Here is a 42,562-nt window from a genome sequence, read left to right on the forward strand (position 1 = left end):
AACTTCTCGATCAACGCCACCGTCGCGTGGCGCGACGGCACGCCGCGGGCCACGACCGACGGCGGCGGGCATGACCCGCAGTTCTTCGTGCAGGCGCAGAAGAGTTTCTGACCATCACCGAAAGGCAGGCATCCCATGACCACTCGCCTCGATGTGTTCCGCCGCGGTTGCGATGCCAGTCTGGTCAGGCTGCGACCGCTTGTAGTCTGCTTGCTGGCCGCAGGGCTTGTGCCCGCACTCGCCCAGACGCTGCCCACCGGCTTCAAGGCGATCGGAGGCGGCGTCACCATGAGCCAGCCGGGCATCGGCACGATGAACATCACGCAGTCCACGGTCCGTGCGATGGCGCAATGGAACAGCTTTTCCATCGGCGCGGGCGGCATCGTCAATATTGCGCAGCCGGGGCCGGCGAGCGTGCTGCTCAATCGCGTGGTCGGGCCCGATGCGTCCACCATCGCGGGCCGGCTCAATGCCAACGGGCAGGTGTTCCTGGTCAATCCGAACGGGGTGCTGTTCAGCAAGGGGTCGGTCGTCAACACAGGCGGCCTTGTCGCCTCCACGCTCGACATCGGCAACGCCAATTTCATGGCGGGCAAGCAACTGGTGTTCGAGCGCGCCGACGGCAACCATGCGAGTGTCGTGAATGCGGGCAGCATCCATGCGAGCAAGGGCGGCACCGTCGCACTGATGGGCGAAACGGTGCGCAACGAGGGCGAAATCCACGTGGCCAGCGGAACCATCGGCCTGGTCTCGGGGCGGCAGGTCACGATCGATTTCGCGGGCGACGGGCTCACCACCTTTCGGGTGTCGACCGATGTGAAGGCGACCCATGCATCGGCCGAGAACACGGCGGGTGCCACGCTCACGGCGGACGGCGGACGCGTCGCCATGCTGGCCGTGGGCAGCACGCCATCGCAGTGGGTGGTGAACCAGCAGGGCACCGTGCAGGCGCACTCGCTGGTCGAGCGCAACGGCGAGATCATCCTGGGCGGTGGCGACGGCGACGATGTGCGCGTGGCCGGCACGCTCGATGCGACCGGCGCGCAGGCAAGGCTGAAAGGTGGGAGCATCAGTGTCGAAGGTGGGCGTGTGCTGGCGGATGAGGGCGCGGTGATCGATGCGAGCGGCAGCGCCGGGGGAGGGAGCATCCGGGTGCATGCGAGCGATGCGGCGGTGGTGCTGGCCTCATCGAGCATGCGCAGTGATGCGATGGACAAGGGGGAGGGCGGCAAGGTGGCGGTGTTTGGCGACGGCACGCTGCAGGCACGGGGGCCGATCACTGCGCGTGGGGGCCCGAACGGCGGCAATGGCGGGTTCGTCGAGACCTCGGGTGGAAGTGTCGATCTTCACGGGTTACAGGTCGACACGAGCGCAGCCAGGGGGAAGGCGGGCGAGTGGCTGCTCGATCCGGGGAGCATCACCATCAACGCAGGCGTGTGGAATGGTGACAAGAGCATCCCCTGCGGAGTAGTTACTTGCGACCATCAGGCTCTTCCTTTCCCAGCCGCTGGGCCCGCTGCGGACTCCGCCGTCTACGATTCGGAGATAAATACCGCCTTGGTCGACAACGCCACTGTGACGATCAGGACAGGGGACACGGGCGTGGCCATCGGAGACATCACATTCGATAAAGCCGTGGCGATCAACTACGTCGGTGCACAAGACAGGACACTGCAGTTCCTTGCGCACAACAGCATCGACTTCCCGGCTGGCGCTTCGATCAAGTCGACTGGGGGCAGGCTGGGTGTCGCGTTCGAGAGCGATCCGCCTTCGAACGTGTCTGCGGGTGGATCGATCTCCTTGGGCGGCACGATCGCTTCCAAGGGCGGAGACATCCAGATAAGGGCTGCGTCCACCCGGGGCACGAGCATTTCCATGACGGGAGGCAGCATCACGACCGGCGCTGGATCCGTGACCATGACGGGTAGTTCGATCAACGCCGCGGGTATTTCCATGACGGGAGGCACCATTGCGACCGGCACTGGATCAGTGGCCATGACGGGTTCTTCGACCACCGCCGCAGGCATTTCGATGACGGGCGGGACCATCACGACAAATGGAGGAAACGTCGCGTGGACGGGCACTTCGTCAACCGGCCCGGGCATCCAGATGACCGGTGGCGACATCGCGACCAGCACCGGATCCGTCACCATGAAGGGCGATTCGAGCGGTGCGGCGGGTATCGCGTTGTCGAACGGTGGCATTACGACCGACGGCGGAAAAGTAAGCCTGGATGGCACTGGAAGCCGCTTCACACCGCCGGTCGTTCCCGAAGTTCCCGAAGTTCCGGGCGTTCCGGACGCCCCCCCCGGCACTCCCGACGGCCCTGTTGTCCCCGGCATCCCCGGCACTCCCGGCGGCCCTGTCGTCGTTCCCGGCATTACCGTTCTTGCCGCAGCCTTCGTTCCCCCTCCAGTCCCCATCGACACCCAGTACGGCCTGGAACTCAGCAATTTCCGCATCAGTTCTGGCAGCGGCTCTGTCAGTCTCAGCGGAACCGGCCGCCAACCGCCGGGCGCGAACGCCGTCGGCATCGGCGGCGTCCGGATCGGGAATGGCAGCAGCATCAGCACAACCACCGGCAATGTCGCCATTACCGGAACGGTGACTTCGACCTCGGTACCGATAGCGGGCATCACCCTCGCGTCCATTGTGGAGGGCGTAACGCCCCCGGCGGTGACGACGAAGTCGGGCAATATCACCCTCTCTGCTCAATCGCAGTCGACCGTCGACGCAATCGACATCGGCGCGCCGGTCAGGAGCGAATCTGGCGCCATCAATGTGCGACGCAATCAGGCCGACGGTTTCATCACGCTCGGGGGCGAAGATCGCACCGATACCTTCGTCATCTCGCAAGCCGAACTGGACCAGTTGGCCGCGCCAACCATCTCGTTCGGCTCGCAGGACGGAACGACTCCCGGGGTCACAGGCATTCAGGTCGCTGGCCCGATCGCATTGCAGGCGCGCCGCAATCTCACCTTGCAGACGGGTCCGTTCGGCAGCCTGCAGGTGAACGGCGACATCAACCTGAGTGGGGGGTCGCTCGCACTGATCGGAGGGGCCGGCGGCACCATCACGCAAACGGCGAGCATTACGGCTGACAGCCTCGCGGTCGTCGCGCCGGCCTTTCTTGGCGCTGCCAACGACGTGGTGTTGACGAACCCCGGCAATGCAGTGAACACGTGGGCGGCCAACGTCGAAGCAAATCTCAAAATCACCACCCCCGGCACACTGGTCGTCGGCACGGTCGGGTACACGCTTGCCGACGGTACGCGGGCGCAGATTGCAGGCGTGACCGCCGGGGGCGCCGCGGTCGTGCGCAGCAGCGGCGCAAGCGTGGTCCTTGCCGCTCCCGTAGTGGCCAACGACGTGTCATTGCTGGCCGCGAATGGCATCGCCCAAGGCTCAGCCGGCGGCATCACGTCCGATCGCATGCTGGCCGTCGCCCAGAACGGCAGCGTGACCCTCAACGCGGCCACCAACAACGTCAACACCGTCGCCGGCAGTGCGCCCGGGCGCTTCGACTTTTCCGGCGCAGGCGCCGTCGCCATCGGCAAAGTGGCCAGCAGCGATCCACAGCAGACCATCGTCGGCAACGGGATCAGCGCGGACATCGTGGATGTACTGGCACAGGGGAGTGGTCTCGCCGTCGACCAGGCCGTCACCGGCGCTACCAGCGCGCTGCTCGTGGCCTCAACGGGCGACCTGAACCTGAACGCGCCGGTCAACGCGCCCGGCGTGGGATTCGCGGCGCTCGGGAGCATCAACCAGACAAGCGCGGGCGGCATCACCGCGAACGGCCTGGTGGCGGAGGCGACCGCGGGCAACGTGAACCTCAGCGCGGAAACGAACCACGTCGACGCGGTCGCCGGCATGGCGGGCGGGCGTTTCGACTTCACCAACGCCGACCCGCTGTCGATCGACCAGGTCGGCGTGCTGGTGCGACGCGGCACCAACACGACAACGGAACTCTCGATCGTCGGCCCGGGGCCACTGCAGCAGTACTTCTCGGCCGATGGCTTGGCGTCCAATGCCGTGCGGGTGCGCACGCTCGATGGCGCGCTGAGCGTGGATGCCGGTATCGCGGCCACCACGACCGGGATCTTGCAGGCGGGCGGTTCGGGCAGCCTCGCCTTGAGCGCAGCGATCAGTGCCGGCAACCTTGCGCTGGATGCCGCCAGCATTGGCCAGGCGACGACGGGCACCTTGTCGATTGGCAGTGGCCTGATCGCCAATGCACGCAATGGCGACGTTGCATTGACGACGGCGGTCAACAAGGTCGGGACGGTTGCGGGCAGCACGACGGGCCGTTTCGACTTCGACAACACCGGTTCGCTGAGCATCGGCGCGGTGACCGTCGCCGACACGCAGCAGTCGACATCCGCGAATGGGATCACCGCCGACGCGCTGCGCCTGCGTGCGCTCACGGGCGATTTCTCGGTCGACCAGGCCGTCACGGCCAGGACCAACGCCGTGCTCCAGAGCAACGCCGGCAACCTGAGCCTCGACGCCGCGACCGATCCTGCCAACCTTGCGTTGCTGGCCAATGGCAGCATCAGCCAGACGGCGGCAGGTGGCATCAGCGCAGGAAGCCTGCTGGTGCGCTCGACCACAGGCGATGTGAATCTGAGCGCCGGCGTCAATCACGCCGACACGCTTGCCGGCAGCGCACCGGGGCGCTTCGACTACACCGACGTTGACTCGCTGGCGATCGGCCCGGTCAGCGTGCTAGCACAACCCGCCTTGCTCCGAGCCGGCCCGACCGCGCCGCTGTTTGAAACCGGCAGCGGCGTGACGGGCAACGCGGTACGCGTTCGCACAGGCGCAGGCGACTTGGACGTCAATGCCGCCGTCAGCTCGGCCAGCACAGCCATCCTGCAAGCCGGCGGCGTCGGCAATCTCATATTGAATGCGCCGGTGAGCGCGACGGATCTCGCGATCGATGGCAACGGCATCGCGCAGTCATCGACAGGCACTCTGACCGTCACCCGTGGTTTGCTGGCCACCGCGCGCGGCGGCGACGTGAGCTTGAACGCGGCGGGCGTCAGTACGAGCGCCGTTGCCGGCGGCGCTGCCGGCCGCTTCGATTTCACGAATGCCGGTGCGCTGACCGTCGGTGCGGTCAACGTCGCGGACGCGCAGCAGTCCATGTTGGGCAGTGGACTGACCGCTATCGATTTGAACGTCAACGCGATGCACGGCGACCTGACGCTGGCTGGAAACGTCACCGCGACCGGCGCCGCGGGCCTGCACGCCGGTGGCAGCGTCACGCAAGCCTCGGGCAGCGGAGGTCTTGGCAAGGCCACCGCAGGAGACGGCAAGACCGGGAAGGCCGACAGGTCGTTGCTGGCGCCTACATCGCCGCCGCAGGGCATCGTGGCATCCTCGTTGCAGGCAAGCTCCGACACCGGCGACGTGCTGCTCGACAACCCCGCGAACCAGGTCGGCATCGTGGCCGGCAGTGCCGCAGGCCGCTTCGACTTTGCCAATGCAGGTGCGCTCACCGTCGCCGGCGTGTCGGCCGACACGGTGCGCGTGCGCAACTTCGTTGGCGACATGACGCTCGCGGGCAAGGTCAACAGCGCGACCTCAGCCGACCTCGTCACGGCCGGACGCTTGCAGAACAGCAGCGGCAGCGCCATCACCGGGGGTACGTGGCGGGTTTGGGCTCAAACCTGGGAAGGCGAGACGCGCGGCGGACTGGCCGGCTCGGGGCGCCTGCCCAACCTCTACCACTGCAGCTACGGGGGCGCGTGCAGCGTGGTCGTATCGAGCAACGACGATCATTTCATCTACACGCAGCAGCCCGTCCTTACGCTGACCGCTGCCAATCTGCGGACATTCGCGGGCCAGTCGTTCCCGGCGATGACCTATGGCGAGAGCGGCTTGATCCTCGGCGACACGGGTGTCGGGGTAAAGGGCGCACTGTCCACGCCGGCCACCCCCGCCAGCCCGGCAGGACGCTATGCCATTAACGGCAAGTTCACGTCCGACGAGGGATACGCGATCAACTTCATCCCGGGCTCGCTGGTGCTGGACCTCGCGCCACCGGCCCCACCCGACGTGGTGCGGGAAGATACCAACACCTACACCTTCGATCGCAACATGGGCCCGCCGCCGATCTGCTTTGCGACAGGGGCGCTCGACGGGGATCGCGCCGAGCAGCAAGGCGACGTGCTGGCTGCCGAATGGACGCGCGTGCGTTCACGGCCGAATTTGCTGAGTTGCGTGAATGACAGCAAGCGCAATGGGTGCTCGGATTTCTGACAGATAAGGCCGGCCCCATGAACCAAGTCCAAGGCACTCTCAAATTTCGGCCATTCGATCTCGCGATCGACCGCATGGGCTCGTGTCAGGAATTGATGAGCCGCGGACATACCCAACAGAACTGCAGCAAATGCGCGGACTCCTGGGGAAACTGCCATGGCTGAACTCCAATACCTCATCAAAGGCGATTCGCCGGCGAATGCCGAACTGATGTTCTGGCGAATCGTCGGGCACGAGGCACTGGCTCGGGCTTCGATGTACGAACTCACTGTGCTCTCGCAAAACTCAGCGATCTCGGCCGGGGACATTCTGGGCTGCGCATTTGACGTCGTCATCGAATTCAAAGATTCGGACGGCGGCAAGCACGAAAGGCATTGCCAAGGGCATGCGGTGCGCTTCACCCGTGCGACGCAGGTGGGGCGCTTTTTCGAATACCGCATCGTCCTGCGATCGTGGTTCTGGCTGCTGACCAAGCGAAGCAATTCCCGCATCCTGCAGGAAAGGCCGGTGCTCGAAGTCCTCGACGCCGTGTTCGAGGACAGTCCGATCAAGCGTTTCAAGAAGACCAAATCGGACAATGTGGTCGGGACGCATGCGCCACATCGCTACTGCGTCCAATACCAGGAGAGTGACTATTGCTTTCTTTCGCGGCTGATGGAGGAGGAGGGCATCTACTACTGGTTCGACGCGCACGAGAACCCGGGCACCATGCACCTGTCGGACGCAAGCGATCTCGGGCACAAGAAGTTGCCAGTGATTGACACGCTGACCTTCGCCGCAAATGCGGCCAGCGAAGCGCGCTTCAACGAGATCACTCGCTGGGTCAGCACACATCAGTTCGACACGGGAAAGTTTGCCTCGCGCGACAGCGATTTCAAGGCGATCAGCAAGGAGCTTAGTGCCGACAAGGGCGATCCCGACACCCATGAACTCGCAGACCTGGAATGCTTCGAATTTCCGGGCGGCTACTACGACGGCGACGATACCGACAACATCGCACGGGTCCGCCTGGATGAATTGGTCGGTCGTCGCCATCGACACTGGGCCCTGACCGGTTGGCCAGACGTTGCTGCGGGTCGAAGTTTCAAATTCGAAGGCGATCCTGACGGAACACGCGACGGCGACTACATCATCGCTGCTTGCACATTTGTGATTAGCCACCCGGGGTACGAGGGCTTGGACATGATGGAGCCTGAGCGCTCGACGAGCACTGTATTGCAGGAGGCATTGAACGACGACCCCGTCAATGCCGGTACGCGCACAGTGCTCGATGATCTGATCAACAGCACGCCGACGCTGCGATTTGGGCCGCGCGGGTCGAGCGCCTTTCTGCTGACAGTCATTCCATCGGCCTCGCCGTGGCGACCACCCCGGTTGACGGCGCGAAGGACGATGCCCGGACCACAGACAGCGATCGTTGTCGGAAAACAAGGCGAGGAAATCTGGACCGAGAAATACGGGCGCGTGAAAGTCCAGTTTCACTGGGACCGGTATGGCAAGCACGACGAGAACAGCTCGTGCTGGATTCGCGTGTCCCAGCCATGGGCAGGCAAGGGTTGGGGCTCGGTGAGTATTCCGCGCATCGGGCAAGAGGTCATCGTTGATTTCCTGGAGGGCGACCCGGACCGGCCAATCATTACCGGACGCTTCTACAACGCGGACAACATGCCACCCTACAAGCTTCCCGGTGATGGCGTTGTCAGTGGACTGAAGAGCAACACCCACAAGGGGAAAGGCTTCAATGAAATGTCCATGAATGACACCGCCGGAAAGGAACAGATCACCGTTCATGCCCAACACGACATGAACACGACGATTAAACATGACGAGACGCATATCGTTGAAACCGGGAACCGGACTATCGCGGTGCGGACAGGCACTCATACCGAGACCATCAAGGGTGATACGGCTATAACGGTCTCGACCGGTAAGTACGAGCACAACATCGCGACAGGCCCCGCCCACTACCACGTCAAGGCCGCCCTGACCGAGGACTACGACACCTCGCAGACGACCACCGTCAAGGGTCCGGTCTATATCCATGCCACGGACAGCATTCAGTTGCATACCGGGTCGAGCAATCTGTGGATGGCCAGCGACGGAACCATCAAGCTGTCAGGCGTAAATATCACGATCACGGGCTCCAGCACCGTCACCATCAACAGCAAGAAGATCTCGGTGATCGGGGATGCCGAGATCAAAGCGTCAGCCCCGAAAGTCGAAATCGTTGGAGGTGACACGGCACAAATCGGCGTGGGAGGGCAGCAGGTCACTTGCGACAAAGGGAAGGTCAACGTGTCTGGCGCCGCAATCAATTCCTCTGCATCCGGCACGCATGAGATCACGGGCGCACTGGTCAATATCAATTGAGGTTTGCCGTGATCAACCTATTTACCGATATCGCTCGACGATTGCGCTCGTTCATTGCACTGATGCACAAGGCTATGTGTCGGCTGCCGGAAGGCGCGATCAACGCGGTGTGGCCGGCAGATTGACGTAGCACCCGGATGCAGGACCTGTATGCAGTCCATTTCAAATGCCTTGAATCGTCTTCAAGAAGACGTCTCGTGGTTCATTCGTGCGAAGGAGGTCAAGCTCTTGCAGGTACGCACGAGCGGCGATCTGTGGAGCACGGTTGTGCGCTTGCTGCCCATGTTCGAGTTCGATCGCGACAATGGATCCCCATGGGTCGTCCTCGAGGACGCGCACACGACGGCAGACGACGGCTGGCGGGCACGCGCCGCGCGGCTCCGCGAACACTGGGATCTGCGCCGCAAAATATTCCTTGATCGGGAAAAGATCGAGATGCCCCTCGCGAAGTACCCAAGTGCTCGGTCATCTCCCGCGTTTCCAGAGGTGTCGGATGCGTTGTGGGAGTTCGGGTCTGCCCTGGCCGGGGTATTGCGCGCACAAAGTGCGCCTCTCGACGGCAAAATCGTTGTCGTCCTTGCCCCAGGTGTGCTCGACGAAGCCGAGACTTTTGGCTCGGACCTGTTGGCCCTGACGTCGAGCCCTTCCCTCAAGCTGGCTCGATGGATCGTTGTGCTCGGTGAGGATCGTGCGGCACTTTCCATTGTCGAGCGCCTGGGTCCAGACGCAATGATCTGCGACTGCGCGATCGATCCCGAGCAGCAGGGCAAGGATTTCGATGCGCTTGCGTCTGCACCGAAGCTCGGTCGCGCGGGGCCGCAGCGCATCGAACCGCCACGGCGCGTCGACGCGCCCCCGAAGCTCGAGCCCGAGTTGAGGGACGCGAAACTTCGCGCCGCAGGTATCGATCCAGCATATCTGGAGCAGGCGCCTGTACTGGCGAAGCTTTTGTTCGGAGCCGCGCTTGCGATGAAGGATGGCCGTGGCAAGGACGCGATTTCGATTCAGCGACAAGCGCGTGATCTCGCCGCATCTCTTGGATTGCATGACGTCCAGGTGATTTGCACGATTGCACTAGCCTCCTACCTGAGCGGACTGGATAAGCGTGAAGACGCCGTTGTCGAGCTCCGGTCCGCGATCGAGCACGCGGAGCAACACCAACTCGGACTTGCTGAGGCGCAGGCACGATTGGCGCTCGGCCTGCTTTTTGCCCTCGACAAGCGCTACAGCGACGCCGTGCGCGAGTATGCCCAGTGCGCCCGCGGGGCAGAGCATGCAGGCTCTCCCCTGATCGCGATAGAAGGCTGGCGATTGGCTGGTCAGATCGGGATTGAACTCGGAAGCGATTCGAATGCTGCTCTCTGCTTTCGTGAAGCGATCCGTATCGCCGAAGGCACCGAGGTCGCTGTCGCTCAGGCGTCGAGCGCGGCAGAGGCGGCGCGGGCGCTCGCGAAACGCTACGCCGACAAAGGATTCGAGGCACACGCCGAGTCGCTGTTTCAACAGGCCTACGCTATCGAACAGGGCGAGGTCGGGCGGCCGAAGGTCGCAGACCAATGACCAAAGGCTAAGCCATGCTCGCAAGTAGCTGGGGCGATCCGGTTCTGGGAATCGACATCCACTGGGAATTTGTGCCGATGCCGGCACCGGTGCCGACGCCGATCCCGAACCCGTTCACCGGCGTCGTGTTCGACCCGATGGGCTTGGCGGTAGGGCTCGCGATCAGCAATGCCATTGGCATGGCACTCGGCGGCTCGCTCAAGGGACCGGTCACTTACTGGGGCATGCCCGCGACGAACACCGGCACGGAGGCGAAACACGTCCCCGGACACATCATCATCCCTCCCGGCACGAGTTGGGCGCCGGTTCCCAAGACGCCGAAGCCGGCGATCAGAGGCGCGCCCAAGCCAGAAAAGCCAGTGACGCCATCTAACGATGCGGTCGTGATCACTGGCTCGAAGACCGTCCACGTGATGGGCACGAATGCGTCGCGGCTGGGCGATCTGCTATTGAGCTGTTCGGAGCCCGTTCGTTTGCCGAGCTCGGTCATCCTTGCGGTGCCGAAGGGTGCGCCGATCCTGATCGGCGGTCCGCCCCATCTGGATCTCATGGCTGCAGCGATGGCGTCGCTTCGAACGCGCTTCATTGGCGATTCTATTCAGGCCGGGATCAGCCATCTGCCGATTGGCAATCGCGGCCGAGCGGTCCTGAGCTGGCTCGCGTGCAAGCTCACCGGTCATCCGGTGGACGTCGCCACAGGCAAGGTGATGACGCGCTTTCTTGACGCCGAGCTTCCAGGCCCCATGCCGCTGCGTATCGAGCGCTTCTACTCGTCGAACTTCGCCGGACGTTCCAGCCCACACGGTCACGGGTGGAGCACTTCGGTTGATCGGGCAGTGTGGGAAGAGCGCGGGAAAGTCGTGTGCCTGCTCGACGACGGCCGCGAGATCGAGTTCGATACCTTCGATCTGCCGCAGCATACGATGCAAGTCGGTGACGAGATCTTCTATCCGATCGATCGCCTCACGCTGCGGCGCGAAGAGAACGAACGCTGGCGCATCACGGACAGCGACGGTTTCATATACGAATATGCGCCGGTCGCCGGCCGGTCAGGCCGCGCGCCGATCGCGCGCATCTTGTCGCGTGGGGGCCTACACGAGATCACCTTCAGCTACGACGCGAAGGGCCGCCTCGAGTGGGTGCGTGACTCGGCGGACCGTTTCATTGGCTTCGAGCACGACGAGCAGGATCGCCTGGTCGTGCTGAAGCTGCCGCACCCGGATCAGCGCGGTTGGTACGCGCACCGAAGCTACGAGTACGACGCAGAGGGCGATCTCGTGCGCGTCTTCGACTCGCAGGAGAACGCCTGGTCGTTCGAGTACGTCACGCACCTCTTGGTGAAGGAGACGCAGCGCGGGGGCCTCAGCTTCTACTTCGAGTACGACGGCCTCGGCGGCGACGCCTGGTGCACGCGCACTTGGGGCGACGGAGGAATTTACGATCACGTCATCAACTACGACAAGAAGAACAAGGTCACCTTCGTGGCCGATTCGCTAGGTCACAAGACGCAGTATCACCTCGACGCCAACAACCTTGTCACAAAGATCGTCGACCCGCTTGGAAACGCGAAGACGTTCAAGTACCACCCACGGTTCTTCACGGTCATCGAGTCAGTCGACGCGCTGGGGGCCGTCACCCGGAGCGAGTTCGACGCACAGGGCAACAAGATCGCGGTCGAAACGCCCGATAACGCACGCGTCCTTGCGCGCTATGACGAAGGTCTGCCGATCGAGATCCGCGATCAGATCGGCGGCGTCTGGCGCTACAGCTACGACAGCGGAGGACAGCTGCTCGAACTCGTCGCTCCTACCGGCGAGACGGTCCGCTTCGGCTACGACGCTGGCATCCCGGTGTGGCTCGAGCGTGCGGACGGAACGCGCGCGACGTTTGAATGGGACGGTGCGAAGAATCTGCGCCGCACACATGCAGCGAACGGCGCCGTGACGGAATACCAGCACGACGCTCTCGGCCAACTGCGCAAGTTCGCCGACGCCCGCGGTCGCGTCATCCGCTTCCAGCACGACCTCGAAGGGCGCCTCGTGCTCGCCGAGAGCTCCCCTTGGAGTATCGAAGAGACGAAGTATGACGCGGATGGCAACGTGATCGAGTTCAAGGACGGGATCCGGACCGTGCGCTACCGCTACACCGGCTTCCGCAAGATCGCCGAGTACCGCGAGAACGACGCAGGCGTCGAGTTCAAATACGATACCGAGCAGAAGCTGCTTGCCGTGGAGAACGAGATCGGCGCGCAATGGACCTGCGACTACGATCCACGCGGCCGTCTTGTGAAGGAAACGGATTTTGACGGGCATACGCGTGTGTTGTCACGCGATGCGCGCGGTCGCATCGTGCGCATCGATCGCTCAGGCGGCACGAGCGTCGAGTTCGGGTATGACAAGGGCGGACGCATTGCTGACTACGCGTACGGCGACGGCACCTATGAGAAGGTCGAATACCGTGCGGACGGTGCAATGGTGCGCGCTGAGAGCCCGTGGGTGGTCCTCGAGATCGAACCCGACGCGCTCCGCCGCGTACGCCGCGAAAGCACCGAGGAGAGCTGGGTCGCGAGCGAGATCGCTCCCGGCGGCAACCGCGGCGCGATCGAGACCTCGCTGGGCGCGCGACTCGGCGCCGCGTACGATGCGCTTGGCCTACCTTCGGTGATCTTGCTTGGCGGAAATGGGGGGCAGCAGCTCTCGCTCCGCATTGAGCGTGATCCGTTGGGCGAAGAGATGTCGGTGAGCGCGAGCAACGGCGTGAGCGCGGTTTGGACGCGCGACGGGCTCGGCCGGCCGGCCTCGCAGCGAGTAATCGGCAGTGACCGCGAGGTGGTCGGCGCACGCGCGTACCGCTGGAAGTCGGTGCTTCAACTCGACGCAATTCTCGACGCGCAAGCAGGACTGCGCACCTTCGAACATGACGAGCGTGGCCGCCTGAAGGCCGTGCACACGCCGCATGGCACCGACGTGCGCGCCTACGACAAAGCAGGACGCGTCCATCGCGATCAGCGCCGCACCTACAGTCCAGGAGGTCGATTGCTCGAGGACGGCGACACGGTCTACGAGTACGACGGCGAGGGACGGCGTGTTGCGAGGCGCTGCGGCTCCGAGGAGTGGCGCTACCTTTGGACGGATGGCGGCCTCTTGCGCCAGGTCGTGCACCCCGATAACACGGTCACGCGCTTCGAATACGACGCGCTCAAGCGGCGCACGAAGAAAGCCCACCTGCGCGTCGGAGAGGACGGCGGCGAGACCATCCTGCGCGAGCGCCGCTTCGTGTGGGATCGACACGTTGTAGCGCACGAGATAGACAGCATCGACGGAGTCACGACTTGGTACTGGGAGCCCGAGAGCTTCCGGCCGATCGCGAGGGAACGCGGCGGCGAACGCTGGATGATTGTGACCGACGATCGGGGCGTGCCGAGCGAGATGTTCGACGCGGGTGGAACGCTCGCGTGGCGCGCGCAGATCGATGTCTACGGCAAGGCCCACCTCAGCGTGGGGGAACGTGGAGATTGTCCTTGGCGTTTCCCCGGGCAATACGACGATGCCGAACTCGGCCTTTACTACAACTACTGGCGCTATTTCGATCCCCAGAGCGATTCATACATCTCACCCGATCCGCTTGGCTTGCTCGCGGGCCTGCGCGCGTGGGGCTACGTGCTCGACCCGATGCTGCGCGCCGATCCTTTCGGTCTCGTCGATGAGTATGCGGTCCAACCGTACGGAAACGCGGGCCACACGGGCGACGGCCTCGACGCCGACGAGATGCTCGGCAGCGTGTGGCTGCGCGAGAATGGTTATGGCAAGCGAAGCGGCTACGTCGGTCGCCGCAACCCCGCGATGGGCATAGATCCAGCGCTCCATCGCGAGATCACCGCGGCGCAACGCGAGGCCGGCCTCTTCGATCACGCCACGGTGCGCGGCCAGACTGCAGCCCAGAATATCGCGGAAAACGCCAAAGTGAGGCAGAGCGTGATCGCCGATTGGCTCGTACGGGAAGAAGGCCTTTCGCGGCGGGCGGCAAACAGGGAGGCGAAGGAGTTGGTTGACGCGTTCAAAAAAGACGCGCAAGCTTATGCGAATCAGCTTGACGACCTCTCGGAGGAGGCAAAGGCGAAGGGCTGCGGGGGTTGACTATGGAGAAGGACTCGGCCTCGGCGATCGACGAGGCGGTGAAGCGCGTTGTTGATGTGTACGGCTACGATGGCGCGGCATCGAAAACGATCGAGGAGCTGGTCCGGGACTCGATGTCGCTGCTTGACGATACCGCGGAAGTTGAGTCCGATATCGAGTCGATCCTGATGCTGAACGTGTGGTGGACACTCGAAGTCAGCGGCGATTCGCCGTTCGAAGAGGAGGGATTTCCGCAGAGCCCGCTCATCCTCGCCACGCACCTCAACGGGTGGTACGGGTTCCAGCTGTCTATGAGGTTCGGTGCGCCCCGCGGCAAGGTGATCTGGTACGTCGACGTCATTGAGGGGAGCGTGTATGCGGCGCACTGCGACGCCCACAGGCAACCTGAGCGTTTCGTCGAACGACCAGTGTTTTCTTCACTCGAGGCGTTCCGCCGCGCGGAGAGCGACTTCTCGGCGGTCGGACGTGCTCTCTTGGATAGGCAGGAGGGCGTCATCGAGGAAGCTGAGCTCGCGCGGATCGTCGATCGTTTCAAGGCGGAGAACAAAGCGCTCGTGAGCGCCTTCCCTGATCATTTTGCAAAGCGCGGCATCGTAGGCGCGCCCGAGCCGAGCCCTCCGACAGCGCCACAGGTGCGCGCCATCGCCAACATGGCGGCGTGCACTGAGCTCGCTGAGCGCCTCGTCGCGTCGGGGCTGGGCAAGTCGAAGAAGCCGATGGCGCTTCTTGATCTCGACGAGCGCGACGCGCCACGCCTCCACGCGAACATGCTCGGCCTTGTCGAGCTCGGTCGCGCCGCCGATGCTCACACCCTTGCAGAGCGCGTGAAGGCGGAAGCGCTCGGTGTTCCGCTCACGCGGAGGTGGGCTGATCGAGTACTCGCTGGCAAGGTTGGTCCGCTTGGTTGATCTCTTTAATCGCCTCTTTGTCGCGCGCGACGCGTATGCGCCACTGATAGTCGAGTCGCGTACGGTCGTCGACGGCTCGCGTGTCGGTGGAGCACCGCCCGTGGCGTCGCCCGCCGGAATGCGCTTCTATCTCACCATCGAAGGGCGGGACGTCGACGTGCGCTGCGCAGGCACGGCGCTTTCATTCTTCTGTGACGAACGCGATGTGGGCACGATCCGTCTCGTCGTGCATGCGTCTGCACGGTCGGCGAGCCCCGGCCGCGCGATCACGGTGGGCGATCTTATTACCGAGCGATCGGGCCTCCCGGCGCTCCCGGCACTGGGCGCGATGACGTCAAAGATCGGGGGCCGCCCCGGCTATGTCCAGCACGAACTGCGTGAAGATGTTGGTGACTTGGAGTTCGTCTTTCAATGGCTGGAAGATTCGATGCCGACCGATCTCCCGATCTTGATCGGCGATGGCGCAATCTATGTGTTCGCGCGAAGGCAACATCGCTCGTTCGATCTGCATAGCGCCTGCGCCTTTGTGCAGCTCGGATGACTGGCACGCAGTTTCATAGCGGTCACCGCGAATGCACCTTCGGCACACATGGAATCCAACGTTTGGTCAAGAATGTTCGACACACCGGTGAATGCGTCGTTGCTAGAAACCCTTTGTTATGCATCCATGAATTTGAAAACTGCATGGCGCCTGCAAAAACATTTGGAGTCTCTGCGCTGCGGTCGGTGTCGGCCGCGGAGAAAAATCTGGGGGCGGTGTCCGGGGGTGTGGAAATCATTAGTCGCACGATGTGCCGACAGCGCACGCTCCTCTTAAATGTCGGGTATCAATGGCGTAGCATTTGTGAGCCGAATAATGTTAACGATCTTGGTGGTTGCCATCTTGGTGCTTGTCGGCATCGGATTCACTAAGCTTTACCCTGAGCAGCGGGATTCAGTGCGCAAAGCGCTGATTCAAATTGGTCGAGCGTTCTTCAGGTGACTGGGGAGTGCATCCAAAGTCGGGGGAATAGACTTTCGGTGCGGATTGACCGGTCGGGGTAAATACCATTACGAATCTACGACTTGGGTCAAGGGCTTCTTGCGCAAGACTTCCGAAACGCGAGTTGCTGAATTCAATGGCGTTTTCGAGCGGGGACGACGTTTCCGTCGCAGATATGCGATCTCAAAAAGCCCACCCAATGCGGGGGCCGGTTGCGACGTTCGGGCATGATCATTTCGGCCCGTCCGCGCCCGCTGCCTGATCGACCTTTAAGGCGAGTTCAGCCGCCAGGATCAGGCATGCATGCATGGCGTAGGCCGTCTGCGTGACAAATGCGTCTTCAACGAAGGGCGCTACACGTTGGGGCTCTGGTGCAAAGTTTCGGCGTAGCCGAGAGACGTCTCCAGAGGGCCGCGCAGGTTATGCCGAAAGCACGTCATTCCAAATCGCGGGCGCAGCTTGGCCCCGAACATGCAGGCGACCGAGATTGAACTGACCCTTGCGGATGCGATGCTGCAGTTCGACGCCGGCGATCGTCACCGCAGCACAGTCGAAGACCTTGAACCCGAGCATCGGGTTGATGCGCGACTTCACGCCCCGATGGTCTTGCTCGATCATGTTGTTGAGATACTTGGATGATCGCAGCCGCGTGTCTTTCCAGCACGCGTTCTGCGCGGGCAGTTCCTGCACTGCGCGGTGCGAAGCGGCATAGCCATCCAGCGTGATGCTCATCGGCGCGCGGCCTTGCGTCTCCAGCGCCTTTCGAAAGAACGCCTTGGCGGCCTTGACGTCGCGATGGGCGCTCAGGCGGAAGTCAACGGTCTCGCCTGCTCGATCGACGGCCCGGTAGAGATAGGTCCACTTGCCTCGGACCTTCACATAGGTCTTGTCGACGCGCCAAGATCGACCGGCTTTGCGGGCGAAGCGATTCCAGCGCTTCTCGAACTCGGGCACAGACCGCTGGACCCAGCGCATGATCGTTGTGTGGGCCAAGGCCAGGCCACGCTCGGCCATCATTTCCACCAGGTCACGCAGGCTCAGCTTGAAACGCAGATACCACCGAACACACAGGACGATGACTTCACGCTCGAAGTGTCGGCCCTTGAAAAGTTCGTCCATGCTTTGCAGCCTCTGCGCCATCGATCCGCCTTCAGTTCAAAGGCCATAGCCTACCCGCGGCGCGATTTGCACCAGAGCCTCTTCGCTCATCCCGTGGACCTTGGCCTGGTCCTTGATCTGGCCCTCGACAAGGGGCGTCTTCACGTAGCCCGGGCAGATCGCGTTGCAGGTGATCGCGGTTTCAGCCACTTCGAGGGCTACGGTCTTCGTCAGACCCACTACGCCATGTTTGGCGGCCACGTAGGCGGATTTGAAGGGAGAGGCGACCAGCCCGTGGGCCGATGCAATGTTGATGATGCGGCCGAAGTTGCGCGCCTGCATGCCTGGCAAGGCCGCCTTGATCGTGTAGAAGTTGGAAGACAGATTGATCGCCAGGATCTGCTCCCACTTGGCACTTGGAAAATCCTGTACCGGCGAAACGAACTGGAGTCCGGCGTTGTTGACCAGGATGTCGAGATGGCCGAACTCGCGCTCTGCCTCCATCACCAGCGCCTCGATCTCTTCCGGCTTGGACATGTCAGCCCCGGAATGAAGTACCTTGACGCCAGTGCGCCCGGCCAAGCTGGCACGCATGTCTTCGATCTGCGCTGCGTTGCCAAACCCGTTGAGCATGACGTTCACGCCAGCCTCCGCCAGCGCTGTGGCGACGCCAGCGCCGATGCCGCTGGTCGAGCCCGTAATAACGGCCGATTTACCTTTCAACATGTGCTCCTGAAGTGATTGGACGTTGCACCTCAGGTGCATCCGGTTGCACGTCGGGTGCTGCGCGCTGGAATGCGTCTTGAGCCATGCACGTCGCCTGGCTTGCCGCGGTCGTTGTCTTCTCCTCGAACCGGGTTGTCGCTTCCGCCACCTTCCGGGCTGCGCGACGGATCGCCTCGGCCGCTGCGGCGGAGACGCTGCCGGTTGCAGCTTCGCTCGCATCGACTGCGGCCTTTGCCTCTTTCAGAGCCTTGTTGCCCGCGCGCTCAGCCTCGCTTGCCGCCTTGCTTGCCGCCTTCGCCACCTTCTGGCTCACCGGCGGCGGGCTCAACTGACCCGGTGCCATGCCTTCGGCCGCAAAGGCCGTTGCAGCGAGGGACAGCGACAGCAGCGCGATCAGGCGTCTTGATTCCATGCGATTTCTCCCGGTGAGACGAGGTGGCAAGCTTGCCGCCGGCGCCCCGGGCGGGCCTTGAGCCAGCGCAAGGAACGAACGCCCGGCTTGAAACGGTCCCATTGCGCCCGGTCAAGGCTGCGTCACGACAACCGACGTAGGGTTGCCGGATCTCCAACCCCGTCAGCGCAAACACCATGCAGGATCTGTGGCTCGGAGCCCGGTTACTTCTGTTGCTCGCCGTGGCCAACATCACGCCCATCGCCGCCAAAAACCTGCTCGGCGCGCGCTGGGCATGGCCGCTGGATGGCGGCATCTGCCTGCCCGACGGACGGCCACTGTTGGGACCGTCGAAGACCGTGCGGGGCGTCGTGGTGGCCGTGGGCGCCTGCATGCTCTGCGCACTGCTCATGGGCCTTCCGGTGGAAGTGGGCGCGCTGGCCGGCGCGGGCGCCATGGCGGGCGATGCGCTGTCGAGCTTCATCAAGCGTCGCCTGGCGATCGAGCCCAGCGGACAGGCGTTCGGGCTCGACCAGATTCCGGAATCGCTGCTGGGGTTGCTGGCGGTGCGGTTCGCGCTCGACGTGCCGCTGCTTCAGGTCGCTGCGATCACGATCGCCTTCGCTTTGCTGGAGATTCCGCTGGCGCGGTTGGCCCATCGCCTGGGATTGCGCGACAGGCCCTACTGATCGCGTCACCTTTGACCTGGCACAAGGTCTGAGACCCCACCTTTTTTGCGACGCGACGCAAGGAAGCCTCAGGGAAGTCCCAGCGCTCTGAGCGAATTGTTGATGATCTGAAGCCCCAGTGCGACTTGGACGATGCCCAGGACGGCACCGAGGATCGGCATCAGCACACTGAGGACGGGTAGCATGAGTCGCGTCATGAGCATGAAGAAGAGGTTCACCAGCATGATGGCCAGCATGACGGCGCCGATCAGCAGGCGGCTCCGAATATCCGGACTCAGGGCGAGGAACACTACCAGCGCTGCGATTCCGTAGGGGGTGACAATCGCGGGAAAGGCGAGCGGCGTCAATGCCGTCTTCAATGTCGGCATCGCGACTGGCTGTCCGTCGTCGTCATGATGCGCGGGGGGGTGGAACTGCTGAAGGATGTTGGTCAGGGCCACCAGGAACAGAATCAGGCCTGCGGCCAGTGACAGAACAGGCAACGGAATCCCATAGCTGCTCAGGATGCCCTCGCCGAGGAAAGCCGCGACCAGCAGTGCGAGACTTGAGAACAGAGTCGCCCAGAGGGCAATCCGGCGCGTCAACACCGCGTCCGCGCCTTTTGTCACCATCGCGAAGGGTCCAATGATCTTGATCGGCCCCAACATTAGAAACAGGAATGTGAAGACTTGTCTCGCAGGGAATCGCTTGGTTTGCGCCTGAGTGGCGATGACGTCAGCGGCCAATGCGGCGCCTGCGCCGACCAGGCAGAAGAAGCCCACACTAAGCATTGCGCTTCGCAAGAGGGTACCGCTCGAAGGCGGGTTGGCGGGTTTCACGGATAAGACGCGGCGAAGCTCAAACGGGCATGAGCCGAGCACCTGGCGGAGGCGCGGGGTCGGCGGCGCCATTGCACTCGTCGATGGCGTCGGAGACCGAGATTTTGCGCCCGAAGTAGCCCAGGCTCTCTTCCATCCCTTCGGCCCGGAGAATGTCACGCACCGGCGCGTGAGCCGCGACCAATTGCAATCGGATGCCCGCCTGGACGAGTTCCTGATGCAACTTCGACAGCATCTTTGCGGCTGCCATGTCGACCTGGGGCGACGTCGACAGGTCGCAGATCACCAGCTTCGGCTTGTCCGGTGCGGTCTGCAGCATGCGACGCACGGCGTCGTGCACATGGTCGACGTTGAAATAGAGCAGGCTCGAGTCGACGCGGAAGATCAGGACCCCCGGCACCGACGTGTTGTCAGGGTTGCGTTCGATGTCGGAGAATTTGCGCGTGCCCGGTATGCGGCCCAGGACTGCGACGTGCGGACGCGCGACCCGGCCAATCAGCAAGGTCAGAGAAGCAAGAACCGCAACGATCACGCCGTTGAGAATGCCCAACAGCAGTACCGCGCCGAACGCGATCATGGATACGGCGAACTCATAGCGGCTGACGCGCCAAAGGCGCTTCATCTCGCCGATGTTCACCAGCCCCTTCACAGCGACCAGGACGATGGCGGCGAGGACGACGTTGGGCAGGTTTTTCAGCCCGCCGGTCAAAAACATCAGGCACAAGCCGATCGTGATCGATGCGAAGACGAGTGCGAGCGGAGTCTTGGCGCCGGCCTTGTCGTTGACCGACGACTGAGACAGTCCGCCGGCCACCGGGTAGGCCTGAAACAGCGCCGCCCCGAGATTGGCAGCGCCGAGGCCGAGAAATTCCTGGCGCGGGTCGATCTCGTACTTGTGCGCGTCGGCCAGCGCGCGTGCGGCGGAGACGCTCTCCACATAGGAAAGCAGCAGGCAGGCGAACGCTAGCGGCACCACGCCTTCCACGTCGCGCACCCGCAGGCCCGGCCATCTGAAGCTTGGCAGCCCCTGGGGCAGGGCGCCGACGACCTTGAAGCCGAGGTCGCCGAGCGCTGTCACTGACAGCAAGATGGTTGAGACCACTACCACGAAAAGTGCTGCCGGCCGCCCCGGCAGGTACCTTTCCGCCAGCAGGAGCAGGACAAGCGCGACGAGACCGAAAGACAGCACGGCCAGGTTTGTATCGGGGATCTGCCCGCCCAGAATCACGAGGCGATCGAAGAAGTCTTCTCCGCCGCCCTTCACGCCAAACAGCTTGGGCAACTGCGTCAGCGCTATCGTGCACGCCGCCCCGGCCTTGAAGCCGAGCAGGATGGTCTCGCTGATGAAGTTGACCAGCGAACTGAGGCGCAGTAGCCAAGCGATCACACACATGGCTGCAATCAGCAAAGCCGTCAGCGCGGCGATACTGGCCCACCGTTCCGGATCTCCGCCTGCCATGCCGGCGACGGTGACGCCGACAAGCATCGAGATGGCCGAGGTCGGGCCGATCGCCAATTGGCGAGACGATCCGAGCAGCGCGTAGAACAGTCCACCCACGAGGTAGCAGTAAATGCCGTACTGCGGTGGCAGCCCGGCAAGGGACGCGTAGGCCAGCGACACAGGGATGCCATAGGCGGCCAAGGTCAGGCCCGCAATGGCGTCGTTCGCGAGCCACTTGGCCTGATAGGACCGCAGCCATTGGGCAGCGGGCAATGCGGCGCGCCAGCCATGCGCGGATGCATCTGCCAAGAACGTGTCCGCCGGTCGCGCTTCCTGATTCACGAGAGCCCCCACGAGGATGAAATACCGGTCCCAGTATCCGGCGCGTCTGCAGTGGCCACTTGATCGAGATCAAGTTCGCCCCGGTACTGCAGCGTTCTTTCCCGCAATGTCCTTTTGCGCGCTATGTGATGCGGTATGCGGTGGTCCACTGCCGCAGTCAGGAGCAGGCGCAAGAGGTTGCCGACAGCGCCGCGGCCCGCCCCGAAGGCCAAGTCGTGTCCGCTGCCGAGCAGTTCTACAGCCTCGCCTTCTGATCCCCGTGCCGAGCGTCGGCCTTCATTCGCCACGACGTCCTTATTGCGACAGAGCCCTTCGACTTCGGGGGCGGGCAGTGCCGCGGATGCGACGATCCGCGGGCCGCTTTTCTCCCGGTCGTATCCGTGCGTGGTGTTCTCCTTTGGTTGCAGGCTGGCGGTGAGCGTCCGGCGGTCCGGCGAACCCATCTTGAGAACGGCGATGGCGTCGGTGACGATGGTGTCCACCAATTTCGGATGAGGTGGTCGATGCTTGACGATTGAATTTGAATCAGATAGATTCAAAAATAATCAACAGACGTTCGATTTTTCCCGGGACCATTGGCCAATGGCACAAATCACCGAAACTCGCGTACTTACCGCGCACGTCCCGCTGCAACTGGCAGAAAAAGTCGACCTATGGGCCGCCAAATTGGAACGTTCCAAGGGATGGATCGTCAAGCAGGCATTGACCGCGTGGATCGACCAGGAACAGGAGCGAAGCCGACTGACGCACGAAGCGTTGGCGGACGTGGATGCCGGCCAGGTGATTGATCATCAAGCCGTTCAGGCTTGGGCGGACAGCCTGGGCACCGACGCTGCGCTACCGGTGCCCGTCCCTCGCCAATGAAAGTCCAGTGGACGAGCAAAGCGCTTTTCGATCTTGTCAGGCTGCACGAGTTTCTAGCCCCGGTGAACAAGCCGGCCGCCGCACGCGCAATACAGCAGCTCACGGCGGCGCCGAGCCGACTGGCGATCAACCCACGCATCGGCGAACGCCTGGAGGAGTTCGCACCGCGCGAAGTGCGACGGATTCTGGTGGGTCGCTATGAAGTGCGCTACGAGATCCAGGAGTCAACCATCTATGTGTTGCGGTTGTGGCACACGCGCGAGGACCGATAAGGCGGGCGAACGGGTCAGATTTTTCCTGAAGGGAGTGGCGCTCCTCAGCGCCGAGCAAGTCCTGATCCCGGTCCAAAGCGTCGGCATGGTCTCGGCGCAACGCTCCTTTTTTCGCATGGGCCGTCCTGGATGGGGCGCCTTCAGCCCGCGTGGTTGGGCGGAACGAAGGGCAAGGGGCGCAAGCAACGCACGGTGCCACTGTGGAAGACGCCCGTCTTGGAAGCTCGTGCCTTGGCTGCGGCTGAACCCGCAGTTACGCGGCCTAACGCCGCCGCTGCCCAACCGTGACGGGCACGCGATGACGCGATGTAACGTGGCGCAGCGTCTGGCACTTGCCGTCGCGCCGGCTTCAGCCAATGGCTTGGCAGGAAGACGGTGGCGCTGCAAGACGCGTGAGTACGCTTCTGGCGCCATGAATGAGCAACGTGCGTAGATAGGTGTCCCCTCGCTTACTGATGCCCAACATGCGTGTCTTGCCACCCGTTCCGGTGTGCGCAGGTACCGACCCAGTCAAGCAGCGAACTCGCGCCCGGATTTGAATGCATCGGCACGGCCCATTGCCGCGCTGGCTGCCGTGGCGGTTAACAAGCCCACGCCGGGGATCGCAAGGATGCGCTGCGCATTGCGGTGCCCATTTCGGTAGGCAACAATGGCGTGACGAAGGCCGGCGCATGGGCCGTAGGACTCGGCTTGGTTGGTTTCGCGATTGGCGCGACAGCACGCGCACGGACGGGAAGAACCCGGGCTTGCATGCGATCCAGCGTTCGCCGTCCGGCGACAAGCCTCCGCCCGGCACGATGCCATGCACATGGGGGTGGTGCGTCAGGGCCGACCCCCACGTGTGCAGCACCAGGGTTGCGCCGATCCTTGCGCCCAGGTGCCTCGGATCGGCCGCGATGGTCACTCGCCACGCCCGAGTGTGACGTCAAAGAAGAACTTCAAGCCGGTGATGGTTGCATTGAGCGTGATCGGCGAGACACCCTGATTGACCATGTGCAACTCGAAGCGCCGCAGATCCTCCACGGTTGCAGTGTCGTGAGAGCGCTGCAAAAAGCCGGCGAGATGCCGTACTGCGCGAATGTAGGTGGATTGAGTCTTGGGTTCGAGCTTGCGCAAGCGCATGTCGTCAAGCATGCGTTGGCGCAACGCAGAGACCGCTGGTGTCGCTGGGGTCATGATCGTGCTCCTGTCGAAGAACGAGGCCAATTGCCTCGCTCCGCAACATAGACAGGGGCGCAATGTTTGCCATCCGCCGCGGGCTCAGCGGCGGGCTACCGCGAGCGGTGCGAGCGGTTTAGACATCATGGTCGCTCGCTAAGCAGCGGGGGCTCGTCTCCGTTATCGTGGGTTGCGCACCGAAGTGCGCCGATCCACATACTGCAGAGAGTCTTTAGTCGAGCGGCCGCGGCGCTCCGACGACGATTCAGGGCGCAGCTCTTGCCCCGCGGCCGGTTGGCTAAAGATCCCGTTGGACTGAACCGCCCGCGCGGCGGTGGCACTATGGGGATTGAATCAGGAGCGTCCTGTCAAGAGCCCGCAGATCCGTGGCGCGAGCGCCGCAGAGTTGAACTCGACTTGGGGGCGCGAGCGGCGGCGGCACATGCAATGCCGGTCCCGCGTGGGCGCGACGACCATCTTCGCCGGCCATTGACGTGAGCACGCAAAGGCACCCCTGTGGCCGCGCACCAACGCAGCCGTACGTGCTGGCCCTGACGAATCCGGATCGCATTCATGGTGGCGTGCTCGGTGGACCACGTGGCAAGGTGCCCGGCAAGAAGGATTCAATGCGCACCATCTGGCCACGCCCGCAATGCGGGCAGTCGCGCAGCGACACGCCGGTGAGACGCTGGTAACGGTCCCGGTAGTCCAGCGCTGCATCGGGCAACTCGACGACCGGCGCTGGTGCCGCCAGCAATTGTCGACAGTGGTCGAGCTTGATCTCGCGGTAGCGGTTGGCCAGCAGGCCATAGTGGCGAATGCGCTGGAAGCCGGCCGGCAGTACATGCAGCAGGAAGCGACGCACGAACTCCTGAGCCTCCAGGCACATGACCTTGCGACGCGATTCGTGACGGTAATCCTTCCATGCAAAGGCGACACGACCGTCAGCGAAGTCGATCAGGCGGTTGTTGGAGATCGCCACCCGATGGGTGTAGCGCCCGAGGTAGTCCAGCACATGTTGCGGTCCACCGAAGGGCGGCTTGGCATACACGATCCACTCGGCCTGGGCGATAGGGGCCAGGTAGCGGGTGAAGGCGTCGGCATCCTGTAGCGCCGCAAGGCTGTTGAAGAAGCGCAGTTCTCCCTCGTCGAAGGCCTGCCGCAACTGTGTCAGGAAGAGGCGCCGGAACAGCCGCGACAGCACCCGCACCGGCAGGAAGAAGCCCGGCCGGCAGGCAATCCAGCGCTGGCCATCCGGGGCCACCCCGCCACCGGGCACGACGCAGTGCAGATGTGGGTGATGCAGCAGGTTCTGGCCCCAGGTATGCAGGATCGCAATGAACCCGATCTCAGCGCCCAGGTGCCGGCGATCGGCCGCGATGGTGCGCAAGGTCTCGGCGGTGGCGTGGAACAAGATATCGTAGATCATGGCCTTGTTCTGGTACGCGATGGCGGCGATCTCTTGCGGCACGGTGAAGACCACGTGGAAGTACTCGACCGGCAGCAGTTCGGCCTGCCGATCTTCGAGCCACTGCGCGCGCACCAGCGACTGACACTTCGGACAATGTCTATCCCTGCAGCTATTGAACGCGATGCGCTGGTGGCCGCAGGCATCGCACTGCTCGACATGACCTCCTAACTCCGCCGTGCGGCAGCGCTCGATGTTGCGCATGACACGGCGCTGCCCAGCGCTGATCGAGTCAGCGTGGTCATGACGATAGGCAGGCCCGACCTGGCGGAAGATGTCCGCCACTTCGAGCCCGGTGGCTCGCATCGCTGCGGGCTTCAGAACACCGGGGACGCAGTCGGCTCAGACGGCAGCGGCGCGACCTCAGGCAACAGATCCAGCGGGCTGGTCGTAGCGCACACCGTGCTGGTTGCGATCTTCAGGTAGCGCGAGGTGGTTGCCAGGCTGCGGTGGCCGAGCAGCAGCTGAATGCGACGCACGTCGGTGCCAGTCTCCAGCAGATGCGTCGCGAACGCATGCCGCAGGGAGTGCGGAGTGACCGGCTTGGCGATGCCGGCCGCTCGATGCGCCCTCTGGCACGCCAGCGCCACAGCGTTGCGCGAGATCGGCTGACCCGGGATGTCGCCTGGAAACAGCCAGGCATCGGGTCGCACGACCTTCCAGTACGACCGCAGCGCCTCCAGCAACCGCGGCGAGAGCATCACGTAGCGATCGCGATTGCCTTTGCCTTGACTGATCCGAAGCATCATGCGCTGGCTGTCGATGTCGGTCACCTTCAGGTGCGTGACCTCGGACACGCGCAGGCCGGCGGCATAAGCGGTCGTGAGAATCGTGCGCTGCTTCAGGCTGTCGACGCACGCCAGGAAATGCGAGACTTCCTCCGGGCTGAGAACAACCGGCAGCTTGAACGGCTTCTTGGGCATGGGGATGTCGTCCGGGGCCCACTCGCGCTTGAGCGTCACCTTGTACAGGAAGCGCAGCGCCGACGTCGCGATGCTGACCGAACTTGGAGCAAGTTTGCGAGCCTTCGTCAGATGAACTTGATAGGCCCGAACCTCCTCCGGTCCGAGTTCCTCAGGCGAGCGATGGAAGTGTCCTGCATAGAGCGAGACCTGTTGCAGGTAGGACAGCTGCGTGTTCTCGGCGAGGTTGCGAATGCCCATGTCTTCAAGCATCCGCTGGCGTAGCGGTGTCATGGCGAAGCTCCTTTGCAAGTGGAATGGATGAATTGCTGCGAACAGCGACTGCATCGTTCCGCATCGGGAACTTCTCGGGAATGCGCCCCAGGCGGGGTGGGCGCCCAGCCAGGCCTGCGATCAGGTACTACCGCACCAGCGGTTTAGACATCATGGTCGCTCGCTAAGCAGCGGGGGCTCGTCTCCGTTATCGTGGGTTGCGCACCGAAGTGCGCCGATCCACATACGGCTGGCTGGGCCAGCCGCAAACATGAAAGGAGACGAGCCATGGACGAGCGTATCAAGTATTTCGTTGGTTTGGACGCGCACAAGGACAGCGTCTCTGTAGCAGCCTGTGAGGCAAGCCGGGAGCCGGCCCGATTTGTCGGCACGATCGGGCCCGATGTGCGCGTGCTGCTCAAGCTGCTGGCAAAGGCCGGCGATCCGGCACAGGTCAGCGTGGTCTATGAAGCCGGTCCAACCGGTTACGGCCTGTACCGCGAACTATGCCGTCGGGGCTACCGATGTGAGATCGTTGCGCCATCGCTGATCCCGCGTCGCCCGGGTGATCGGGTCAAGAACGACCGGCGCGATTGCGCTCGGCTGGCCGAGTTGTCGCGCGCCGGTGAACTCAAGGCGATTTGGGTGCCGGACGAGGCACACGAAGCTATGCGCAATTTGTCGCGAGCTCGCGAGGATGCGGTCGGTATGCGGCTGAAGGCGCGCCAACAGTTGAAGGCGTTTCTTTTGCGCCAAGCCCGACGCTATCCCGGCAAGACGTCCTGGACCAAGAGCCACGAACGCTGGATCGCGGACCAACGCTTCGATCACGAAGCCGACCGCATCGCGTTGGCCGAATACCAACTCGCTGTACAGGCAGCCGAGCAGCGAGTGCAGCGCCTGACGATCGCGCTGACCAAGGCAACGCAAGAATGGCGCTTCGAGCCCGTCGTTGCAGCGCTGCGCGCCCTGCGCGGGATCGACACGGTCAGCGCCATCGGACTGGTCGCCGAGATCGGTGACATTGACCGCTTCAGCAGTGCGCGCCAGTTGATGGGCTATCTCGGCCTCGTGCCTTCCGAGCATTCCAGCGGCAATAGCATTCACCGCGGCTCGATCACCAAGACGGGCAATGCACATGCCAGGCGGCTGCTGACCGAGGCAGCGTGGAGTTACCGCTTCCCCGCACGGTTGAGCCGAAATTTGCGGGACCGCAGCGAATCGGTGCCGGAGGTGGTTCGCGATCATGCGTGGAAGGCGCAGGTGCGATTGTGTTCGCGCTATGCGCATCTGTCCTCGCGCGGCGTGCAAGTCAACAAGGTCTGTGTCGCAGTTGCACGCGAGCTGGCCGGATTTGTCTGGGCCATCGCCCACCAGGCCTCCCCTGCAACTTCATCAATTCATTGAATCAGCGCAACGGCAGGCGGCATCGGGTGATGCGGCACGATCACGATGGGAAGAATCCTCACACGGACTATCTACAGAAGGCCTTGGGCAACCTGCGCGTTTAGAGCGAGGCAGCTTCCATGACGGATAGATGCACGGTGGTAACCAACCCACGGATATCAGTCTGATCCATCGTCGCAGCATCAGACTTGTGGCGCATCACCCCATACCGCTTGCCAATGAAACCCGCACGAGCCTCCTTGACGAGAGCGACCATATCAGTCCAGCGGCCACAACCCGGCAGTCGCGCACCCTGTGCTCCGCAAAATCTCGTCTGCTGACGCGGGATACAGGCCTCGAGCGGTTGAACAGGAAAAGCGAGCGGCTCGGCGGCCAGCCGAGCTCTGCTACAGGGACGCTGTTGTCGGCACGACCGAGTACTCGTGGTGCAATCCACCCAACACGGGATTTGTGCTCGATGCGTTATGTTCAATCGTGCACAGCGCCTGGAAAGCCCGCGCCCGCTGAGACGCGGCGCCCGGATAGAACTCTCGTTTGATGATGACACTTTGTCGCTCGGGCTGGCCTGTCGCGCCGACTCGAGAAGGGGACCACCATGCCATTTTGCGGACCCTCGGCCGCGCGCATGCCGCCGCTGGATTTCTTGCTCGCCGACCAACTCGAACCGCCGAAGCGCATCGCGCGTCATCTGGGCGTGAGCCTGCGCACGCTATACCGCTGGAAGGCGCGCAGCAACGCGCCACGCGCGGCGTACCTGGCGCTGTGGTTCGAGAGCCGCCGGGGAGCATCTGAACTACACACGCAGGCCTTCAACGAAGTGCGCAATGCCCAGGCGCGCATCGCCTCGCTGGAAAGGGAAGGCGAGCGGTTGCGGCGGGTCATTCGAGTGCTGGAGGATGCGAAAAGATATCCGGCGGCGAATGTGGGGTTTTTCGATTATTCCAGTCTCGGCCGCGCGCGGCGTCAATCAAGACAGGTGTCGGCGGCGGCGAACTTTTGACCCAGCTGCCGAAATTGGACTAATCCTCTCCGTCACCTCGCAATCCAACTGCTGGCGATGGTTTCTAGGCCTGCGCGTGGGTCAACGAGATCCCGGCGTATGGGTCAATTCCGGACCGGCCGCAGCACATGCGCCGTCGTACTCAATCCTGTGCGAGTTTGACGTCCTCGAGAAACGGGCAGTCCTTGCGCAGGTCGGTCCAGACGCCCTCGCAGCCGTTGCAGGCCACCGTCAAGGCGCCGCCGCTCTTGGCCTTGCCGCGAAATTTCACGAAACCTTTCACGGTCAGGTCCTTGAAATTGAATGTTGGAGCCTTCGCCCCGCCTACGGCCTTGAGATGCAGCAGGAAAGCACGCAGGCGATGGGCGCAGATCTGCTCGACATGGACTTGGCCGCCCTTGCTCTCCTTGTTATGCACCGAGTAGACCGTCTTTTTTGGTTCGCGAGTTACGTTGCAAGCTGTGGTGACGAGGTAGTCGAAAACGGCGACCGGTTGCTTCGTTTCCACCACCTTCCAGGCGGTCGTCTTGGCATCCTTGCCCGTGGGCTGCTCCTTGGTCTTCACGATCTGCACAGTGGTCCACGTGAATTTCAAAAGCATGTAGCCAATGCAGTCGCAAACGCCCACTTCGGTGTTGTCCTTGACGATCGACTTGATCTTCGTGCCGTCGATCAATCCGTCTGGCCCGCCGTTGTTGGCGATCTCGTCGGTGATGGTGCCGCTGGCAATGGACTTGTTGAGCACCGGATGCCCCCCGAGCACCATATAGTCGCCCGAACGGCTGGCCGACAGAGTGATGTCCGGCGCCGCGCTGCCTTCCTCGATCTTGTAGCTGCGCACCACATTGCCGATTTCGGTTCCGAGGAATTTCATCGGTTCCGCCTGCGTCCAAAAGCGGGCGATCTTAGGCCGAAAGGCGTGTTACTGGGAGGGCTATTTACGTTGGAAGGTATGGCGCCCATGCGTATGAGCCTGCGGCCTGAGGCGTTGATCTGCAAATATTTAGATTAGGGTCCTTCGCTGCGAGAACTGCCAGCGCAAAGCAATGCGTTGGAAACACACGCGGCTGCGATCATCCAAGTAGCTCAACAACATGATCGCGCAAGATCATCGGGGCGTGAAGTCGCGCATCAACCCCATGCTCGGGTTCAAGGTCTTTGATCGCGCGGCGGTGACGATCGCTGGCGTGGAGTTGCTGTATCGCATCCGCAAGGGCCAATTCAAATCTCGGGCGGCTGCGCCTGCGAGGCCAAGCTGCGCCCGCAGTCTGGAACGTGGTGCTTTCGGCCTGACCGCCGTAACGCACTCGCGAAGTCGTTCGGCTGCGCGAAAAATTCGCACCCGAGCCCGTATGGAGGAGCACCTTGCGAGCCGCCTTCCGCACGTCAGATCGCCAGAACTGAGGCACGCGTGTGGGGCATGACTCCAAACAGTGTCCGCTCCCAAATTCCGCCGGCGCTTCCCCCCGAAGTGGTAGCGTTTTCTTTGGCAGCGTTGCAGCGCAGGCGTAGCATTCATCCAAGTCTTGAGGCAAGGTTCACGTCGAGGAGGTGCATCATGAGCGACAGTGCGCGCCAGCAGAAACTGCGTCCCGGACAGAAGGCGGCGCTAATCGTCACGGTGTCCATTCTGGTCGGTGTTGTGTCGTTCGCTGCTTCATTCGTTACCAGCTATCGCGAGCGCAGCCTTGACACCCGGCAGGCCGTCGGCGAGTTCGCCTCGACGCTCAAGGAGGCAGTGGGCAACAATGTGCCGGCAGGCTTGGCAACACCACCGGTCGCCAGCCCGGCCGCGTCCCCGCCGGGCTCCGAAGCAGCATTCGTGCGTGGCGCGACCGCCATCGCCAAACGCAGCGCCGATGACACCCGCGTCCTGAGATCGCAATTGGATACGATCGACTTGGGGTCGTTCCTGTCGGCAACCACGCTCACGAACCCCGAAAGAATCCTCAAGGCGCGGCAAGGCATCGAGGACTACAAAAGGCTTGTCGAGCAGCAGTACGCTCGGTCGAATGCGTACTACGCCGAGATGGAAACATACCTGCGAACCACTCGGGCACCTGGGGCGCTGGCTCAGGACGCGCTCGGGGGATTCCTGAAGGCAAGCACTGTTTCGAAGGCGGCCTACCAGGAATGGCGAGACGCGGAATTCGCGGTCGCTTCTTCGGTGATGGACATCCTGGATTTCGCGGGATCACGCCAGAAGACGATGAAGCTGCAAGGCAACGCGATCTCCTTCTCGAGCGGCGTCGATGGCAAGCGATACAACCAATTGCAGAACGCGCTCAGGGATACCGCAGCCCGAGAGGATGCGGTTGTCAGAAGACTCGGCCAACTCGAAAGCGACACTAGGGCCAATGCCGAGCAGCTTTCAGCATTGGCAAGCGGGAAGAAATGACGCGCATGCTGTCGTCCTGAGGGGGCTGCCCGTCCACACGCGCGTGACGGTTTGCCCACAACGGCTGATTGCGTCGCGTGTTGTATTTCCAGCAACAATGCTGGAGATATTGGCGTGAAGCAAATGCGATTGGCCCGAGGCGACAAAGAAGCGATTGCGGGCAGGGCGAATGCTGCTGGCGGGCAAGGGTTGCGCCGTTCCATGAGCGGGGGTTCGATTGCCGATGCATTCCCGACTCAGATTGCCTCTCGGCATCTTGAGATCCGGATGCTATTCGGCGATGGACGGCGAGTTCGAGATCTGATTGAAGAGGGGCTCGTGCTCGCCGACCAGGCGGCCTAACCCCCTTTGTGGATGGCACGGCCTCGTGCGCGGTGTAACTTTCGTCATTCCTGCGAATGGTGGTCGTGCAACGACGGTCCCGAATGCGGCGCTGGTGTAGTCAGTGGGTGGCAATCGTGCCCTGAGTGTTCCGTTTGACTGTCGTGCGTAACCGCCCGACTTGAGCTTCCGAAAATTTGGACCTGGCCCTGCGAGGGCCGATCGGCTGCTCGCTGCAGACTAGAAACCCAATTCGAAGGGAGAACACATTGCACGAGCTTGTGATACGGCCTGACTGGGCTCAACAAATCGGCCAGGTGCGTGCGAGCCTGACTGAGGACACGAACATCATCCGCTGGGGCAACACCTTCTACCGCTGCTGCCGCAGCGGGGCGCCAGTCGCGCTGCGCGTTGTCACACCCGATAGAACCGTGGCGCTATCACTGGAAATGCGCCCTAACGATCTGTACATCACGCGGGTGGGATTGGCCACGGAGATGGGCCGCTACGGGAGCCTCACAAGCGAGCTTTTCGTCAGTGCTCCGAAATTCGAGCACGCGGTACGAAGTTTGGCTGCCGGCAGTGTGCATGGCGATCAGGCTTTCGGACTGCGAAGCTTGGTGGTGTTCTGCGTGGCGGAGGCGCTTCGTTTCGACAGCCTGGCTCACGATGTCGGATTTGCCTTGCTCTCGGTGAATGTGGCTGGTGGGGCCAGAGCCATGCCGCTGGGCCACTGGTGGCCCACCGTGCACGCTTGGGGCCAAGCCTGTGACGCGGTCTGGGCAGAGCTTGATGTCGATCTTCGGCGCGCTTCTCTATTGCCGGCGGCATTACGCAAGGGCCAGGATCGCACCCGGTCAGCCCGGGCAACGTATAGCCGTATGAGTGCCGATTTGCTCAACGCCGCCAGGGGAGCTGCCGTGCTGAAGCTGCCGTGACAAGCTTTCTCGAACGTCCAAGTGATGAGTGGAGTTTTTTCAACAGTTGACTGGCCAAAGCTGGGGCAGACATGCTGGGGCAACTGGCGGGACTCCATCTTCAGAACAGCACCACAAGCTCTCGCCTGTGTTCGCGACACACTTTCGTCGACGCGCAGGATCGGCCGTGCCCTGCGAGCGAAACGATTCCAGCGCTTCTCGAACACGAGCACGAAACGTTGGGCCCAGCGCACGATGGTCGAGTGGGCCAATACCAAGCCGCGCTCGGCCATCATCTCCACCAGGTCGCGACGGCTGAGCTTGTAGTGCAGGACCCGCGCACGCATATGGTGCTCTATGCCCGCCGCGTGATGGCCGTGGTTTGAAAATCCGCTTTCAAGCTCTCGAACAGTGACCACGACGGAATGGGCATCTTCTGGACCTGGAGTGCCTGGCCCGTGCACTTGGTCCAAGGGCCGACATTGAGACTTCCTGGTTTGACACTGTAGACTGCCGTATGGGTGGCCAGGGAATCCGTCGGTATGAACAGCCAATGGTCTCCAGCCTGCACCCGTTTGACAGTCCGGTTGAATACGCTGACGAGAAGGGTTCCATCCCTGCATGCCGACAGCGAGATCAGCCCTTTCAGCGGGGGGTAGGTGGTTGTTTCCCAATTGTTGTACAGCCACTTGTTTCCATCGTGCCGGCTCTGGTCGCCGACCAGGTCATTGGCCGAATATTCCATCCACCGGGGCGACTTGATATTGCCGCGGATGCAAGCGATCACCGAGGCGTGCGTGGCACAGGCGAAGCCTTGCGGCCGGAACACCCACACATAGTACGGATCGGCATCGATTCCGCTGTAGCTGCCCCAGGGAGACGGCACGTAGCAACGTTCGTTCGACTGGTCGACGTAGATGTCGCCGGAAGCTGCAAGCGCCCCATACAGGATGGAGTTGTAGTGGTCGACACCGCCCAGGAGCAAAGGCGGCATGGCGCCCTTGTCGGGATCGTCGGTCAAGGGTGTAGGCGGGTGCGTGATCGCACGCACGTTGACGACCCCGGATTTGGTGGGCGGTTGCCAGTTGCCGATGGTGAGCTTGTTATCGGCATCCAGTTCGAACAGCTTGACGGAGCCGCTGCCGTTTCCTTCGTTGCGTGCTGCGTAGATGAAGGTTCCCTTGGGATCCTTGGGGGATGGAAGCGCCCAGACATCATGAAATTTGTCGGGGCATATCGACGCCTGACCGGAGATTTCGACCTTGGCCGGATTGATCCGCCCGTGTTCGATGTCCCCGTTGTCGGAGGCAGTCCAGTGCTCGCAGAAGAAGATGTGATAGGACGGCTTCAGCGAGCCCGCATCCCCCTTGGGAACGGTGATGGAGAACCTGTGGCCGCGAGCGCCATAGCCGATGGGCAGGTTCTTCCAGTCGCCGGACTGCACGTTCTTTCGCCCGGTGGCAGCGTAGATATACCTGTCGGTGCCGAGGTGGACGTACAGCCCGCGACTCTGGGCGACCGGCTCGATCTCCTTCATGAATTGCCGCATCAACTTGTTCCCGTCGCTCCAGACCTCGGGAATTGCGCGCACCATCGCCCTCAGCTTGATCAAAAGATTGTTGATTTCGTCGAAATCGTGGCTGCTTTTAGGGTAAAGCGGATTGCTGCTGGACGCCTCTTCCAGCCGCTTCAGCAACAACAATTCATTGGCCATGGACGCCAGCGCCATGTTGGCCAAGAGCGAATCGGAATAGGTCCGGCAGAAAACTCCGAGAATTTCCGGCCATATTTCAGCGTCGTGGTTTTTCTCGTCCTTCAGCCATTCCGCAGTGTGCCATTTCTTGTACAAGGCCGAGACCTTGTTGAAGGCCAGATTGATCGAAGTAATGTCGACCTTGAGATCCGTGCGGAAATCCCAAAGATCCTTCTGTGTCGTGAGAGGACTCTCCAGATGCCGCGGCAGAATCGACCTGATCCTGTAGATCGTGGTCGTAAATTCATACACGGCATCCGAATCCGCGAGGGCATCGCGCAATTCGTCGTCGGCTTTCAGTGCTTTGATTGCGTCAAGGATCTGGTCTTTGAGGGATGGCTGTTTCGGTCCGAAATAGGTCAGGAGCTGGCCGACGATGGTGAAGATCGCCCCGAAAGCCGCGCCATACGGTCCTGCCCCGGCCGACAGGCTGCCCAGGATCTGCACGCCCGAGGCGCAGATATCCATGATTGCGGCACTGCCGTTGATGTAGTCGCCGGACTTGAATGCGGACGCCGCAGAAAGCACGCCCTTGACCATGTTGGGCAAATTCTTGTTGATGGCATCCGTCACGTCCTTGGCATATTTCAGGTCGGCAGCGGATGAATTCTTGTCGTTCAAGATGCTTTGCGCATCTTCATAATTCATCTGGATCTCACGCGTTGCAATTGCAAATGCGATTGCCTGCTCCTGATCCATGGCAGCCTGCGCATGCACTGCCATCAGCTCGATTTGTTCTTTAATTTGTGCAAGAGTGGGGTCGGTAGCCATGTGAAATCCTTTCGTCGCTTATGCAAGCGTAACTCGGTCGTGGGAAAATACCGCTATCGGATCAACGCTAACACAGGGGTGTGACGATGTATGAATCTTTTGGCAAGAAAGTATTGGTGAGGGCATGCGGAGGCAGGCAATTACCTATTGCAATTTGAAGCGAAGTCCTGCATACGCTCCACGGAAAAATTAGGTTTATTTTTGCCCCTTGCCCCTCAAGACGCGATCCACGACACTTGGCCGGCCATCACGGCACCTGGAAACCTACGATGGCCAAGCTGATCTCGGATCGCACGAAGATTGACAAAATGCGTTTCCAGCGCCAGGCAGCCGAGCAGAAGCTCGCGAAGCGGCTGTACGAGGCCTTTGCCGCTCCAGCGGCAATGGGCAAACTGCGCACCGTGGGCACGCGCGTGGTCAGCGAGATGATCGAGTTCGAGGATGTGTCGCTGGAGAAGGTACTTGACGAATGCCAAGTGCTGGACATCTTCAAGAGCAAGCGCTTCGCATCGCTGGACGACTTGCTTAAGGGCGCCGATACGCTGACGCCAAGCGACATTGCCGACATCATCTACATCTGCGGTGAATGGGTGCTGGCCGGCGGGGGTACGCGCAGTGGCGAGTGGCCGGCCAATGAAATCCAAGGCGCCTACAAGGTCGGCATCACGCCCGATGAGCCCGTCGGGGGCAGCGACGGCTGGGCTTACCAGCACGCGACCGATGCGCAGAAGGCCGTGTGGAAGCAGGAGCCGGGTGGTCGCTACCGCGGCGCCTGGAGCCAGCCAATGGAGCCACACATCGCGGAGTCGCTCGGCCCAGGCAGCACGCCCGGCATCAATGTCAAACGTTCACTCGAAGGCAGCACGGTGCTGACAGTCGACCGGCTCTTCGGTCTGCTGCGCGGCGCGGATATCTCTGGCAGCGCCACCGAAGGCGCGTCGATCCTGGAGAGATGGGGGTCGGACCTGCTGCATTCGGCGTATTACCTGTTGCCGCTGGCGACGCTGGTCTACAACGCCCACCACACCGTGCTCGAGGTCGCGCTCACGCTTTCGTTGAACGGCATCAACGACTATCACGTCGGCTTCTACACGACTCTGTTGCCCAATGGTGCGCCGGCGGAACTTGGCGATGTCGTCCCGGCGCTCAGGGAGGCAGAGGAACGGGTCGAGCACTTCGTTATCTTCTACGAGAACATGCAGCCTGCCGGCTGCCTGCTGTTCGACCAAGCGTGGGAGACGAACCTGCTGAAGGGCTCGGATTTCAGCAACGCCGTGAAGATGCTGGCGCAGGCGCAGCGGCTACAGGGCTTTCCGTCTCGTGACGACGTCCTCGGATTGCTGCGTGCCATGGCCCCGGCGCTAGCGGCCGACCTGCCCGACGGAATGAACGATTCCAGCGCAAGGCCCAGCCAGTGAGGCGCGGGAACCTTGAGCCTCGTTGCGCGGCGTTCTTGTGCAGCGCAAACTGCGTGTCTCAATCGATGGAGTGACCGCCATGGCCTGGAATATCGGGAAATCCATCTTGGGCACCGGGGAAATGAGGGTTGACGTCGAGCGCGAGGCGGATGTGATCTTCGCTGCAGCGTTCATCGGCGCGACGCTGTTCCAGAACAGGAAGAACAGCGGTCTTGCCTGGCGCGTGGACATGGACCCCAGCACCGAGCTCGGCACGAATCGCGATGCGCGCACGGCGGACGATCGCGCATTCATGAAGGGCCTGAACGATGCCTGCGCGAAGGTAAACCACCTGGTGCGGACCGAGCTTGCAAAAGACGAAGGCGGCCTGGTCTGGGGCCTCGCGCCCACCTTCAATCGGGGCGGCATGATCCAGGCCGGCGAGGGCGCCCGCAGCGAATACCGGAGATTCAAGCCTGCGTACGCCAGATCCGCCTTCAGGTACCTCAGCGCGGCCCGGCGAGCCGCCAAGGAAGGGCAACGCGCCGAGGAGATGTACATCGGACGCGGCGCCTACTGCGGACTGGTGGTGGACAACGACGGGAACGCCGTCACTGCCATGAGCACCATCTGCACGACGCTCGACGAGCACACGCCCGGCATCGGAGAACGATGGAGACCGCCGGCCGACGCCGATGTTCGCGCGGCGCAATATCCGGCCGAGGCACGGACGGCGACATGGGGCCTGATCGGCGGCGCGGCGCTGCAGGCGACGCTGGCGCAGCAGGGCATGCGCTTCTACCCGCAATCGGATGGCCAGCTGGTGCCGCTCGACGTCGACACGGACATCGTCGGCTACACCCACGGCATGATCCGCTGCGTCTACGAAACCGTGCGAATGGGCCAAGGGACTGCATTCGAGATGTCGATCGGCGTGGAGACTTTCAAGTTGGCGTCGTGCATGGCTTGCAGTTGCTTCATGGTGGCCAATGACGTGGAGGCATCGTCGACCCATCTTGGCCGGGGTGAATCATGGTCGCCCTACTTCAGCAGCGAGTCGCACAACCCGTCCTACCACGCGGACAAGATGCGCATCGACGACGCGATAGCACACTGCAATTCAAGGTACTCGACTTTCATGCATCGCTGCCTGCAGGACGGTGTGGCCGCCATGACGAAGCGGCCCTCGTGGATCAACGAGCGGCACATTGAAGCGCTCTCCGCCCTGGACCGTCGGCTGGCGGCAGGTGCGACGGCGAACAACACCGTGGCACGCGACCTTTTCCTGGACGCGATGACGTACCACAAGGGCGACCTGGACCGATTGAATAGCACGCTCGACTTCGGAAGCGATGCGCGTCCCTTTTGCAACGAGGGCCACGACTGGTCATGCGTCACGCACTCCGGACCTGTCGGCGGCAGAAGTTGGGAGACCTGGGTGAACCCGCACACCGACGAAGAAGTCCTGGCGCTGCACACCGCGCCGGAGCCGCTGGTCTAAGGCCAACGCGATCTCCGTCGGTAGCGTGAACAGGCTCTAACCCGGAAATTTCACCAGTAGAGGGTCGGCAGCCTCGTGCCGAAGCGCGTTGACATTGGTTGATCCGAAATCAACTGAATGTCGCCGTCGGCCATCAAACTCTGCTCCAGTAATGGTGTGTGCTGCCCAAGGGGAGTGGAGTGCAATGGAAAGTCTCCCTGTGGTCAGGCGTATGCGTTCGCGTGTTTGCCGATGTAGGAGTTCAAGGCGTCAAGAAGGCCGTCGCTGACATTGCGCACGATGAAGTTGAAGGTCTCCTGCTCGTCGATGTCGTGCTTGTCCGCCACAGCGAGTTCAACCCCCCTGAACTGTCGGTTGTAGCTGTCGCGCAGGAACTCGTTGCTCACATCGCCCTCGCCGAATGCGTCAACTTCGCGCTCGGCAATCAATCTGACGATCTCTCGCTGAGACTGGCCGGGATCATTGATCAACGACGACAGATCGGCGAGGTACAGCAATGCCTTGCGGTTCGGGTAGCGAATCTGCGCGTCGTAATCTGCGGTCGAGCCTTGCGTCGCGACGATCCGCATGCCCTCGCCGCGAAGGGCACCCTCGGCTTCGAAACGCGGCTGGTCCTCTAAGCGAACGAGCAAGGTCCGTTTAACCCGGAAATATGGACGGGTCCAAGAGGCGCCCTCGCCGATTGGCCGGTTAACGCGCTGCATGATGCCAGCGCCAGCAATGTCGCACTCGTCATTGCCTGGCCGCAGCCACAGCGCGTCGAAGGGTCGCTCGAGGGTCATTATTTTTAAGCCGATGCTGTCGGCAAACCGAGTCAGGAAGCCGACGTCGAATCCGGTGAGAACTCCGAACTTGTCTCGGTAGCAAACGGGCGCAAAGCCCCCATAGGTGCAGATGGTAAGGACATTGGGAATCAGCGTCCTAACAGCGACAGTTGACATGGCGGCTTTCGTGATGGTCAGGCGCAATTTGCCGGGTGTCGACCGGCGGCGATCCAGATGCGAAGCGCGGCTGCGCGGTATGTTGCGTAGGCGCAGGACAGGCCACCCCGTTCCGTGGCGTAGCCACCATCATCGTTGCGCAAGGAAGTGACGTACGCATCGAGAGCATCAAGGTCGATCCGCGAACACTGACCGAGCATGTCAAATGCCCGCACGATGGTGTACGTGGCGTCGAGGTCGACAACGCTGCCGCTGCCGCAGAAGCCGCCAGGGGAGCGTTGGGCTGCGAGCAGGGCCTGCGAGAAACTCGTGTCCTCTAAAGGAGGCAGGCCGGCCCGCATGGTGCTGATGAACGCCCTGGCAAGGGCAATGGTGGGGAGGATGACGACTGACCAGCAAGAACCTGCGTGAAATACCAGGTCGCTCCGGGTGCCATTGGCAGACCCGATGCGTGGACTGCAGCAAGGACGAAGTAGTACTCGACTGGCCCATTCGCTTGGGCATACATGAAGTCGATCGTTTGTTGAACGCTCGGCAACAAAGCTGGCGCCTGAACGCCCTGAAGGCTCGCAAGCTCGGCGATTGCCATCACAGCCATGGCCGAGGCCTTCACCGACGGCGCGTCGTTGTCGGTGTTCGCGAACGCAGCCGCCTCGGACCGCGCATGCTCGCACACGAAGGCGAGCGTCCTGGAAGGGTGATCCGGCGCGCCACCAAGCAGACGCAGGGCGCGTAGGGCCATGTTGGTGCTCGCCACACTCGGCAGTGGCGCTTCAGGATCTTCGCGAAAGCCGCCATCGCTCGATTGGAGGCGCCGAAGAAACGCGATCGAATCGGGTTCCAGCCCGTCTTGATGATTAGATTCGCTCTGCACGCAACCCCCTGGGTGGATCCGATCTGAGTCGGAGGGACAGCATGGGACGTCCATAAACGAACGGTCGCCCTTGCCTGCAAGAGTCGCCCGCACTTCTCGACGACCTGCGGAGGGTAACGTGAATCGGCCAGGATGTCCCAATTTCGTCTACCGCAGACGCACTGTCGCCATGCCGACAGGACCACGCCAATGTCACAGAACCTCAGGATGGATCCGCCCGTGTCAGGGTCGCAACCTGCCGCCGAAAGTCACGTCCAGCGGGACACCGCTGTTGAAGTCAGCTTCTATGAGGACTCTTTTGTCAAGCCTTTTTGATCAATGAATCGATGACCGAAGTCGCATGGCGGCGCCTTTGTGTTGCTGAGCCGTGTGGGACAGCGGGGGCGACGCATCCTGATCCGTGGTCGGGGTATGACGAGCGTTCGAGCCAATGGCTCGGACAAGCTTCTATCCGTGCAGGCGAACACCCTGCACCTCATGCTGCATGCGCGTGAAGCGCATTGGAAAACCCCGGTTACCGGCGCGCCCCACCTAAAAAAGCGGTCACTTTGGTGCCGTGACCCACTGACTTCTCGGGCGCGTCGACCTTTGATCATGATGCGACGATTCGACGATTGGCTGCTTCGAAACAAGGCCCGCGTGGGATTTCAAGCGGCTGGCTTGAGCGACGCTCCAGCCGGAATCTCGCCGTACTGCAGATAGCGCCACAAGGCGATCGCCAGCTTTCTTGCCAGGGCAACGATGCCCACTCTGCGCATGCGCTTGCCACCCGCAGCGAAGCGCCGGTTGAACCATTCGGTCAAGGCGCTGCCGGGCTGCCAGCGAAGCCAACTCCAAGCTTGTTCGACAAGCAGCGCACGCGCTCGTTTGTTGCCGGCCTTGCTGATGCCCTGCTCAATCTGGCTGCTGCCGCTGGCATACGGCGTGGGTGCCAACCCGAGGCAGCCGGCCAGCTCGCGCCGGTTGGCGAAGCGCCGCCATCCAAACACCTCCTTGACCAACACCCACGCGCCTTTGGGCCCGATGGCTCTTAGCAGGACCAGTTGCGCCACCAGCGGCTGCTTGCCATTGGCCATTTCCTGGCGCCGCTCGACTTCCATGGCCTTGACCTGCTGCTTGACCAGCGTCAGCCGTGCACTCTCGCGCTCGATCTCCGCACGCAGGATCGGTGGCACCTGCTCGCAATGACGTTCCCACCAGCGCGCCCAGTCGCGTCCGCCGATGATGACGTTCGGACGCAGGTTGTGCAGCACCAGCAGCGAACTGATTCGGTTCGTGTGCGAGGTTCGCTCCTGTGTCAGCCGGCCGAGTTCGCGATGCGTGCGGCGCGCGTCTTCGTCCTCAGGCGTGGGCTCATACAGCACCGACCACACACGCTCGCCACGATGATGGCGCAGCAACATCGTCAGTAGCTTGTCGCCGTCGAGTCGATCGGTTTTGGCGCGCCTGGCATGTCGGCTCACCTCGATGCTGGAATCGCAGTTGCAATCGTTCGCGCGCAGCCGCTCTTTGCCGGCAGGGCTCAGTGAGAGAGCGCGCATCATCCTGAGCAGTGCCGATGGCGAGCTCAACAAGTCGATTGCCCAACGACTGAAGCTCACCAACGCGACGGTGGGCAAGTGGCGCATGCGCTTCATCGAACGGCGTATTGCCGGGCTCTACGACGACGTTCGCCCTGGCAAGCCACGCACGATCGACGATGAGCGTATCGCGCAGTTGATCAAGACGACGCTGCACACCAAGCCCGCCGATGGGTCGACGCACTGGAGCGTGCGATCGGTTGCCTCCGAGACCGGCATTTCCAAGACCAGTGTGCAGCGCTACTTCCAACTCTTCGGGCTGCAACCTCATCGCAGCGAAGGCTTCAAACTCTCGACCGACCCTTTCTTCATCGAGAAGCTGCGCGACGTGGTCGGCCTGTACCTGAGCCCGCCGGAGAACGCGCTGGTGCTCTGCGTGGACGAGAAGAGCCAGTGCCAGGCGCTTGAACGCACGCAGCCGATGTTGCCCATGGGATTGGGCTACGTGGAAGGCGTGACGCACGACTACAAGCGCCACGGAACGACCACGCTGTTCGCTGCGTTGAACGTCCTCAACGGCGCCGTGCTCGCCACCTGCAAGCCGCGTCATCGACATCAAGAGTTCCTGGGATTCTTGCGCGAGATCGACAAAGCCGTGCCGCCCGAGTTGGACATCCACTGCATCGTCGACAACTACGCCACCCACAGTCATCCGACGACCAAGGCTTGGCTCGCGAGCCGGTCTCGCTGGCACTTGCACTTCATCCCGACCTACAGTTCATGGCTCAACCAGGTCGAGCGATTCTTCGCGCTGATTACGGACAAGGCCATTCGCCGCGGCTCGTTCACCAGCGTCAAACAACTCGTGCAGCGCATCGATCATTTCGTGACGCATCACAACGCGAATTGCCAGCCTTTTCGTTGGACTGCCACTGCTGATTCGATCCTCGAAAAGCTGCATCGACTTTGTTCACGTATCAGCGGGACAGCACACTGATATGGTCGCTCCCGTCAAGGGGGGCACGGGATTGAATTGTTGGGCCAATAGCACGGGGTGATGCGGCACAAGTCTGCTGCTGCGACGATGGATCAGACTG

The 42,562-nt window shown here is 62.5% G+C and carries 30 protein-coding genes and 6 pseudogenes; 18 read left to right on the top strand and 18 right to left on the bottom strand.

Translation table 11 applies throughout. From position 1 onward, the window contains the following. The first annotated feature begins 135 nt into the window (after nt 1–135). From WKW80_RS33005 to WKW80_RS33030, 6 genes are all read left to right on the top strand, one after another. Entirely contained in the window at nt 136–6,267 is a 6,132-nt protein-coding gene (locus WKW80_RS33005) for a two-partner secretion domain-containing protein (protein WP_340367810.1), read from the top strand. 156 nt (nt 6,268–6,423) lie between these two features. Beyond that, entirely contained in the window at nt 6,424–8,637 is a 2,214-nt protein-coding gene (locus WKW80_RS33010) for a type VI secretion system Vgr family protein (protein ID WP_340367811.1), read from the top strand. A 150-nt stretch (nt 8,638–8,787) separates the two neighbouring features. After that, the gene (locus WKW80_RS33015; RefSeq protein ID WP_340367812.1) at nt 8,788–10,197 is read left to right on the top strand and encodes a hypothetical protein; all 1,410 of its coding nucleotides are present in this window, start codon (nt 8,788–8,790) and stop codon (nt 10,195–10,197) included. Nucleotides 10,198–10,211: 14 nt separating this feature from the next. Beyond that, a complete protein-coding gene (locus WKW80_RS33020; RefSeq protein WP_340367813.1) occupies nt 10,212–14,333 on the top strand; it encodes a DUF6531 domain-containing protein in 4,122 nt (1,373 codons plus the stop codon). 2 nt (nt 14,334–14,335) lie between these two features. Beyond that, complete coding sequence (locus tag WKW80_RS33025; RefSeq protein ID WP_340367814.1) at nt 14,336–15,241, top strand: hypothetical protein; 906 nt, start codon at nt 14,336–14,338, stop codon at nt 15,239–15,241. Further along, nucleotides 15,234–15,782 carry a hypothetical protein gene (locus WKW80_RS33030; protein ID WP_340367815.1) on the top strand — a complete coding sequence of 183 codons (549 nt, stop codon included), beginning with the start codon at nt 15,234–15,236 and terminating at the stop codon, nt 15,780–15,782. Before WKW80_RS33025 ends, WKW80_RS33030 begins: the two co-directional genes overlap by 8 nt. A gap of 861 nt (nt 15,783–16,643) precedes the next feature. Here the strand turns inward: WKW80_RS33030 and WKW80_RS33035 are convergent. Genes WKW80_RS33035 through WKW80_RS33045 form a run of 3 tightly spaced genes read right to left on the bottom strand, consistent with a single transcriptional unit; the run spans nt 16,644 to nt 18,459 of the window. Continuing rightward, nucleotides 16,644–17,351, bottom strand: coding sequence for an IS6 family transposase (locus WKW80_RS33035; protein WP_340367839.1), 708 nt, complete (start codon nt 17,349–17,351; stop codon nt 16,644–16,646). Nucleotides 17,352–17,378: 27 nt separating this feature from the next. Further along, a complete protein-coding gene (locus tag WKW80_RS33040) occupies nt 17,379–18,047 on the bottom strand; it encodes a 3-hydroxybutyrate dehydrogenase (protein WP_340367816.1) in 669 nt (222 codons plus the stop codon). Continuing rightward, nucleotides 18,034–18,459 (bottom strand): hypothetical protein, encoded by a 426-nt coding sequence (locus WKW80_RS33045; protein ID WP_340367817.1) that lies wholly within the window; start codon nt 18,457–18,459, stop codon nt 18,034–18,036. Before WKW80_RS33045 ends, WKW80_RS33040 begins: the two co-directional genes overlap by 14 nt. Nucleotides 18,460–18,635: 176 nt before the next feature. Here WKW80_RS33045 and WKW80_RS33050 point away from each other — a divergent pair, with 176 nt between their 5' ends. Then, on the top strand, nt 18,636–19,127 hold the full coding sequence (locus tag WKW80_RS33050) for a CDP-archaeol synthase (protein WP_340367818.1): 492 nt from the start codon (nt 18,636–18,638) through the stop codon (nt 19,125–19,127). Between the two features lie 68 nt (nt 19,128–19,195). Here the strand turns inward: WKW80_RS33050 and WKW80_RS33055 are convergent, their stop codons facing one another. The 3 genes from WKW80_RS33055 to WKW80_RS33065 are packed head-to-tail and all read right to left on the bottom strand — an operon-like array spanning nt 19,196 to nt 22,210. Then, a complete protein-coding gene (locus tag WKW80_RS33055) occupies nt 19,196–19,945 on the bottom strand; it encodes a MarC family protein (protein ID WP_340367819.1) in 750 nt (249 codons plus the stop codon). A gap of 19 nt (nt 19,946–19,964) precedes the next feature. Beyond that, on the bottom strand, nt 19,965–21,728 hold the full coding sequence (locus tag WKW80_RS33060) for a SulP family inorganic anion transporter (protein ID WP_340367820.1): 1,764 nt from the start codon (nt 21,726–21,728) through the stop codon (nt 19,965–19,967). Beyond that, nucleotides 21,725–22,210 carry a hypothetical protein gene (locus WKW80_RS33065; RefSeq protein ID WP_340367821.1) on the bottom strand — a complete coding sequence of 162 codons (486 nt, stop codon included), beginning with the start codon at nt 22,208–22,210 and terminating at the stop codon, nt 21,725–21,727. The genes WKW80_RS33060 and WKW80_RS33065 overlap by 4 nt, the downstream gene beginning before the upstream one ends. Before the next feature lie 25 nt (nt 22,211–22,235). Between WKW80_RS33065 and WKW80_RS33070 the strand changes: the two genes are divergently transcribed. Together WKW80_RS33070 and WKW80_RS33075 are read left to right on the top strand one after the other, a co-directional pair. Continuing rightward, complete coding sequence (locus WKW80_RS33070) at nt 22,236–22,592, top strand: CopG family ribbon-helix-helix protein (protein ID WP_340367822.1); 357 nt, start codon at nt 22,236–22,238, stop codon at nt 22,590–22,592. After that, the gene (locus WKW80_RS33075) at nt 22,589–22,864 is read left to right on the top strand and encodes a type II toxin-antitoxin system RelE/ParE family toxin (protein ID WP_340367823.1); all 276 of its coding nucleotides are present in this window, start codon (nt 22,589–22,591) and stop codon (nt 22,862–22,864) included. Before WKW80_RS33070 ends, WKW80_RS33075 begins: the two co-directional genes overlap by 4 nt. Nucleotides 22,865–23,252: 388 nt before the next feature. Here WKW80_RS33075 and WKW80_RS33080 read toward each other — a convergent pair. From WKW80_RS33080 to WKW80_RS33100, 5 genes and pseudogenes are all read right to left on the bottom strand, one after another. After that, a pseudogene (locus WKW80_RS33080) lies at nt 23,253–23,479 on the bottom strand (transposase); the annotation flags it as partial. Nucleotides 23,480–23,528: 49 nt separating this feature from the next. Beyond that, a pseudogene (locus WKW80_RS33085) lies at nt 23,529–23,768 on the bottom strand (transposase); the annotation flags it as partial. Then, nucleotides 23,768–24,040, bottom strand: a pseudogene (locus WKW80_RS33090) (site-specific integrase); the annotation flags it as partial. The pseudogenes WKW80_RS33090 and WKW80_RS33085, both read right to left, overlap by 1 nt. A gap of 553 nt (nt 24,041–24,593) precedes the next feature. Next, complete coding sequence (locus WKW80_RS33095) at nt 24,594–25,796, bottom strand: IS91 family transposase (RefSeq protein WP_340367824.1); 1,203 nt, start codon at nt 25,794–25,796, stop codon at nt 24,594–24,596. A gap of 11 nt (nt 25,797–25,807) precedes the next feature. Further along, entirely contained in the window at nt 25,808–26,740 is a 933-nt protein-coding gene (locus WKW80_RS33100; protein WP_340367825.1) for a tyrosine-type recombinase/integrase, read from the bottom strand. A gap of 213 nt (nt 26,741–26,953) precedes the next feature. Here WKW80_RS33100 and WKW80_RS33105 point away from each other — a divergent pair, with 213 nt between their 5' ends. Together WKW80_RS33105 and WKW80_RS33110 are read left to right on the top strand one after the other, a co-directional pair. After that, nucleotides 26,954–28,072, top strand: coding sequence for an IS110 family RNA-guided transposase (locus tag WKW80_RS33105; protein WP_340367826.1), 1,119 nt, complete (start codon nt 26,954–26,956; stop codon nt 28,070–28,072). A gap of 625 nt (nt 28,073–28,697) precedes the next feature. Beyond that, nucleotides 28,698–29,072, top strand: a complete 375-nt coding sequence (locus WKW80_RS33110; RefSeq protein WP_340367827.1) for a helix-turn-helix domain-containing protein — start codon at nt 28,698–28,700, stop codon at nt 29,070–29,072. Nucleotides 29,073–29,214: 142 nt separating this feature from the next. Here the strand turns inward: WKW80_RS33110 and WKW80_RS33115 are convergent, their stop codons facing one another. Next, nucleotides 29,215–29,916 (bottom strand): hypothetical protein, encoded by a 702-nt coding sequence (locus tag WKW80_RS33115; RefSeq protein ID WP_340367828.1) that lies wholly within the window; start codon nt 29,914–29,916, stop codon nt 29,215–29,217. Nucleotides 29,917–30,157: 241 nt separating this feature from the next. Between WKW80_RS33115 and WKW80_RS33120 the strand changes: the two are divergent. The 4 genes and pseudogenes from WKW80_RS33120 to WKW80_RS33135 all read left to right on the top strand — a co-directional run. Further along, nucleotides 30,158–30,365 (top strand): annotated as a pseudogene (locus tag WKW80_RS33120) (DDE-type integrase/transposase/recombinase); the annotation flags it as partial. 265 nt (nt 30,366–30,630) lie between these two features. After that, complete coding sequence (locus tag WKW80_RS33125; RefSeq protein WP_340367829.1) at nt 30,631–31,470, top strand: hypothetical protein; 840 nt, start codon at nt 30,631–30,633, stop codon at nt 31,468–31,470. Nucleotides 31,471–31,584: 114 nt separating this feature from the next. After that, a complete protein-coding gene (locus tag WKW80_RS33130) occupies nt 31,585–31,812 on the top strand; it encodes a hypothetical protein (protein ID WP_340367830.1) in 228 nt (75 codons plus the stop codon). Between the two features lie 248 nt (nt 31,813–32,060). Continuing rightward, complete coding sequence (locus WKW80_RS33135) at nt 32,061–32,729, top strand: hypothetical protein (protein WP_340367840.1); 669 nt, start codon at nt 32,061–32,063, stop codon at nt 32,727–32,729. Nucleotides 32,730–32,952: 223 nt separating this feature from the next. On the opposite strand, the pseudogene WKW80_RS33140 reads toward WKW80_RS33135, so the two are convergent. Further along, nucleotides 32,953–33,040 (bottom strand): annotated as a pseudogene (locus tag WKW80_RS33140) (IS6 family transposase); the annotation flags it as partial. Between the two features lie 23 nt (nt 33,041–33,063). Then, nucleotides 33,064–35,232 (bottom strand): hypothetical protein, encoded by a 2,169-nt coding sequence (locus WKW80_RS33145; protein ID WP_340367831.1) that lies wholly within the window; start codon nt 35,230–35,232, stop codon nt 33,064–33,066. Nucleotides 35,233–35,501: 269 nt separating this feature from the next. Between WKW80_RS33145 and WKW80_RS33150 the strand changes: the two genes are divergently transcribed. Further along, nucleotides 35,502–36,650, top strand: coding sequence for a hypothetical protein (locus WKW80_RS33150; protein ID WP_340367832.1), 1,149 nt, complete (start codon nt 35,502–35,504; stop codon nt 36,648–36,650). 79 nt (nt 36,651–36,729) lie between these two features. Continuing rightward, nucleotides 36,730–38,130, top strand: a complete 1,401-nt coding sequence (locus WKW80_RS33155; protein ID WP_340367833.1) for a hypothetical protein — start codon at nt 36,730–36,732, stop codon at nt 38,128–38,130. Nucleotides 38,131–38,333: 203 nt separating this feature from the next. Here WKW80_RS33155 and WKW80_RS33160 read toward each other — a convergent pair whose 3' ends face one another. From WKW80_RS33160 to WKW80_RS33175, 4 genes and pseudogenes are all read right to left on the bottom strand, one after another. Beyond that, on the bottom strand, nt 38,334–39,071 hold the full coding sequence (locus WKW80_RS33160; protein WP_340367834.1) for a transporter substrate-binding domain-containing protein: 738 nt from the start codon (nt 39,069–39,071) through the stop codon (nt 38,334–38,336). A gap of 17 nt (nt 39,072–39,088) precedes the next feature. Continuing rightward, nucleotides 39,089–39,412 (bottom strand): prenyltransferase/squalene oxidase repeat-containing protein, encoded by a 324-nt coding sequence (locus WKW80_RS33165; RefSeq protein WP_340367835.1) that lies wholly within the window; start codon nt 39,410–39,412, stop codon nt 39,089–39,091. Beyond that, entirely contained in the window at nt 39,388–39,945 is a 558-nt protein-coding gene (locus WKW80_RS33170; RefSeq protein WP_340367836.1) for a hypothetical protein, read from the bottom strand. Before WKW80_RS33170 ends, WKW80_RS33165 begins: the two co-directional genes overlap by 25 nt. A gap of 647 nt (nt 39,946–40,592) precedes the next feature. After that, nucleotides 40,593–41,420: pseudogene (locus WKW80_RS33175) on the bottom strand (IS110 family RNA-guided transposase); the annotation flags it as partial. On the opposite strand from WKW80_RS33175, the gene WKW80_RS33180 reads away from it, so the two are divergent. Further along, nucleotides 41,413–42,462: an IS630 family transposase gene (locus WKW80_RS33180; RefSeq protein ID WP_340367838.1), complete on the top strand. Its 1,050-nt coding sequence runs from the start codon at nt 41,413–41,415 to the stop codon at nt 42,460–42,462. The pseudogene WKW80_RS33175 and the gene WKW80_RS33180 sit on opposite strands and share 8 nt — an antisense overlap. Nucleotides 42,463–42,562 lie beyond the last annotated feature (100 nt).

Source organism: Variovorax humicola (genome assembly GCF_037889915.1).
Taxonomy (GTDB): Bacteria; Pseudomonadota; Gammaproteobacteria; order Burkholderiales; family Burkholderiaceae_C; genus Variovorax; species Variovorax humicola.

What these genes read in the sequence shown, in the direction of transcription:
- WKW80_RS33040 (WP_340367816.1), bottom strand. Translation starts at nt 18,047, where the DNA reads ATGTTGAAAGGTAAATCGGCCGTTATTACGGGCTCGACCAGCGGCATC.
- WKW80_RS33160 (WP_340367834.1), bottom strand. Translation starts at nt 39,071, where the DNA reads ATGTCAACTGTCGCTGTTAGGACGCTGATTCCCAATGTCCTTACCATC.
- WKW80_RS33155 (WP_340367833.1), top strand. Translation starts at nt 36,730, where the DNA reads ATGGCCTGGAATATCGGGAAATCCATCTTGGGCACCGGGGAAATGAGG.
- WKW80_RS33150 (WP_340367832.1), top strand. Translation starts at nt 35,502, where the DNA reads ATGGCCAAGCTGATCTCGGATCGCACGAAGATTGACAAAATGCGTTTC.
- WKW80_RS33020 (WP_340367813.1), top strand. Translation starts at nt 10,212, where the DNA reads ATGCTCGCAAGTAGCTGGGGCGATCCGGTTCTGGGAATCGACATCCAC.
- WKW80_RS33165 (WP_340367835.1), bottom strand. Translation starts at nt 39,412, where the DNA reads ATGCGGGCCGGCCTGCCTCCTTTAGAGGACACGAGTTTCTCGCAGGCC.
- WKW80_RS33095 (WP_340367824.1), bottom strand. Translation starts at nt 25,796, where the DNA reads ATGCGAGCCACCGGGCTCGAAGTGGCGGACATCTTCCGCCAGGTCGGG.
- WKW80_RS33005 (WP_340367810.1), top strand. Translation starts at nt 136, where the DNA reads ATGACCACTCGCCTCGATGTGTTCCGCCGCGGTTGCGATGCCAGTCTG.
- WKW80_RS33145 (WP_340367831.1), bottom strand. Translation starts at nt 35,232, where the DNA reads ATGGCTACCGACCCCACTCTTGCACAAATTAAAGAACAAATCGAGCTG.
- WKW80_RS33075 (WP_340367823.1), top strand. Translation starts at nt 22,589, where the DNA reads ATGAAAGTCCAGTGGACGAGCAAAGCGCTTTTCGATCTTGTCAGGCTG.
- WKW80_RS33025 (WP_340367814.1), top strand. Translation starts at nt 14,336, where the DNA reads ATGGAGAAGGACTCGGCCTCGGCGATCGACGAGGCGGTGAAGCGCGTT.
- WKW80_RS33105 (WP_340367826.1), top strand. Translation starts at nt 26,954, where the DNA reads ATGGACGAGCGTATCAAGTATTTCGTTGGTTTGGACGCGCACAAGGAC.
- WKW80_RS33180 (WP_340367838.1), top strand. Translation starts at nt 41,413, where the DNA reads ATGCTGGAATCGCAGTTGCAATCGTTCGCGCGCAGCCGCTCTTTGCCG.
- WKW80_RS33045 (WP_340367817.1), bottom strand. Translation starts at nt 18,459, where the DNA reads ATGGAATCAAGACGCCTGATCGCGCTGCTGTCGCTGTCCCTCGCTGCA.
- WKW80_RS33015 (WP_340367812.1), top strand. Translation starts at nt 8,788, where the DNA reads ATGCAGTCCATTTCAAATGCCTTGAATCGTCTTCAAGAAGACGTCTCG.
- WKW80_RS33110 (WP_340367827.1), top strand. Translation starts at nt 28,698, where the DNA reads ATGCCGCCGCTGGATTTCTTGCTCGCCGACCAACTCGAACCGCCGAAG.
- WKW80_RS33125 (WP_340367829.1), top strand. Translation starts at nt 30,631, where the DNA reads ATGAGCGACAGTGCGCGCCAGCAGAAACTGCGTCCCGGACAGAAGGCG.
- WKW80_RS33050 (WP_340367818.1), top strand. Translation starts at nt 18,636, where the DNA reads ATGCAGGATCTGTGGCTCGGAGCCCGGTTACTTCTGTTGCTCGCCGTG.
- WKW80_RS33010 (WP_340367811.1), top strand. Translation starts at nt 6,424, where the DNA reads ATGGCTGAACTCCAATACCTCATCAAAGGCGATTCGCCGGCGAATGCC.
- WKW80_RS33100 (WP_340367825.1), bottom strand. Translation starts at nt 26,740, where the DNA reads ATGCAGTCGCTGTTCGCAGCAATTCATCCATTCCACTTGCAAAGGAGC.